Source organism: Halomonas sp. V046, assembly GCF_052645355.1.
Genome location: NZ_JBQXYF010000003.1, coordinates 173015 through 230685, shown reverse-complemented (window position 1 = coordinate 230685; position 57671 = coordinate 173015). Strand labels below are relative to the sequence as shown.

The 57671-nt window shown below is 64.2% G+C and carries 47 protein-coding genes (2 of these 47 running past the window's edge); 37 read left to right on the top strand and 10 right to left on the bottom strand.

The features are described from left to right. Together ACUN9Y_RS05385 and trxB are read left to right on the top strand one after the other, a co-directional pair. Positions 1-451, top strand: the 3' portion of a protein-coding gene (locus ACUN9Y_RS05385) for a peroxiredoxin (protein ID WP_445459659.1). It extends 152 nt beyond the left edge of the window; only the last 451 of its 603 coding nucleotides appear in the window; the start codon falls outside the window, past its left edge; it ends in the stop codon at positions 449-451. 220 nt (positions 452-671) lie between these two features. Further along, positions 672-1625 (top strand): thioredoxin-disulfide reductase, encoded by a 954-nt coding sequence (trxB, locus tag ACUN9Y_RS05380; RefSeq protein WP_445459658.1) that lies wholly within the window; start codon positions 672-674, stop codon positions 1623-1625. Positions 1626-1786: 161 nt separating this feature from the next. On the opposite strand, the gene ACUN9Y_RS05375 is transcribed toward trxB, so the two are convergent. Continuing rightward, positions 1787-1966, bottom strand: coding sequence for a SlyX family protein (locus tag ACUN9Y_RS05375; protein ID WP_445459657.1), 180 nt, complete (start codon positions 1964-1966; stop codon positions 1787-1789). A gap of 279 nt (positions 1967-2245) precedes the next feature. On the opposite strand from ACUN9Y_RS05375, the gene ACUN9Y_RS05370 reads away from it, so the two are divergent. Beyond that, positions 2246-2710: a cold-shock protein gene (locus tag ACUN9Y_RS05370; RefSeq protein ID WP_445459656.1), complete on the top strand. Its 465-nt coding sequence runs from the start codon at positions 2246-2248 to the stop codon at positions 2708-2710. A 153-nt stretch (positions 2711-2863) separates the two neighbouring features. Here the strand turns inward: ACUN9Y_RS05370 and ACUN9Y_RS05365 are convergent, their stop codons facing one another. From ACUN9Y_RS05365 to map, 7 genes are all read right to left on the bottom strand, one after another. Further along, on the bottom strand, positions 2864-3250 hold the full coding sequence (locus ACUN9Y_RS05365) for a hypothetical protein (protein ID WP_445459655.1): 387 nt from the start codon (positions 3248-3250) through the stop codon (positions 2864-2866). Between the two features lie 7 nt (positions 3251-3257). Then, on the bottom strand, positions 3258-4457 hold the full coding sequence (gene dapE / locus ACUN9Y_RS05360) for a succinyl-diaminopimelate desuccinylase (RefSeq protein WP_445459654.1): 1200 nt from the start codon (positions 4455-4457) through the stop codon (positions 3258-3260). Positions 4458-4500: 43 nt separating this feature from the next. Further along, entirely contained in the window at positions 4501-5526 is a 1026-nt protein-coding gene (gene dapD / locus ACUN9Y_RS05355; protein ID WP_445459653.1) for a 2,3,4,5-tetrahydropyridine-2,6-dicarboxylate N-succinyltransferase, read from the bottom strand. Between the two features lie 32 nt (positions 5527-5558). Further along, positions 5559-5897 (bottom strand): Spx/MgsR family RNA polymerase-binding regulatory protein, encoded by a 339-nt coding sequence (locus ACUN9Y_RS05350; RefSeq protein WP_445459652.1) that lies wholly within the window; start codon positions 5895-5897, stop codon positions 5559-5561. A 41-nt stretch (positions 5898-5938) separates the two neighbouring features. Further along, a complete protein-coding gene (gene dapC, locus ACUN9Y_RS05345; protein ID WP_445459651.1) occupies positions 5939-7135 on the bottom strand; it encodes a succinyldiaminopimelate transaminase in 1197 nt (398 codons plus the stop codon). A 206-nt stretch (positions 7136-7341) separates the two neighbouring features. Continuing rightward, complete coding sequence (locus tag ACUN9Y_RS05340; protein WP_445459650.1) at positions 7342-10023, bottom strand: [protein-PII] uridylyltransferase; 2682 nt, start codon at positions 10021-10023, stop codon at positions 7342-7344. Between the two features lie 7 nt (positions 10024-10030). Further along, a complete protein-coding gene (map, locus tag ACUN9Y_RS05335) occupies positions 10031-10822 on the bottom strand; it encodes a type I methionyl aminopeptidase (RefSeq protein WP_445459649.1) in 792 nt (263 codons plus the stop codon). A 567-nt stretch (positions 10823-11389) separates the two neighbouring features. On the opposite strand from map, the gene rpsB reads away from it, so the two are divergent. The 22 genes from rpsB (at position 11390) to ACUN9Y_RS05225 (ending at position 41719) form a co-directional block, all read left to right on the top strand. Beyond that, on the top strand, positions 11390-12133 hold the full coding sequence (gene rpsB / locus ACUN9Y_RS05330) for a 30S ribosomal protein S2 (protein ID WP_445459648.1): 744 nt from the start codon (positions 11390-11392) through the stop codon (positions 12131-12133). 153 nt (positions 12134-12286) lie between these two features. Further along, positions 12287-13156, top strand: coding sequence for a translation elongation factor Ts (gene tsf / locus ACUN9Y_RS05325; protein WP_445459647.1), 870 nt, complete (start codon positions 12287-12289; stop codon positions 13154-13156). A 127-nt stretch (positions 13157-13283) separates the two neighbouring features. Next, the gene (gene pyrH / locus ACUN9Y_RS05320) at positions 13284-14051 is read left to right on the top strand and encodes a UMP kinase (RefSeq protein ID WP_445459646.1); all 768 of its coding nucleotides are present in this window, start codon (positions 13284-13286) and stop codon (positions 14049-14051) included. A gap of 4 nt (positions 14052-14055) precedes the next feature. Then, positions 14056-14613 (top strand): ribosome recycling factor, encoded by a 558-nt coding sequence (gene frr, locus ACUN9Y_RS05315; protein WP_445459645.1) that lies wholly within the window; start codon positions 14056-14058, stop codon positions 14611-14613. An 81-nt stretch (positions 14614-14694) separates the two neighbouring features. Further along, positions 14695-15465 carry a polyprenyl diphosphate synthase gene (gene uppS / locus ACUN9Y_RS05310; RefSeq protein ID WP_445459644.1) on the top strand — a complete coding sequence of 257 codons (771 nt, stop codon included), beginning with the start codon at positions 14695-14697 and terminating at the stop codon, positions 15463-15465. Further along, on the top strand, positions 15458-16264 hold the full coding sequence (locus ACUN9Y_RS05305) for a phosphatidate cytidylyltransferase (protein ID WP_445459643.1): 807 nt from the start codon (positions 15458-15460) through the stop codon (positions 16262-16264). Before uppS ends, ACUN9Y_RS05305 begins: the two co-directional genes overlap by 8 nt. After that, complete coding sequence (gene ispC / locus ACUN9Y_RS05300; RefSeq protein ID WP_445459642.1) at positions 16261-17502, top strand: 1-deoxy-D-xylulose-5-phosphate reductoisomerase; 1242 nt, start codon at positions 16261-16263, stop codon at positions 17500-17502. Before ACUN9Y_RS05305 ends, ispC begins: the two co-directional genes overlap by 4 nt. Positions 17503-17683: 181 nt before the next feature. Next, a complete protein-coding gene (gene rseP, locus ACUN9Y_RS05295; protein ID WP_445459641.1) occupies positions 17684-19042 on the top strand; it encodes an RIP metalloprotease RseP in 1359 nt (452 codons plus the stop codon). Between the two features lie 89 nt (positions 19043-19131). Continuing rightward, positions 19132-21480 (top strand): outer membrane protein assembly factor BamA, encoded by a 2349-nt coding sequence (gene bamA / locus ACUN9Y_RS05290; RefSeq protein WP_445459640.1) that lies wholly within the window; start codon positions 19132-19134, stop codon positions 21478-21480. Further along, positions 21480-21998 (top strand): OmpH family outer membrane protein, encoded by a 519-nt coding sequence (locus tag ACUN9Y_RS05285; protein WP_445459639.1) that lies wholly within the window; start codon positions 21480-21482, stop codon positions 21996-21998. Before bamA ends, ACUN9Y_RS05285 begins: the two co-directional genes overlap by 1 nt. Positions 21999-22027: 29 nt before the next feature. Then, the gene (lpxD, locus tag ACUN9Y_RS05280; protein ID WP_445459638.1) at positions 22028-23068 is read left to right on the top strand and encodes a UDP-3-O-(3-hydroxymyristoyl)glucosamine N-acyltransferase; all 1041 of its coding nucleotides are present in this window, start codon (positions 22028-22030) and stop codon (positions 23066-23068) included. 129 nt (positions 23069-23197) lie between these two features. Further along, a complete protein-coding gene (gene fabZ, locus ACUN9Y_RS05275) occupies positions 23198-23641 on the top strand; it encodes a 3-hydroxyacyl-ACP dehydratase FabZ (RefSeq protein WP_445459637.1) in 444 nt (147 codons plus the stop codon). Then, positions 23638-24405: an acyl-ACP--UDP-N-acetylglucosamine O-acyltransferase gene (gene lpxA / locus ACUN9Y_RS05270; protein ID WP_445459636.1), complete on the top strand. Its 768-nt coding sequence runs from the start codon at positions 23638-23640 to the stop codon at positions 24403-24405. The genes fabZ and lpxA overlap by 4 nt, the downstream gene beginning before the upstream one ends. 22 nt (positions 24406-24427) lie before the next feature. Then, the gene (lpxB, locus tag ACUN9Y_RS05265) at positions 24428-25804 is read left to right on the top strand and encodes a lipid-A-disaccharide synthase (protein WP_445459635.1); all 1377 of its coding nucleotides are present in this window, start codon (positions 24428-24430) and stop codon (positions 25802-25804) included. Beyond that, positions 25776-26423 carry a ribonuclease HII gene (rnhB, locus tag ACUN9Y_RS05260; RefSeq protein WP_445459634.1) on the top strand — a complete coding sequence of 216 codons (648 nt, stop codon included), beginning with the start codon at positions 25776-25778 and terminating at the stop codon, positions 26421-26423. Before lpxB ends, rnhB begins: the two co-directional genes overlap by 29 nt. A 71-nt stretch (positions 26424-26494) precedes the next feature. Beyond that, positions 26495-30001: a DNA polymerase III subunit alpha gene (dnaE, locus tag ACUN9Y_RS05255; protein ID WP_445459633.1), complete on the top strand. Its 3507-nt coding sequence runs from the start codon at positions 26495-26497 to the stop codon at positions 29999-30001. Between the two features lie 212 nt (positions 30002-30213). Next, positions 30214-31167 carry an acetyl-CoA carboxylase carboxyl transferase subunit alpha gene (accA, locus tag ACUN9Y_RS05250; RefSeq protein ID WP_445459632.1) on the top strand — a complete coding sequence of 318 codons (954 nt, stop codon included), beginning with the start codon at positions 30214-30216 and terminating at the stop codon, positions 31165-31167. Positions 31168-31768: 601 nt separating this feature from the next. Then, complete coding sequence (locus ACUN9Y_RS05245) at positions 31769-33076, top strand: ABC transporter substrate-binding protein (RefSeq protein WP_445459631.1); 1308 nt, start codon at positions 31769-31771, stop codon at positions 33074-33076. Then, entirely contained in the window at positions 33073-35559 is a 2487-nt protein-coding gene (locus ACUN9Y_RS05240; protein ID WP_445459630.1) for an ATP-binding protein, read from the top strand. The genes ACUN9Y_RS05245 and ACUN9Y_RS05240 overlap by 4 nt, the downstream gene beginning before the upstream one ends. Continuing rightward, positions 35556-36953 carry a sigma-54-dependent transcriptional regulator gene (locus ACUN9Y_RS05235; RefSeq protein ID WP_445459629.1) on the top strand — a complete coding sequence of 466 codons (1398 nt, stop codon included), beginning with the start codon at positions 35556-35558 and terminating at the stop codon, positions 36951-36953. Before ACUN9Y_RS05240 ends, ACUN9Y_RS05235 begins: the two co-directional genes overlap by 4 nt. A gap of 427 nt (positions 36954-37380) precedes the next feature. Beyond that, the gene (locus ACUN9Y_RS05230; protein ID WP_445459628.1) at positions 37381-40839 is read left to right on the top strand and encodes a T6SS effector BTH_I2691 family protein; all 3459 of its coding nucleotides are present in this window, start codon (positions 37381-37383) and stop codon (positions 40837-40839) included. Next, positions 40814-41719 (top strand): tetratricopeptide repeat protein, encoded by a 906-nt coding sequence (locus ACUN9Y_RS05225; RefSeq protein ID WP_445459627.1) that lies wholly within the window; start codon positions 40814-40816, stop codon positions 41717-41719. The genes ACUN9Y_RS05230 and ACUN9Y_RS05225 overlap by 26 nt, the downstream gene beginning before the upstream one ends. Before the next feature lie 136 nt (positions 41720-41855). On the opposite strand, the gene ACUN9Y_RS05220 is transcribed toward ACUN9Y_RS05225, so the two are convergent. Continuing rightward, entirely contained in the window at positions 41856-43415 is a 1560-nt protein-coding gene (locus ACUN9Y_RS05220) for an arylsulfatase (RefSeq protein ID WP_445459626.1), read from the bottom strand. Positions 43416-43850: 435 nt separating this feature from the next. On the opposite strand from ACUN9Y_RS05220, the gene ACUN9Y_RS05215 reads away from it, so the two are divergent. The 4 genes from ACUN9Y_RS05215 to tilS all read left to right on the top strand — a co-directional run bounded on the left by ACUN9Y_RS05215 (position 43851) and on the right by tilS (position 49508). Then, positions 43851-45206, top strand: a complete 1356-nt coding sequence (locus tag ACUN9Y_RS05215; protein WP_445459625.1) for an ABC transporter substrate-binding protein — start codon at positions 43851-43853, stop codon at positions 45204-45206. A gap of 110 nt (positions 45207-45316) precedes the next feature. Then, positions 45317-47008 (top strand): ABC transporter permease, encoded by a 1692-nt coding sequence (locus ACUN9Y_RS05210; protein WP_445459624.1) that lies wholly within the window; start codon positions 45317-45319, stop codon positions 47006-47008. Positions 47009-47023: 15 nt separating this feature from the next. Then, positions 47024-48106 carry an ABC transporter ATP-binding protein gene (locus tag ACUN9Y_RS05205; protein ID WP_445459623.1) on the top strand — a complete coding sequence of 361 codons (1083 nt, stop codon included), beginning with the start codon at positions 47024-47026 and terminating at the stop codon, positions 48104-48106. Positions 48107-48209: 103 nt separating this feature from the next. Then, positions 48210-49508: a tRNA lysidine(34) synthetase TilS gene (gene tilS / locus ACUN9Y_RS05200; RefSeq protein WP_445459622.1), complete on the top strand. Its 1299-nt coding sequence runs from the start codon at positions 48210-48212 to the stop codon at positions 49506-49508. Positions 49509-49520: 12 nt separating this feature from the next. Here the strand turns inward: tilS and ppx are convergent, their stop codons facing one another. Continuing rightward, a complete protein-coding gene (ppx, locus tag ACUN9Y_RS05195; protein WP_445459621.1) occupies positions 49521-51080 on the bottom strand; it encodes an exopolyphosphatase in 1560 nt (519 codons plus the stop codon). Positions 51081-51510: 430 nt separating this feature from the next. Here ppx and rho point away from each other — a divergent pair, with 430 nt between their 5' ends. From rho to ACUN9Y_RS05155, 8 genes are all read left to right on the top strand, one after another. Further along, positions 51511-52770, top strand: coding sequence for a transcription termination factor Rho (rho, locus tag ACUN9Y_RS05190; protein ID WP_445459620.1), 1260 nt, complete (start codon positions 51511-51513; stop codon positions 52768-52770). Between the two features lie 114 nt (positions 52771-52884). Next, entirely contained in the window at positions 52885-54378 is a 1494-nt protein-coding gene (ubiD, locus tag ACUN9Y_RS05185; protein ID WP_445459619.1) for a 4-hydroxy-3-polyprenylbenzoate decarboxylase, read from the top strand. After that, complete coding sequence (locus ACUN9Y_RS05180; protein ID WP_445459618.1) at positions 54375-55154, top strand: FAD-binding oxidoreductase; 780 nt, start codon at positions 54375-54377, stop codon at positions 55152-55154. Before ubiD ends, ACUN9Y_RS05180 begins: the two co-directional genes overlap by 4 nt. Further along, on the top strand, positions 55151-55864 hold the full coding sequence (gene folM / locus ACUN9Y_RS05175) for a dihydromonapterin reductase (RefSeq protein WP_445459617.1): 714 nt from the start codon (positions 55151-55153) through the stop codon (positions 55862-55864). Before ACUN9Y_RS05180 ends, folM begins: the two co-directional genes overlap by 4 nt. 108 nt (positions 55865-55972) lie before the next feature. Then, positions 55973-56098 (top strand): hypothetical protein, encoded by a 126-nt coding sequence (locus ACUN9Y_RS05170; protein ID WP_445459616.1) that lies wholly within the window; start codon positions 55973-55975, stop codon positions 56096-56098. Between the two features lie 145 nt (positions 56099-56243). Further along, on the top strand, positions 56244-56408 hold the full coding sequence (locus ACUN9Y_RS05165) for a hypothetical protein (RefSeq protein ID WP_445459615.1): 165 nt from the start codon (positions 56244-56246) through the stop codon (positions 56406-56408). Positions 56409-56577: 169 nt separating this feature from the next. Continuing rightward, complete coding sequence (locus ACUN9Y_RS05160) at positions 56578-56739, top strand: hypothetical protein (RefSeq protein WP_445459614.1); 162 nt, start codon at positions 56578-56580, stop codon at positions 56737-56739. A 4-nt stretch (positions 56740-56743) separates the two neighbouring features. Further along, positions 56744-57671 carry the 5' portion of a 3-deoxy-7-phosphoheptulonate synthase gene (locus ACUN9Y_RS05155; protein WP_445459613.1) on the top strand. 197 nt of this gene lie beyond the right edge of the window, so only the first 928 of its 1125 coding nucleotides appear in the window; its start codon is at positions 56744-56746; its stop codon lies off the right edge, out of view.

The window sequence follows — 57671 nt, the reverse complement described above, 5'->3', positions numbered from 1 at the left end:
GTCGGAAATCATCGCCCACGACAACCGCCTCCAGCAGTTCAAGGAGCTGGGCGTTGAAGTGATCGGGGTTTCCATCGATTCTCAGTTCACCCACCACGCCTGGCGCAAGACCAGCCCGGATAACGGCGGCATCGGTGAGGTCGGCTTCCCGATCGTGGCCGACGTCAAGCACGAGGTCACTCAGGCCTACGGCATCGAGCACCCGGACGCTGGCGTTGCCATGCGCGCTTCCTTCCTGATCGACGAGCACGGTGTCGTTCAGCATCAGGTCGTCAACAACCTGCCGCTGGGCCGCAACGTCGACGAGATGCTGCGCATGGTCAAGGCGCTCAAGCACCACAATGAGCATGGCGAAGTCTGCCCGGCTGGCTGGGACGAAGGCCAGGAAGGCATGAAAGACACCGCCGAAGGCGTGGCCAAGTACCTGGGCGCGCACTCCAGCGCCCTGTAAGGCGTTCGGTGACAAGGGCAGGACGCCGCTCAGGCGTCCTCTCGTCGTATCCCGTATCCGACGTCCTGCGGGGTGACCATCTCACCCCGCGTGGGGCTTGGGCCATGCCGGGGCAGATCCTGCGCAGGCATCGCCGAATCCGCCACATCTCTGTCGGTCACATCTGTGTCGTCGCTCCCGGTCGAGAAGCGGCTCCTGTGTCTTATTGCGTGAGGTTTGTATGAGCGAAGTGCGCCACGAACGACTGATCATCCTGGGCTCGGGTCCTGCCGGCTACAGCGCCGCGGTGTACGCCGCTCGAGCCAACCTGAAGCCGCTGTTGATCACCGGCATCCAGGCTGGCGGTCAACTGACCACCACCACCGATGTGGACAATTGGCCCGGTGATGACGAAGGCGTCCAGGGGCCGGAGCTGATGGAGCGGATGAAGCGTCACGCCGAGCGTTTCGATACCGAGGTGCTGTTCGATCATATCCACGAGGTCGCGCTGGGCGAGCGCCCGTTTACCCTCAAGGGTGACAACGGTACCTACACCTGCGATGCGCTGATTATCGCCACGGGCGCCAGCGCTCGTTATCTGGGGCTGCCGTCGGAGCAGCAGTTCATGGGGCAAGGGGTGTCGGCCTGTGCCACCTGCGATGGCTTCTTCTACCGCAACCAGGACGTGGTCGTGGTCGGCGGCGGCAATACCGCCGTTGAAGAAGCGCTGTATCTGTCCAATATCGCCGCCAAGGTGACGCTGGTGCACCGTCGCGATTCGCTGCGCGCCGAGAAGATCCTGCAGGACAAGCTGTTCGACAAGGCCGAGAGCGGCAATGTCGAGCTGGTGTGGAACCACACCCTGGATGAGGTGCTGGGCGATGGCTCCGGCGTGACCGGGGTTCGCCTTAAAGCGGTGGCCGACGGCGCCACCCGTGAGATCAAGGCCCCCGGCGTCTTCATCGCCATCGGCCATAGCCCGAACACCGGCATCTTCGAAGGCCAGCTCGACATGGCCGGCGGCTACATCAAGGTGCAGTCAGGGCTTGAGGGCAATGCGACGGCCACCAGCGTGCCGGGCGTGTTCGCCGCCGGTGATGTGATGGATCACGTCTATCGCCAGGCGATCACCTCGGCCGGCAGCGGCTGCATGGCCGCCCTGGATGTGGAACGCTACCTCGACGGCTTGGCCTGAGCCGCCGAGGGCGCCGCCGGGCCACATGGCCCATGGCCTGAGCCGTCGCCGTGAGCGGCCCCTGCACCGCCCGCGATCCAGCACCGCCCGCGATCCAGCACCGCCCGCGATATCGGGGCGGTGCTGGCGTCTGGGGGCCGGGAGGTCTCGGTGGCACCGTCTCAGTAGTGAGGTGGAAGCTCGTCGTCTGGCCCAGGGGTCATGCCCTGACCGGTACTGGCTTGCATGTCCTTAAGGCGTGTCTGCATCAACTCGCCGAGGCGCTCAAGCTTCATCAGACGGCGCTCCTGTTGCGCAATCGCCTGATCCAGGGTGTCTAGCCAGTGCTCTTGATAGGCCACGCGGCTCTCCAGCGCCTCCAAGCGCTGTGCTGTATCGGCGGACTCCTTGTCAACACCCGTGATAGACTGATGTTGCGGTGTGTCACCGTTCATCGTGATACCCGCCTGCCCGCCGGGCAGCAGGACGCTTGCGCTGTCGGGAGCGGCGTCGGATACGTCAATGACAAGGACGTATCCGATTCGTGCTTTGACACCGAGCGCTTCGATTCGTTGCGCTTTCGCAGTATTCGTCCCATGGTCATTCCATCCGTTTTTACGCCAAGAGAGTATTCAAGGTCCATGAAAAGAAGGGTTGTGTTTCGTTGCAGTGTAATCAGTCTGCTGCTGGCCGCACCGGCACCTTTGCTGGTCGCGTTGCTGGCGAGCCTGGGCGCCGGTGTCTCGATCGAGGTGCTGACCTCGAGCATCGAGGAAGATCGTATCCTGGCCGGCTACGTCTTTGCGGCGGCGGCGGTGTTCGCCTTGTTGATGCTGGCCACCCTGGCCGTCAATGCCCTGACGCCCCAGCTCGTCAACCTGGCCGAGGTGGAAGATGATGACCGTGAGATCGGAGAGGTCAAGTGGTTCAACGTCAACAAGGGCTATGGGTTCATCACCCGGGACGGCGGCGAGGACGTGTTCGTCCACTTTCGCGCCATTCGCGGGCGTGGCCATCGCACCCTGGCCGAGGGCCAGCGTGTGCGCTATTACGTGATCGAGAACGACCGTGGCCTTCAGGCCGACGATGTGACCGTGATCACCTGACGGCCCTGGCTTGACCACCGGGCGCCGCGTTGCTGTCTGGTGCCGAGATGACCGATGACGCCCCGCCCTCGAGCGGGGCGTCGTTGTGTGGGGGCGCCCCCAGGCCGCGGCGACAGGTCGCTTAGGCCCCGGCAGAGCCCCTGGGGTGGCGCCTCAGCGACCCGAGTCGGGCCAGTCGATGGGCTGTTCGTTACCGTCGGGGGTGACCTGGAGGAAACGGTCGGGGTCATCGCCCGGCTGCCAGCCGCCCAGCGAGCAGCGCACCTCACAGCCGAGTGCCTCGGCGGCGGCCCGGGCGCAATCGACGTCCGTCGGCCAGGGGGTCGCGGCGCTGTCGAACCACAGGCTGGCGAAGCCATCGGCGGCCTTGGCCACCAGCAACACCGGGACAGCGGCACCTTCGCGCTGGCCTTCGGTGCGCCACTTGAGCTTGCCGCTGGCGGTCAGCGGCGGCGCCTGCATGACGGCGCCCAGCCAGTCGCTGATGCGCTCGGTATCGGCCTGGGCCAGGTAGATCTCGATATCGGGATAGCGATGCATGCGTACCTCAAGCCGATGTGGTGGTGGTGTCGGTGAACAGGCGAACGAGGATAGCCTCGTAGATGGCGCTCAGGTCATCCAGATCGCTGGCCAGTACGCGCTCGTCGACCTTGTGAATGGTGGCATTGCGTGGGCCCAGCTCAACCACCTGGGTACCGAGGGTCGCGATGAAGCGGCCATCCGAGGTGCCGCCTGACGTCGACAGTACCGGTGTCGTGCCGGTGACATCCGCCACGCCGTGCACGGTAGCGTCCACCAGCGCGCCTTCGCGGGTCAGGAAGGGGGAGCCGTTGAGGGTCCAGTCGATCTCGAAGTCCAGATCGTGACCGCGCAGCAGGGTTTCGGTGCGCTCACGTAGTTCGGTGTCGGTGGTCTCGGTGGAGAAGCGGAAATTGAACACGATTTCCACGTCGCCGGGAATGACGTTGGTGGCGCCGGTGCCGGCGCGGATGTTGGAGATCTGGAAGCTGGTGGCAGGAAAGCAGTCGTTGCCCGCATCCCAGTGTTCGTTGGCGAGAGCATCGAGCGCCGGGGCGACTTGATGGATGGGGTTGCGCGCCAGGTGGGGGTAAGCCACGTGGCCCTGGATGCCGCGTACCCTGAGCACGCCACCGAGAGAGCCGCGGCGGCCGTTCTTGATCACGTCGCCGAGGCGTTCGGTAGAGGACGGTTCGCCGACGATGCAGTAGTCGAGACGTTCGTTGCGCTCGCGCAGGTGTTCGACCACGGCCCGGGTGCCATCCACCGCCGGCCCCTCCTCATCGGAGGTGATCAGGAAGGCGATGCGCCCCTGGTGGTCGGGGCAGGTCGCGACGAAACGCTCCGCGGCCGTGATCATGGCGGCCAGGCTGCCTTTCATGTCGGCCGCGCCGCGCCCGCGCAACATGCCTTGCGCGTCGATCTGCGGAGCGAAGGGAGGGGTCTGCCATTGGCTCTCTGGCCCGGTGGGCACCACGTCGGTGTGGCCGGCGAAGGCCAGCACCGGGCCGTGATGCCCACGCACCGCCCAGAAGTTCTCCACATCGCCGAAGGTCAGGCGCTCGACTTCGAACCCCAGGCGCTCGAGGCGCTCGATCATCAGCGCCTGGCAGCCTAAGTCATCCGGCGTCACCGAGGGGCGCTGAATCAGGTCCATGGCCAGCGCCAGGGTGGGAGAGAGCGCTGCGCCGCTGGCGGCGACGGGGGCGGGTGTTTCGGTAGTCGGCATAGGCGTCTCGAAGACGCTGCGCCGGCTTACGCCGGCGAGCGAATCAGTTGTGGGCGTGGAGGGCTTCATTAAGCGCGATGGCGCTCTTGTTGGTCAGGCATTCGATGCGGCCGTTCTTGGAGTTGCGGCGCAGCAGCAGGTCGGGCTGCCCGGCGAGCTCCCGAGCGGCCACGGTGCGCACTTCCTGGCCCTGGTCATCGAGCACGGCGACCTTGGCGCCGGCGGTGATGTAGAGGCCTGCCTCCACGGTGCAGCGATCGCCCAGCGGGATGCCGATACCGGCATTGGCGCCGATCAGGCAGCCTTCGCCCACGGCGATGACGATATTGCCGCCGCCGGAAAGGGTGCCCATGGTCGAGCAGCCACCGCCGAGATCGGAGCCCTTGCCGACCATGACGCCTGCCGAGATGCGTCCTTCGATCATGCCCGGACCCTCGGTGCCGGCGTTGAAGTTGACGAAGCCCTCGTGCATCACGGTGGTGCCTTCGCCGAGGTGAGCGCCCAGGCGCACCCGGGCGGTATCGGCGATACGCACGCCCCCCGGGACCACGTAGTCGGTCATCTTGGGGAACTTGTCGACGCAGTCCACCGACAGCGGGCGGCCTTCCAGGCGAGCCTTGAGGCGGCGGGCGGGCAGTTCTTCGATGTCGATGGGGCCTTCGCTCGACCAGGCGATATTGCGCAGCAGGCCGAACATGCCGGTCAGGTCGACGCCGTGGGGCTTGACCAGGCGGTGGGACAGCAGGTGCAGCTTGAGATATACCTCCGGGGCGGTCTGCGGCGGCAGGTCTTCGCTGAGGAAGGTCGCGACCAGCGGACGCTGGCTGGCGGCCAGGCTCGCCGCGAGATCGGCCTGGACCGGGTGGCCGGCATCACGCAGGGCCTCGGCAAGCGCTGCGCAGTGCTCCGGCAGAAAGCTGACGGCGGCGTTGCCGGCGGGGGCGTCGAGGACCTTGGCGGCCGCCGCGGTCAGGCTCGCATCGGGGTTGAGCAGCGGAGCCGGGTAGTAGACTTCGAGCCAGTCGCCCTGGGTGTTTTGGGAGCCGATACCGAGTGCAAAACTGAGCATGTGCTTGTCCTTGAAAGGTGGAGGAGTCGGGGTCAAAGGGTGTCGTAGTCGCCGTCGCGATAGCCGACCAGGATGTCGTCACCGGTGTCCAGCAGCGGGCGCTTGATCAAGGTCGGATGGGCGAGCATCAGCTCGCGGGCCTTGTTGGCATCCGCGTCGGCCTTGGCACTGTCGGGCAGCTCGCGCCAGGTGGTGCTGCGCTTGTTGAGCAGCGTCATGACCGGCACCGAGAGCAGGAAATGTTCGAGCAGGGCCGCCGAGACGCCATCGTCGCGCAGCTCGTGGACCTGGTACGGGTGGCCGCTGCTGTCGAGCGCCTTGCGCGCCTTGCGGCAGGTGTCACAGCTCTTCAGCACGTAGAGCGTCAGCATGGAAAGCCTCCAGTCGGTAGCGAGCGGTCGTGGGTATCAGATTAGCCGCGTTCGAGTAGGTCACGCAGGCGTTGGGCGGCCTCGCGTGTCGGCGCGAGGGCATCGACCAGGGCCAGGCGCAGGCGGCCGCTGCCGGGGTTGATGCCATTGGCGCCGGGGCGCCCCATGTAGCTGCCCGGCAGTACGCTTAAGTGGGCCTCCGCGTAGAGGCGTCGGGTGAAGGCTTCATCGTCGCCATCGGGTACCGCCGGCCACAGGTAGAAGCTGGCTTCGGGCGTCGAAAAGTCCATCACCGGCGCGAGGATCTCGGTGACCGCGGCAAATTTTTCGCGATAGGCGTCGCGGTTGGCGCGCACGTGGGCCTCGTCGCTCCAGGCGGTCATGGAGGCGTGCTGGATCGGCAGCGACATGGCACAGCCATGGTAGGTGCGATAGCGCTTGAAGGCCTGGATCAGGTCGGCGTCGCCGGCGACGAATCCCGAACGCAGTCCAGGCAGGTTGGAGCGCTTGGACAGCGAATGAAAGACCAGGCAGCGATGGTAGTCGTGGCGCCCCATGGCCGCGGCGGCTTGCAGCAGGCCGGGCGGCGGCGCGTCTTCATCGAGGTACAGCTCGGAGTAGCACTCGTCGGAGGCGATGATGAAGTCGTGCTCGTCGGCGAGCTCGATCAGGCGCTGGAAGTCCTCGATCGGCGTGACCGCACCGGTGGGGTTGCCCGGCGAGCAGACGAAGATCATCTGCACCTGGCGCCAGTCGTCGCTGGACACGGCGTCGATATCCGGGCGGAAGCCGTTGGCGGCGACGGCGTCCAGGTACAGGGGTGTGCCCCCGGCCAGTAGCGTCGCGCCTTCGTAGATCTGGTAGAACGGATTGGGCACGGCGACCCGGGCCGGCCGCGATCGATCGAGCATCGCCTGGACAACGGCGAAGATGGCCTCTCGGGTGCCGTTGACCGGCAGCACCTGGGTCTCGGGGTCGAGTCCGGCCAGGGCGAAGCGGCGTGTCGTCCAGTCGGCGATGGTGCGGCGTAGCTCCGGCAGGCCGGTGGTTGCCGGGTAGCGCGCGAACTCCGCCTGATGGCGATGCAGCGTTTCGAGGGCGGCAGCGTACGGCGGGTGCTGCGGCTCGCCGATGGTCAGGGCCAGGGGCTCAAGCTCCGGCGGCGGGGTGAGCGCCTTCTTCAGGGCGGCGAGGCGCTCGAAGGGGTAGGGCTTGAGGGCATCGATGTCGGGGTTCATGAGTGTCCAGGCGCGCCTTTTTAGGCGTCGTTATCGTGGCAGCGTTGTGCTAGGGGCTGACGGGGCGCCAGCCGTCTACGCCGTTATCGGCGAGAGCGCGGATGGTTGGCGCCGGGCAACGATTATAGGGAAGGCACCGAAAGGGCTCAAACCCGGACCGGTCGTGGCCTGCTCGGGGAGGGCCTAGCGTGCCAGGGGCGGCGCTCCTAGCCCTGAATGCTCAGCACCTCGGTCAGGCGCTCGCGCAGTTTCTGCTGGCGCTCGGGGTCGGTGAGCGGAGCGCCATCGCGATCGGTGATGTAGAACACGTCTTCGACGCGTTCGCCGAGGGTGGCGATCTTGGCCGCGGACAGGGCGATGCCCTGCTCCATGAAGATACCGCCGACCCGGGCCAGCAGGCCGGGGCGGTCCGGTGCGGTCAGCTCCAGCAGGGTACGGTCGCCGCCCGGGTCCTGCTCGATGGTGACCCGGGTCGGCACCTTGAAGTGCTTGAGCTGGCGCGGCGTATGACGGGTGACGATGGTCGGATAGTCGTCGGGGTCATCGAGCTCTTCGACCAGATGGCGGCGGATCTCTTCCAGCCGCTGCGGCTCACGGATGGCGCGACCATGATCGTCCAGCACGATGAAGGTGTTCAGCGTCCAGTCGTTTAGTGAGGTGGCGATGCGGGCATCGTGGATCGACAGGCCAAGCTGCTCCATGGCCGCGGCGGTGGCGGCGAACAGGTCATCCACCGAGCGGGTGTGAATGAACACCTTGGTGCCGCCCTCGGCCATGTCGTCGGTCGGGGCGTTGATCAGAATCAGCGGCAGCTCGTTGCCGAGGTGGCCAAGCATGCCCTGGGTCTGCCACACCACTTCGCTCGGCGCGTACTGCAGGAAGAAGTCCTCGCCAAGGGACTGCCACAGGGCGTCGACCTTGGTCATGTCGGCGCCGATGGTGGCTAGCAGCGAATGGGCCTCTTGGCGGGTTTCGTTGATCCAATCCTCGCGCTCCAGCGGGTTCTCCAGGCCGCGCCGCAGGGCGCGCCGGGTCTCGGCATGGAGCTGGCGCATCAACGAGGCTCGCCAGCCGTTCCACAGGGTCGGGTTGGTGGCGTTGATGTCCGCCACCGTCAGTACGTAAAGGTAATCGAGGCGCGTCTCGTCGCCCACCGTGGCGGCGAAGTCGCGAATCACCTCGGGGTCGGTGATGTCGCGCTTCTGGGCGATCATCGACATCAGCAGGTGGTGCTCCACCAGCCAGCTGGCGAGGCGCGTATCGCGGTCCGAGACCCGGTGCTGGCGCGCGAACTCCTCGACATCGCGGGCTCCGATCAGCGAGTGATCGCCGCCGCGGCCCTTGCCGATGTCGTGGAACAGGCCGGCGATCCACAGGGTCTCCATCTTCGGCAGCTGGTGAATGAGGGTCGCGGCGACCGGGAACTCCTTTTTCGCCTCGGGTTTGCGAAAGCCATGCAGGCACTTCAGCAGGCGCAGGGTGTGGGCGTCCACGGTGTAGATATGGAACAGGTCATGCTGCATGAGCCCCACCGCCTGGCCGAAGGCGGGCAGGTACTTGCCGAGTACGCCGTAGCGGTTCATGCGCCGCAGCTGGCGGGCGACGTTGCCGCTGGAGCGCAGCAGGGCCATGAACAGCGCCTGGTGATGCGGATCGTCGCGATAGAAGTCATCGATCAGGTGGCGGTGATCGCGGATCAGCCGGATGGTGTCGGCACGTACGCCTTCGATCTCGGGGTGTTCGGCCATCAGGTAGAAGAGCTCGAGCAGCGCCGAGGGCTCATCGCGAAAGACATTGCGTGAGCGCGCCTGGATATAGCCGCCGGCGATCTCGAAGCGTTCGTTCAGAGGACTGACCGCCGGTGTCTCGTTGGGCCGCAGGATGACTTCGTCGAAGTGCTGCAGGAGCATGTCGTTGAGGCCGGCAAGGGCGGTGACGTGGCGATAGTAGCGCTTCATGAACTGCTCCACCGCCAGGCGTTCCGGGGTGTCGCGATAGCCGAACAGCTCGGCGATGGTGTTCTGGTGATCGAACAGCAGGCGATCCTCGGCCCGCCCGGTCAACATGTGCAGGGCATAGCGCACCTGCCACAGGAAGGCCTGGCCCTGGCTCAGGATGCGGTGCTCGGCATCGTTCATGAAGCCCTTGTCGACCACGTCCTCGTAGCTCTCGGTATCGAAGTGGCGCTTGGCCACCCAGCCGATCATCTGAATATCGCGCAAGCCCCCGGGGGAGCTCTTGATGTTGGGCTCGAGGTGATACTCGGAATTGTTGAAGCGGTAGTGGCGGGCGATCTGCTCCTGCCACTTGGCCTCGAAGAAACGATCCGCCGGCCACATGTGCTGCTGGGACAGGCGTTCGCGCATCGCCTCGCGCAGGGGCTCTGGGCCGGCCAGGGTGCGCGATTCCAGCAGGTTGGTGGCGACGGTGATGTCGGCTTGCGCTTCGCGGCTGCAGTCGTGAAGCGAGCGCACGCTGTGGCCGATCTCAAGCCCGATGTCCCACAGGAACGTGATGAGGGCGGTGAGCGGCTCGCGGTAGGGCGTGTCGTCGTCGTCCCGGAGCAGGAACATCAGGTCGATGTCGGAGTGCGGGTGCAGCTCGCCGCGGCCGTAGCCGCCGACGGCGAGCAGCGCCGCGCCATCGTCGAGGCCGGCATGGCGCTCCCAGGCCAGGGCCAGCAGCTGGTCGATGCACCAGGCGCGCCCCCGCACCAGATCGCGTATGTCGGCACCGCCGAGGAAGCGCTCGTCCAGGCGGGCCTGAATTTCCCTCAGCGCGCCCTTGAAGGGGGCGATGGGAGAGCGCTGGCCGTCGAGCTGGGTGCGGAATTCCTCGAAGTCGAACAGTTCGAACTCGGGAGCGAAGCGATAATGGTGCAGGAGCATGGACGTCTCAGCGCTGGAGGAAGGACAGGTCTTCTTCCGAGCGAGCGGTCAGCACCTCGACCCCCGTCTCGGTGACCAGCAGGGTATGCTCCCACTGGGCGGTCAGTCCCTTGTCCTTGGTCACGGCGGTCCAGCCGTCACGCAGCACCTTGGTGCGGTGATCGCCGATGTTGATCATCGGTTCGATGGTAAAGCACATGCCGGCGGCGAGGGCGATGTCCGCCTCCGGCGCGTAACCATCGTAGTGCAGGATCTGGGGATCCTCGTGGAACCCCGCGCCGATGCCGTGGCCGCAGAAGTCCTGCACCACCGAGTAGCCGTTTTCCTTGGCGTGGCCTTCGATGGCCCGGGCAAGCTCCGACAGGCGGACGCCGGGGCGGACCAGGGCCATGCTCTTGTACAGGCATTCCTGGGTCACGCGGCATAAGCGCTCGCCCTGGATGCTCTCGCCGACCACGAACATCACGCTGGAGTCGCCGTGGTAGCCCTCGGCGGTCTTGACGGTAATGTCCATGTTCATGATGTCGCCTTTCTTGAGTTTCTTGGCGTCATCGGGAATGCCATGGCAGACCACATGGTTGATCGAGGTGCAGATCGACTTGGGGAAGCCGTGGTAGTTCAGCGGCGCGGGGGTGGAGCCGAGCTCGTTGACGATGAAGTCATGGCACAGGCGGTCGAGGTGCCCGGTGCTGACGCCGACCTCGACGTGGGGAGCGATCATCTCCAATACGCGGGCGGCCTGGCGGCCTGCTTCACGCATCTTCTCGATTTCTTCGGGCGTCTTGATGGGTACGTTCATGGAATCTCGGGTCTGGGTGGTGTCGCCCGGGGACGGCGGGCTGGCGTCAGCTGAAGTGACGGGTCGTCGCGCCGGACGCTCGCCCGGGACGGCGGTCTCTGGGCGTTAGCAGCGCTCGGCGTCCCGGCGCAAGGCCTGGGGTCGCCCGGTAGTTTACGCGAAAGCGCGCCTCGGGGCGGCAGCACTTGCCAGCGAACTACCGGTATCGACATCACCTGACGGTGGCCTGAGACGTCCGACGACTTCAACTCGAAGGCTAACCATGGTATAAAGCTGCGCGCTTTCCTGCAATCGCCGTTCCTGGTTGCCGCTTCGCTCCCCGGCCACGGTTTCTGGGCAAGTTCTTGGACACGTTCTCGGAACAGGCTTCAGACCAAGGGCCGGAGCCAGCGTCCACCAGCACGCGAAGGTGGGAGGGTGTCACCCTATAGAGGCGCGCGTAGTGCGTGCCCGTAAGCCTTGAAAACACACATGCACCGACACATGGTCCCGGGTGCCTTCGGTGAGAGCCGTCGGTCGGATCCATGGGGTGCGTGGAGGCCTAACCCGATTTTCCAGGAGTCATCCATGGCACACGTTAATATGCGTGACCTGCTGAAGGCAGGCGCACACTTCGGTCACCAGACCCGTTACTGGAACCCGAAGATGAGCAAGTTCATCTTCGGCGCTCGTAACAAGATTCACATCATCAACCTCGAGCATACCCTTCCGGCGCTCAACGAGGCGATCGATGTGATCGAGAAGATGGCCGCGTCCAACAACAAGATCCTGTTTGTTGGCACCAAGCGCAGCGCGAGCAAGATCATCAAGGAAGAGGCCAACCGCGTTGGTCAGCCCTTCGTGAACCATCGCTGGCTCGGCGGCATGCTGACGAACTTCAAGACCATTCGTCAGTCGATCAAGCGTCTGCGCGATCTCGAATCCATGCGTGAAGATGGCACCTTCGAGAAGCTGACCAAGAAAGAAGTCCTGATGTCCACCCGCGAGCAGGACAAGCTCGAGCGCTCCATCGGTGGTATCAAGAACATGGGCGGCCTGCCCGACGCGCTGTTCGTGATCGACGTTGATCACGAGCGCATCGCGATCAACGAGGCCAACAAGCTCGGCATCCCGGTCATCGGTGTGGTGGATACCAACTCTGATCCGGACGGTGTCGACTACGTGATCCCGGGTAACGATGACTCCATTCGTGCCATCCAGATCTACGTGAAGGCCATCGCCGACGCTTGTGGTCGTGCGAAGGAAGGTCGTCCCGATGAGTTCGTCGAAGTGACCGACAGCGAAGGCGATACCGCCGCCGCTGCCGAGTAAGCTTCGGCCCGCCTGGGCCAGCCGGCCGCGTAAGCGGTCTACGCCGGACAGGCGCAAAGGGGGCCGCGGCCCCCTTTTCTCTACTCTGGCCGCGGGGTCTGATGCCCCGAGGTCAACCTGACACCCAGGTCGAACCATTCAGAGGTGAATACCATGGCAGCTATCAGCGCCTCCCAGGTCAAGGAACTGCGCGAGCGTACCGGGCTCGGCATGATGGAGTGCAAGAAAGCACTCACCGAAGCCGGCGGTGACATCGATCAAGCGATCGAGGATCTGCGCAAGAACTCTGGCCTCAAGGCCGCCAAGAAGGCCGACCGTACCGCCGCCGAAGGCGTGGTCGTCTCTCGCGTCGCCGACGATGGCAGTGTCGGCGTGATGGTCGAGATCAACTCCGAGACCGACTTTGTCGCCCGTGACGACAACTTCAAGGCCTTCGCCGCCAAGATCGCCGACGCCTTCTTCGCCGCCAAGAGCGAAGACGTTGCCGCGGTCATGAATGGCGAGCTCGAGACCGCTCGCGAGCAACTCGTGCAGAAGATCGGCGAGAACATCGGCGTGCGTCGTGCCATCGTCGTCAACGCCGCCGCGGGCAACCTCGTGGGCGCCTACGTCCACGGTGGCCGCATCGGCGTGCTGACCGAGCTCAAGGGTGGTACCACCGATGCCGCCAAGGATGTCGCCATGCACGTGGCCGCCATCAATCCGGCCGTGGCGCATCCCGAAGAAATGCCGCAGGCGCAGCTCGACGAAGAGAAGGCCATCATCCTGGCGCAGCCGGACATGGCCGGCAAGCCGGAGCAGATCGCCGAGAAGATGGTTCAAGGCCGCCTCAAGAAGTACCTGGCCGAGAACAGCCTGACCGAGCAGCCCTTCGTCAAGGACCCGAACGTCAGCGTCCGCGAGTTCGTCAAGGCCGCGGGTGGTGAAGTGGTTGGCTTCACGCGCTTCGAAGTGGGCGAAGGCATCGAGAAGGAAGAGGTCGACTTCGCCAAGGAAGTGATGGAACAGGCCAAGCGTAGCTAAGGTCTTAGGTTCCAGTCTGTGATATCCGTCGTGATGCCACAGTAGGTCGATGGCGTGCGCGCGAGCGCACGCCTTCGTGTATGCGGCCGGTTGATTCCGGTCGAGCTTGCCAATCCGGAGACATGCCATGAGTAGCGCCGATTCCTCCCCCTCCGCCAAACCCGAAAAGACCCGCGCCGACGTCTCGAAGTACAAGCGGATCCTGCTCAAGCTGTCGGGCGAAGCGCTGACCGGTGATGCCGACTTCGGTATCGACCCCAAGGTGCTGGACCGCATGGCCCTGGAAATCGGCCAGCTGGTGGGTATCGGGGTCCAGGTGGGTATCGTGGTCGGTGGCGGCAACCTGTTCCGTGGCGCGGCCTTGCACGCGGCGGGTATGGAGCGAGTCACCGGCGACCACATGGGCATGCTGGCGACGGTGATGAACGCGCTGGCCATGCGCGATGCGCTCGAGCGTGCCAATATTCGTTCGCGGGTGATGTCGGCGATTCCCATGAGTGGCGTGGTCGAACACTACGATCGGCGCACCGCTATCCGCTATCTCACCTCCGGAGACGTGGTACTGTTCTCCGCCGGCACCGGTAATCCTTTCTTCACCACGGATTCGGCCGCCTGCCTGCGTGGCATCGAGATCGATGCCGACGTGGTGGTCAAGGCCACCAAGGTGGACGGCGTGTACAACAAGGACCCGGTCAAGTTCGACGATGCGGTCAAGTACGACCAGCTGTCCTACGACGATGCGCTGGAGCAGAAGCTGGGGGTAATGGATTTGACCGCCATCTGCCTGGTACGGGACCATGATATGCCGGTTCGGGTCTTCAATATGAACAAGCCTGGCGCCCTGCTGAACCTGGTGGTGGGCGGCAAGGAAGGCACGCTGATTGATAGAGGGTGAGACAGTGATCGACGATATCAAGAAAGACTGCGAAGTACGGATGCAAAAGACCATCGAGTCGCTGCATCACAACTTCAACAAGATTCGTACCGGCCGCGCGCATCCGAGCATTCTGGATGCGGTGCAGGTCGAGTATTACGGCTCCATGATGCCGCTCAACCAGGTCGCCTCGGTCAACGTCGAGGATGCCCGCACCCTGACCGTGGTGCCCTGGGAGCAGCCGATGGTGCCGAAGGTCGAGAAGGCCATCATGACCTCCGACCTGGGCCTCAACCCGGCCAGCGCCGGCAACGTCATTCGCGTGCCGATGCCGATGCTGACCGAGGAAACACGCAAGGGCTACATCAAGCAGGCCCGTTCCGAAGCCGAGAACGCCCGGGTGGCGGTGCGCAACGTGCGTCGCGATGCCAACGGCGATCTCAAGTCGCTGCTCAAGGACAAGGATATTTCCGAGGACGAGCAGCGCCAGGGCGAAGACGACGTACAGAAGCTGACCGACCGCTTCGTCGCCGAGATCGACAAGGCGCTGGCATCGAAGGAAGATGACCTGATGCAGGTCTGACGCCGGGTCGGCATTGTTGCCGCCCTGTGTCGCGCCGGGGCCCAGGCCCCGGTCCTTGATTCAACCGCCATGCGAGACATCATGACGTCACCGCCGTCTCCCCAACTTCGACCGCTGCCGGCCGCGGCCGATCTGCCACGCCACGTCGCCGTCATCATGGATGGCAACAACCGCTGGGCGCGTGCCCGCGGCATGTCTGGCGTGCGCGGCCATCACGCCGGCGTCGAGGCCGTGCGTGCGGTTATCCGGCGCGCCGCCGAGCGGCGCATCGAGACCCTGACCCTGTTCGCCTTTTCCAGCGAGAACTGGAAGCGTCCGGTGGCCGAGGTCAATGCGCTGATGGAGCTGTTTCTGATGGCGCTCAAGCGTGAAGTGAAGAAGCTTCACCAGCACGACATCCGGCTGTCGGTGATCGGTGATTCCACCGGGTTTTCGACGGCGATCCAGAAGCATATTCGCGATGCCGAGGCGCTGACCCGGCACAACACCGGTCTGCACCTGGTCATCGCCGCCAACTATGGCGGTCAGTGGGACATCGCCTGTGCCGCGCGGCGTCTCGCCGAGCGTGTCGCCGACGGGGATCTCGATCCCGCCACCATCGATGAGCAGTCCCTCGGCGCTGAGGTGTGCCTGGGCGATGCTCCCGCGGTGGACCTGTGCATTCGCACCAGCGGTGAGCGCCGCATCTCGAATTTCTTGCTGTGGCAGATGGCCTACGCCGAGCTGTACTTCACCCAAGTGCTGTGGCCGGACTTCGACGGCGATGCCTTCGACGATGCCCTCGAGGATTTCTGTCAGCGCAAGCGCCGTTTCGGCATGACCGACGAACAACTCGAGGCCCAGGGTGCTTAAGCAACGCATCATCACCGCCGCCTGGCTGGCGCCCCTGGCGTTGGCCGGACTGTTCGGCCTGTCCGGTGGGGCCTTCGCCCTGTTTACCGCCGCGATCGTGCTGCTCGCCGGGTGGGAATGGGCCAACCTCGCCGGCTTCGAGCGTGGCGCCAGGCGTCTCGCTCCGGTCGTGGCCCTTGGCGTGGCCATGGCCGCCCTGTGGGTCGCTGGTCAGTCCCAGGCGGCCTGGGTGCTGGTGATCGGGGCGCTGGGCTGGCTGGCCAACCTGTGGTGGGTGACCGGCCACCCGGCGCGCCAGGCCCAATGGTCGTCGTCGGCCATGCGCCTGGCCATGGGCGGCTGGGTACTGCTGCCGACCTGGGTGGGTTTCAACGTGCTCAGAGATAGTGGCGCCGTCTGGTTGCTGTTCGTGCTGCTGCTGGTGTGGGGTGCGGACATCGGCGCCTACTTTGTCGGCCGTGCGGTCGGGCGTCGCAAGCTGGCGCCTCACGTCAGCCCCGGCAAGTCCTGGGAAGGCGTCTACGGCGGCATGGCGGTGACGGCGACACTGGCAGTGGTGTTTGCGCTCTGGCAGTCGCTGGGTGGGGGCGCGACGGCGGTGCTCGTGGCACTGACCCTGGCCGTGACCCTGGTCTCCGTGCTGGGCGACCTGCTCGAGAGCATGTTAAAACGCCAGCGCGGGATTAAGGACTCCAGCCAGCTGTTGCCGGGCCATGGCGGGGTGCTCGATCGCATCGATAGCCTGACCGCGGCGGTGCCGTTATTTGCCCTTTTCTTTCGTTGGCTGGTGATGACATGACCCAGGGTCATTTTCCCGATACCGCGGGGCGTTCGCTGGACGGTTCGAGCGACCGCCGACCGCAGGGTGTGGTAGTGCTGGGGGCCACCGGCTCGATCGGCACCAGCACCCTGGATGTCATCGCCCGCCACCCCGAGCGTTACCGAGTGCACGCGTTGAGCGCCCATCGCTCGCGCGAATCACTTTATCAGCAGTGCCTGGTACACCGTCCCGATGTCGCGGTCCTGGATGCGGCCGTAGATGCGGATTGGCTGGGCGCTCGTCTCGCCGAGGCGGGGCTGCCCACCGAGGTGCGTCACGGTGAGCAGGCGCTGGCCGAAATCGCGCGGGCCAGCGAGGCCGATGTGGTAATGGCGGCGATCGTCGGTGCCGCCGGCCTGCTGCCGACCCTGGCCGCGGTGCAAGCCGGCAAGCGGGTCCTGCTCGCCAACAAGGAGGCCCTGGTGATGTCCGGGGCGTTGTTCATGGGTGCGGTGGAGCAGAGCGGGGCAGCGCTGCTGCCGATCGACTCCGAACACAATGCGATCTTTCAGTGTCTGCCCCAGCGGCATCGCGGCGGTCTGGAGCGCCACGGCGTCACCCAGCTGCTGCTGACCGCTTCCGGCGGGCCCTTTCGCGGCTACGACCCTGAGCGCTTGGCCGCGGTGACGCCGGAGCAGGCCTGCGCCCATCCCAATTGGTCGATGGGGCGCAAGATCTCGGTGGATAGTGCCACCCTGATGAACAAGGGGCTTGAACTGATCGAGGCCTGCTGGCTGTTCGATGCACGCCCGGATCAGATTCAGGTCGTGGTGCATCCCCAGAGCGTGATCCATTCCATGGCCGCCTATAGCGATGGCTCGGTGATTGCTCAGCTCGGCAATCCGGACATGCGTACCCCCATCGCCTACGGCTTGGGTTGGCCCGAGCGTATCGACGCCGGGGTCAAGCCTCTGGACTTGTTTGCGGTGGCCAGGCTCGACTTCGAGCCCGCGGACGAAACGGCCTTTCCCTGCCTGCGCCTGGCACGGGAGGCCATGGAAGAAGGTGGCACGGCGCCGGCGGTTCTCAACGCGGCCAATGAGGTCGCGGTGGCGGCATTTCTCAATGGCCGACTGGGCTTTACCGACATTGCCCGTGTGGTGGAGCGAGTGCGGGACGCGTCCGAGCCCCGTCGCGCCGACAGCCTCGAGGCGGTGCTTGCTGCCGACGCGGGGGCGCGTGCCTTGGCGAAGGCCGGGTTGGAGGGGCGAGGATGACGCCACCGTCGACGAGGAACCTTTGTCCTCGAGCGTTGCCGGAAAGCCAGGCTCGAGGCCTTGCGACCGGTGGTGGCAAAGGGCGCGCGCGCACTCGAGTATCTGGGGAACGTGGTGACGGGCCCTGCGGCAAGGATGTCGATGCTTTCAACACAGTGGCAGGGTTTCAAAGGAGAGTGGCTTGGGCCTGATTCAGAATATTCTTGCCGTGATCGTGGTGCTCGGCCTGCTGATCACCTTCCACGAATTCGGGCACTTCTGGGTCGCCCGTCGCTGTGGCGTCAAGGTGCTGCGGTTCTCGGTGGGCTTCGGCAAGCCATTGTGGTCACGTCATGATCGCCACGGCACGGAATTTGCCGTTGCGGCCATTCCCCTTGGCGGTTACGTCAAGATGCTGGACGAGCGCGAAGGCGATGTGGATCCTGCCGAACGGGATCAAGCCTTCAATCGCAAGTCGGTGTGGGCGCGCATGGCCATCGTTGCCGCCGGCCCGATCGCCAACTTTCTCCTCGCCCTGGTCGCCTACTGGGCCCTGTTCGTGGCGGGTACCACCACGGTGGTGCCGGTCATTGGGGAGGTGACGCCCGCATCGCCTGCCGCCGAAGCCGGGTTGCACGAGGGGCTCGAGATCACTCGGGTCCAGGGTCAGCCGGTGCGCTCCTGGGATGAGGTCAACCTCAAGCTGGTCGCGGCCATCGGCGTCAGCGGCGAGCTGACGCTCGCCGCCCGAGACGAAGGCAATAGCCGCGACGAGACCTACCGCATGCCGGTGACGGACTGGCTGGTGGGCCAGGATCCGCCCCAGCCGCTGGTATCGCTCGGCGTGACGCCGTGGCGTCCACCAATGCCGGCCGTGATCGGCCAGGTGATGGACGGCGAGCCGGCCCAGGCGGCCGGCCTGCGGGCCGGCGACCGTGTCATCGCGCTGGATGGCGAGCCGGTCGCCGACTGGGCGGCGTTGGTCACGCGGGTGCGTGAGCGCCCCAATGCGACCCTGGCGCTTGGCGTGGAGCGGGAGGGCGAGCGGCTCGAGCTGAGCCTCACGCCGCGAGCCAATACCCTCGAGGATGGTAGCGAGATTGGCTATATCGGTGCCGGCGTAGCGACGGTAGAGTGGCCAGAGAAGTGGCGCCGCGAAATTCGCTATGGACCGATCGACGCCATGGGCCAGGCGGTCGGCCGGACGGCCGAAATGACCGTCTTGACCTTCGACGCCGTGCGCAAGATGCTGGTCGGCCTGATTTCGCCGACCAACCTGTCCGGCCCCATTACCATCGCGCGAATCGCCGGTGACACGGCCCGCTCAGGGCTCGAGAGCTTCGTCGGTTTCATGGCGTACCTGTCGATCAGTCTCGGCGTGCTCAACTTGCTGCCTATCCCGGTGCTGGACGGTGGCCACCTGCTGTACTACGTCATCGAGGCCATCAGAGGTCGCCCGGTGTCCGAGCGCACCCAGGCCGTGGGCTTGAAGATTGGGCTGGCTCTCGTCGGCACGCTGATGGTCATGGCGCTGTATTTTGATCTGATGCGGCTCTGGTAGAGCGCTCCCTCGCTTGTCAGTAGTACGCACAAATGTATAAGGTGCCTGTCTGGACAGGTACGCAGACTCAACGCGAGCGAATCGACTGCATGAAAATCAAGACCATCGGATTGGCGACACTCTTGACCGCTTGTGCCCAGGCGGCGTACGCGGCCCCTTTCACCGTGTCGGACATTCGCGTGGAGGGCCTGCAGCGGGTCTCTGCGGCGTCCGTCTTCAACGCCTTCCCCGTCAACGCTCGCGACCGGGTAGACGACAGGCAGCTGGCCGAAGCGGCTCAGCAACTCTTTGCCACCGGGCTGTTCGAGGACGTTAGCCTCGCCCGCGAAGGCGATGTGTTGATCATCGATGTCGAGGAACGCCCGACCATTTCGCGGCTGAACATCGAAGGTAACTCCCAGGTCAGCGACGAAGACTTGCGCGCCGGACTCAAGCAGGCCGGGCTCGGTGAGGGCCAGGTGCTGCAGCTGTCTACCATCGAGCGGATGAAGCGTGAACTCGAGGGACTCTATCAGTCCCAGGGCCGCTACAGCGCCCGCATCGACACCGAGGTGTCGCCGGTGGGCGCGGGGCGTGTTCAGGTCGATATCGACATCAATGAAGGGGCGGTGGCGAAGATCCGCCAGATCAACATCGTCGGCAATGAGGCCTTTTCCGACAGCACCCTGCGTGATGTCTTCGAGCTCGAGGATGATCCGGGGCTGTTCTTCGGTTGGTTCTCCGCCGACGAGTATTCCCGTGAGGCACTGGCCGGTGACCTGGAGCGGCTGCGCTCCTGGTACCTGGACCGCGGCTACGTGAACTTCGAGATCACCTCGAGCCAGGTGTCGATCAGCCCCGACAAGTCGCGTATTTTTATCACCGTCAATGTCGATGAGGGTGACCGCTACCGCGTCGGCGACATCAACTTCGTCGGTGACCTGAAGCTCGCCCAGGGCGAGGCCCGCAAGCTCCTTCAGTTCGAGTCCGGCGAGGTGTTCTCACGCAGCAAGGTGGTGGCCTCGAGCGAAGCCATGCGTTCGCGCCTGGGCGCCGAAGGGTTCGCCTTCGCCAATGTCGACGGCATTCCCGAAGTGCGTTCCGACGGCGAGACCGTCGACCTGACGTTCCAGGTCACGCCGGGGCGGCGTGCGTATGTGCGTCGTATCCAGTTCGTCGGCAACACCACCACCAAGGATGAGGTGCTGCGTCGGGAAATGATCCAGATGGAGGGGGCGCCGGCGTCCACCGAGTCGATTTCCCAATCGCGCCAGCGTCTCGAGCGCCTGGGGTTCTTCAAGCAGGTGGAAGTGCAGACCGAGCCGGTGCCGAGTGAGCCCGATCAACTCGATGTGACCTATACCGTCGAGGAGCAGCCCTCGGGTGCGATTTCGGCCAGCCTGGGCTTCTCCCAGAGTGCCGGCGTGATCTACGGCGCCTCGCTGTCCCAGAACAACTTCCTGGGCAGCGGTAACCGGGTCAATATCGGCGCCCAAAAGAGTGATACCTACACCAGCGTCAACTTCGGTTTCACCGACCCGTACTGGACCCTGGACGGCATCTCTCGCGGGTACAACTTCTACTACCGCGCCACGGACTACGAAGACTCCGACATCTCGACCTACTCGACCAATGCGCTCGGCGCCGGCATCAACTTCGGCTACCCGATCAATGAGCTGACGCGGATGAACTTCGGCGCCAACATCGAGTCGCTGGAGATCGACACCTACGACGACACGCCGTCGGAGATCGAGCGCTACGTCCAGGATGAAGGCGATGACGCCAATACACTGTCGGTGACCTCAAGCTGGACGCGTAACGATCTAAACCGCGGCCTGATGCCCACGGCAGGCAACTATCAGCGCCTGTCGCTGGAGCTCGGTGTGCCCGGTAGCGACGCCGAGTACTACAAGGCCAGGGCCCAGGCCAAGCAGTTCTTCCCGTTCAACGAGGAAGAGACCTGGTCGCTCAAGTTCAGCGGCCAGGTGGGCTATGCCGATGCCCTCAATTCCAGCGACCCGTATCCGTTCTATGAGAACTTCCTGGCCGGTGGCCTGGGTTCCGTGCGCGGCTATACCGACAATACCCTGGGTGAGCGGACCACCGAGCGACGTGACGGTGATGACGAGACGCTCGGTGGCAACGTGCTCGTCGAGGGCAGCATGGAGCTGATCTTCCCGATGCCGTTTGTCGACGACAAGCGCTCGATACAGCCGTCGCTGTTCATCGACGCCGGTAACACCTTCCTCACCGAGTGCTACGATGTGCTGAGCGAAGATCAGGGCCGCGAGAAGTGTGACTCCGGGGTCGAGCTTGGCGATCTGCGTTACAGCGCGGGTGTCGGGGTGTCGTGGCTGACGCCGGTGGGCCCGCTGACCTTCAGTGTCGCCGAGCCGCTCAATGACGACGACGATGATGATACCCAGGTGTTCCAGTTCTCGCTGGGCCAGACGTTCTGATGAAACGAGACCGGGTACGGCGGCTGGCGGTGCTTGCCGCCAGCCTGTCACTGTTGGCGCCGCTGAGCGCGCTGGCAGGTGGTGATGTGGCGGTGCTCGATTGGCGCAAGGCGCTGATGGACACCAGTGCCGCCCAAGCGACCTTCGCGCAGCTACGCGGTCGTATCGGTGCTCAGCAGCGCGAAGCCGACACACTGGGCAGCGAGCTTGAGCGTCTGTCCGGACGCCTGGCCAACGAAGGCGACAGCCTGCCCGAGGCCGAGCATCGCGCCCTGATGCAAGAGTTTCAGCGCAAGGGGCAGCGCTTCGATGGGCTGAGGCGCGATATTCTCGAGGCTCGCCAAGAAACCGAACAGCGTTTCTTAAGCGGCCTCGAACCGAAAATGGACCGGGCAGTCAATCAGGTCATTGAACGCCGCGGCATCGACGTACTGGTCGATCCGGGCGGGGTACTCCATAGCGCGTCCGATCTGCCTGACGTGACCGCCGAGGTCACCCAGATCCTGAACACGCTCTAATTCGGCCGTCATCTGATTCACGGGCTCTCATGACAGATTCACGCAAGCAACCGACCCTCGCCGAGATCGCCGACCGCCTGGGCGCCCGCCTAGAGGGCGATGGCGGGCGGCGAGTCTCTGGCCTCGCCACGCTCAAGGAGGCGGGGCCCGACCAGATCGCCTTTCTCGCCAATCGTGCCTACCTCAAGGACCTGCCGGACACCCGCGCAGCGGCGGTGCTGCTGACGGCCGAACATGCCGAGAGCTGCCCCGCGGCGACGCTGGTGCTGGATAACCCTTATCTGGGCTATGCCGAGCTGTCACGGATGCTCGACCCCCTGGCCGATGCCCATGCCCCGGGGGTTCACCCGTCGGCCGTGGTCGCCGAGGACGCGGTGCTGGGCGATGACGTCTGTGTTGGCCCCAGCGCCGTGATCGAGTCTGGGGTGACCCTCGGCGATGGTGTGGTGATCGGTCCGGGCTCGGTGGTCGGCGCCGATACCCGGATCGCCGAGGGCAGCTTCCTGCACGCCAATGTCACGGTCTACCACGGTGTGGTGATCGGCAAGCGGGCGATTTTGCACAGTGGCTGCGTGATCGGTGCCGATGGATTCGGCTTCGCCCATGACGGCGCGGGCTGGCGCAAGATCGCCCAACTCGGCGGCGTGGTGCTCGGCGATGATGTGGAAGTCGGCAGTTGCTCGAGCATCGATCGCGGGGCGCTCGGGGACACCGTCATCGGCGACGACGTCAAGATCGATAGCCAGGTCCAGATCGCCCACAACGTGCGCATCGGCGATCACAGCGCCCTGGCGGGCTGTGTCGGGATTGCCGGCTCTACCAGCGTCGGGCGTCACTGCATGCTCGGCGGCGGCGTGGGCCTGTCGGGCCACCTGACGATCTGTGACGGTGTTCAGGTCACCGGCATGAGCCTGGTCACCAATTCGATTCTGAAACCCGGCGTCTACTCGTCGGGTACCGGCGCCATGGAGAACGGCCAGTGGCGTCGCAATGCGGTCCGCTTCAAGCAACTCGACAACATCGCCCGTCGCGTCATGCGGCTCGAAAAACGCGGTGATGACGAGGCTTGAGGGCCCGCCCCAGGTCGGTATAATCCACCGCCTAGCTCCGCGCGGCAGGCTCACGGCGCATCGTCTTGCCGCCACCGGAAGCGCCCACCCCGGGAGGGGAGGGCTTTTGTCATTTCAGAGGTCGCTACGATGGTTATGGACATCAACGAGATTCGCGAGTACCTGCCCCACCGCTATCCTTTCCTGCTGGTGGACCGGGTCACGGAACTGACCCTGGGCGAGACCATCGTTGCCTACAAGAATGTCAGCATCAACGAGCCGTTCTTCAACGGCCATTTCCCGCACCACCCGATCATGCCAGGGGTGCTGGTGGTCGAGGCGCTGGCGCAGGCCTGCGGTATTCTCGGCTTCAAGACCGTGAACAAGCTGCCCGCCGACGGCTATGTCTACTACCTCGTCGGCAGTGATAACGTACGTTTCAAGCGTCCGGTGATGCCGGGCGACAAGCTCGAGCTCAGCGCCAAGGTCGAACGTACCAAGCGTGGCATCTGGAAGTTCAACTGCCGCGCCACCGTCGACGGTGAGCTGTGCTGCGAAGCCGACATCATCTGTGCCGAGAGGAAGATCGCTTGATTCATCCCACCGCCCTCGTAGATCCCGGCGCACGCCTGGCCGACGATGTCGAGGTGGGGCCGTTCTCCGTGATCGGCCCTGACGTCGAGATCGGGGCCGGGTCGGTCATTGGCCCCCACGTCGTGGTACAAGGCCCCACGGTGCTCGGGCGCCGAACCCGAATCTTCCAGTTTGCCTCGGTCGGCGAAGCCTGCCAGGACAAGAAGTACAACGGCGAACCGACACGCCTGGTGATGGGGGACGACAACGTCGTGCGCGAAGGCGTCACCCTGCACCGTGGCACGGTCCAGGACCGTGGCGAGACCACTATCGGCTCGCGCAACCTGTTCATGGCCTACGTCCACGTCGGTCATGATTGCGTGATCGGGGACGACTGCATCCTGGCCAACCAGGTGACCCTGGCCGGTCACGTGCACATGGGCGATTTCGCCATCGTCGGTGGTCTCTCGGCGATTCATCAGTTCTGCCATTTCGGTGCTCATGCCATGGCCGGCGGCGGCTCGATCATCACCAAGGACACGCCATCCTTCGTGATGATCAACGGCAGCCCCGCCCAGGCCCACGGCCTGAACGTGGTTGGCCTGAAGCGCCGCGGCTTCACTCCCGAGGCGATTCGCGCCCTCGGCGAGTGCTACAAGCTGGTCTATCGCCAGGGGCTGACCGTGGAGCAGGCGCTGTCCGAGATTCGCAGCCGTTTCTCGCTTCCCGAGACCGAGGCTTTCGTGGCCTCCATCGAGGCATCCACCCGAGGCATTACCCGCTAGCCGCGGGTCGGGAGACACGCCCATGTTCGAGTCCACCCTCGATGTCCCTCGCCAGGGGGCGTCGTCGACGCCTTGCCCCGCTCCGGCGCGGGTCTACCTGGTCGCCGGTGAGCTTTCCGGCGACATTCTCGGCGCCAGCCTGATGCGGGCATTGAAGGCGCGCCACCCCGGAGTCGAGTTCCGAGGCCTCGGCGGGCCGCGCATGGAAGCCGAAGGCATCGTGTCGCTGTATCCCCTCGAGACCCTGTCGGTGATGGGGCTGGTCGAGGTCGTAAAGCACCTGCCGGAACTCATTCGCGTGCGTCGCGCCCTGCGCGCCGACGCCCTGGCGTGGCGCCCCGATATCATGCTCGGCATCGACGCTCCCGACTTCAATCTGGGCCTTGAGCGGCAGTTGCGCGAGGCGGGCGTGACCACGGCTCACTACGTCAGTCCCTCGGTATGGGCCTGGCGCCAGGGCCGGGTCAAGGGCATCGCCAAGTCCGTCGATGCCATGCTCACCTTTCTGCCCTTCGAGGCGGCCTTCTATGCCCAGCATCGCGTGCCGGTGGCCTTCGTCGGTCACCCTCTGGCCGATGACATGCCGCTGGACTGCGACCGGGGTAAGGCGCGTCAGGCCCTGGGTCTGACGCCGGAGGGCGAAGTCCTGGCGCTGTTGCCGGGCTCACGGCGCAACGAGATTCGCTTCATGGGGGCGGTCTTTCTGGACGCCGCCGAGCGGCTGGTGGCGGCCCGCCCTGGGCTTCGTGTGCTCATCCCCGCGGCAACGCCAGAGCGGCGCAGCGAGCTCGAGGCGCTGCTCCAGGCGCGCCCGACCCTCGACGCCAGCGTCGTGCTGATCGATGGCCAGGCTCGCGAGGCGATGGTCGCCAGCGACCTGGTGTTGCTGGCTTCCGGCACCGCGGCGCTGGAGGCGATGCTGTGTCACCGTCCGATGCTGGTGGCTTACCGTATGGCACCGATGACCCACTTCATCGCCAAGCGCATGGTCAAGACCGAGTGGATCTCGCTGCCGAACCTGATTGCGCAGGCGTCGCTGGTGCCGGAGCTTATTCAGGAGGCGGCCTCGAGCGACGCCATCGCCGAAGGACTCGGCGCCATGCTCGACGACGAGCCAGCGCGCCTGGTCCTGGAAGAGCGCTTTGCGACGATGCACAAGGGGCTTCAGCGCGATGCCAGTCGGCGTGCGGTGGATGCCATCGATGCCCTCGTCGCCGGCGAGCCGCTGCCGGCCAGCGTGTCGCCGGCGCTGGCCCGCCAGGTCGCCGATGGCCAGGTCGCCGATGGCCAGGTCGCCGATGGCAACGCCCTTGGCACCGCCGGAGAGGGGGTCGCCGCACCCCAGCCACCGACGCAAGATGGCTCGGCCGATGGCCCAGAGGTGTCGCGTGGCCGGTAGTGGCCAGAACCGTCGCGTGGCCCTGCCTCCCCTGGTGATCGATTACGGTGGAGACCTGCTGGCCGGCGTCGACGAAGTCGGTCGCGGGCCCTTGGTGGGCTCGGTGGTCGCGGCGGCGGTGATTCTGGATCCGTGCCGCCCGGTCGACGGGCTCAACGATTCCAAGGCCTTGACGGCCAAACGCCGTGAGGCCCTGGACGCGCTGATTCGCGAGCGCGCGCTGGCGTTCGCCGTGGCCGAGGCCACCTGCGAGGAAATCGACGCGCTCAATATCTATCACGCGACCCATCTGGCCATGCGTCGCGCCATCGATGCCCTGGCGCCGGCGCCGGAATACCTGCTGGTGGACGGCAATCGTCTGCCCGGGCATCATGTTCCCGGCCAGGCGGTGGTCAAGGGCGATGCCCGGCATGGCGCCATTGCGGCCGCTTCCATACTGGCCAAGGTGGCTCGCGACGCCGCCATGGCGGCGCTCGATGCCCGCCATCCCGATTACGGCTTCGCCCGCCACAAGGGCTATCCGACGCCCGAGCACCTGGCCGCCCTCGAGCGATTCGGGGCGCTGCCAGAGCACCGTCGCTCCTTCGCCCCGGTCAAGCGCCAGCTCGCGCTGTTCTAGCGTCGTTTTTCGCTTCGTTTTTCGGGTCGCGCCTGACGCGGCCGGTTGCACACCCGAGGACCCGACTCCCCATGTCCGCACCCTTTATTCACCTGCGCGTCCACAGCGAGTTCTCTCTGGTCGACGGCCTCGTGCGCCTCAAGCCCTACGTCAAGACCGGCGTCGCGCTCGGCATGCCCGCCCTGGCCCTGACCGATGAGGCCAACCTGTTCGGGCTGGTCAAGTTCTACAACGGCGTGCAGGGCGCGGGCATGAAGCCGATCATCGGCTCCGACCTGTGGCTCAGCAACGCCCACGACGCCGATCATCCCTATCGGGTGACCCTGCTGGCGATGAACGATGTCGGCTATCGCAACCTCACCGAGCTGATCTCCCGCGGCTGGACCGATGGGCAGCGCCAGGGCAGGGCGGTACTGGATAAAGCCTGGGTGCTGGCGCAGAGCGAGGGGCTGATCGCGCTGTCTGGTGGGCGCGATGGCGACATCGGCCGCCATCTGGTGACGGATCACCAGGCCGAGGCGCGAACATTGCTGGCGCAGTGGAAGGAGGCCTTTCCCGAGCGTTTCTACCTCGAATTGACGCGTACCGGGCGAGCGCTGGAAGAAGAGTGCGTGCATGCGTCTGTGGCGTTGGCCATCGCCACGGATACGCCGGTCGTGGCGACCAATGACGTGCGCTTTCTACAGCGCGAGGACTTCTGGGCCCACGAGACGCGCGTCGCCATCGGCGAGGGCAAGGCGCTCGACGATCCGCGTCGCGAGCAGCGCTATACCGAGGAGCAGTACCTGAAGAGCCCGGCGGAAATGGCCGAGTTGTTCGCCGATGTTCCCGAGGCCATCGACAACAGCCTAATGATCGCGGCGCGCTGTAACGTCGATGTGCGCCTCGGCGAGATATTCCTGCCGGAATACGAAATTCCGGACGGCATGACCCAGGACGAGTTCTTTCGCAAGATCTCCCATGATGGCTTGACCGAGCGTCTCGCGGCCCTGTTCCCGGTGGACCAGCACCCGCGTGACAATGACGCCTGGCACCCCATCGAGCAGCGCTATCGCGAGCGCCTGGACTTCGAGCTCAACGTCATCCTGCAGATGGGCTTTCCTGGTTACTTCTTGATCGTGATGGACTTCATCCAGTGGGCCAAGGACAACAACGTCCCGGTCGGCCCGGGGCGAGGCTCCGGTGCCGGCTCCCTGGTGGCCTATGCCCAGAAGATCACCGATCTCGACCCGATCGGCTACGACCTGCTGTTCGAGCGCTTCCTGAATCCCGAGCGGGTCTCGATGCCCGACTTCGATGTCGACTTCTGCATGGAAAAGCGTGATCGGGTCATCGACTACGTGGCCGAGCGCTACGGACGCAACGCCGTGTCCCAGATCGTCACCTTCGGCACCATGGCCGCCAAGGCCGTGGTACGCGACGTGGCGCGTGCCCAGGGCAAGCCCTATTCGCTGGGCGACAAGCTGTCGAAGCTGATTCCCTTCGAAGTGGGCATGACCCTTGGCAAGGCCATCGAGGAAGAGGCCCAGCTCAAGGAGTTCATCGAGGTCGACGAGGACGCCGGAGAGATCTGGGAGATGGCGCTGAAGCTTGAAGGCGTCACCCGAGGCACCGGCAAGCACGCCGGCGGGGTGGTGATCGCGCCGACCAAGCTGACCGATTTTGCGCCGCTGTTGTGTGACGAGGAAGGCAACGGCCTGGTGGTGCAGTTCGACAAGAACGATATCGAGGACGCGGGCCTGGTCAAGTTCGACTTCCTGGGGCTGCGCACCCTGACCATCATCGACTGGGCGCTGGAGATGGTCGATAAGGTGCGCGAGACCACGGGACAAGGCCCGCTCAATATCGACAGCATACCGCTGGACGATGGCAAGACCTTCGAGATGCTCAAGAAGGCCGAGACCACGGCGGTGTTCCAGCTCGAATCCCGCGGCATGAAGGAGCTGATCAAGCGCCTGCTGCCGGACTCGCTGGAAGACATGATCGCTTTGGTGGCGCTGTTCCGCCCCGGTCCGCTGCAGTCCGGCATGGTGGATGACTTCATCAACCGTAAGCACGGTCGTGCCGAGGTCTCTTATCCACACCCGGACTACCAGCACGAGCTGTTGAAACCGGTGCTTTCGCCCACCTACGGCATCATCCTGTACCAGGAGCAGGTGATGCAGATCGCCCAGGTGATGGCCGGTTATTCTCTGGGCCAGGCCGACCTGTTGCGCCGGGCCATGGGCAAGAAAAAACCCGAGGAAATGGCCAAGCAGCGCGACGGCTTCCTGGAGGGGTGTGCGGCCAACGACATCGATGCCGATCTTGCCGGCAACATCTTCGACCTGGTGGAAAAATTCGCCGGCTACGGCTTCAACAAGTCGCACTCGGCGGCCTACGCCCTGGTGTCTTATCAGACCGCTTGGCTGAAGGCGCATTACCCGGGACCGTTCATGGCCGCGGTGATGTCCACCGAGATGGATAACCTCGACAAGGTCGTGCCACTGATCGAGGAATGTCGCCATCTCAAGCTGACCGTGACACCGCCGGACGTCAACGTCGGTGGCTACAAGTTCACCGTCGATGACCAGGCGCGTGTGGTCTATGGCCTTGGCGCCATTCGCGGGGTAGGCGAGGGGCCGATCGGCGCCATCGTCGAGGCCCGTGCCCAGGACGGCCCGTTCCGTGACCTGTTCGATTTCTGTCGTCGCATCGACCCCAAACGCATCAACAAGCGTACCCTGGAGGCGCTGATCCGCTCCGGCGCGCTCGATAACCTGGGGCCGAACCGGGCGGTACTGGCGGCGGCGCTGGAAGACGCGCTACGCGCCGCGGCGCAGAACCATCAGAACCAGAATGCCGGGATGATGGACATGTTCGGCGACGCCTTTGCCGCACCGGAAGAGGAGGCGGGCGACCCCTATGCCGACTATCTGCGCGCGCGGGAGTGGACCGATCGCGAGCGGTTGTCGGGGGAGAAGGACACCCTGGGGCTCTACCTCACCGGACATCCCATCGATGAGTACGAGCAGGAGCTGGCGCGCTTCGTCTCCACGCGCATCGCCGAGCTCAAGCCCTCGCGCGAACCCCAGCGCGTCGCCGGTCTGGTGGTGGGCATGCGCACCATGAAGTCCAAGCGTGGCGACACCATGGCCTTTTTGACCCTGGACGATCGCACCGGACGCATCGAGGCGTCACTGTTCGGCGAGATGTTCGACGCCGTCAAGCACCAGCTCGACAACGCCGAGGTGCTGATCATCGAGGGCGAGGTGTCCAGCGATGACTATTCCGGCGGCCTGCGCCTGCGCGGCAAGGATGTCACGCCCATGGTCGCGGCCAGGACGCGTTTCGGCCAGGCGGTGGAGGTGTCCGTCGACGGCAACCAGGCCAACGGCAAGTTGATCGAGAGCCTGCGCGATAGCCTCGAGCCACACCGTCAGGCCGAAGGCCTGCCGGTGCGACTGCGCTATCGCAATGCCGAAGCCGTCGGCTGGCTCGAGTTCGATGAGCAGTGGCGAGTCTCGCCGTCGGACGATCTGTTGATTGCCCTGCGTGAGGTGCAGGGCCAGGATGGTGTGCGCCTCAAGTATCGCTAGCTCACTGTCTGAGCGGGGTGCCTTGCGTGCCCCGGTCAGGGTGCGAGATGGTGTGCGCCTCAAGTATCGCTAGGCTCACTGTCTGAGCGGGGTGCCTTGCGTGCCCCGGTCAGGGTGCGATAATGCTCGCCACTTTACTCTTTGCCATGGCGAGCGCCGGGCGGCCTTTTGGGCCCCGCGCTCGCCGGTCGACCATCACAAGGCGCTAGTCCATGAATCCCAACTATCTCGATTTCGAACAGCCCATCGCCGAGCTCCAGGCCAAGATCGAAGAGCTGCGTCTGGTCGGCAATGATAGCAAGGTGAGCCTCGCCGACGAGATTTCCCGTCTCGAAGAGAAGAGCCGCAAGCTTACCGAGTCGATCTTCAAGGACCTCTCGCCGTGGCAGGTCTCCCAGCTGTCGCGTCATCCCCAACGCCCCTACACCCTGGACTATCTGGAGCACGTCTTTACCGACTTCGACGAGCTCCATGGCGATCGCGCCTTCGCCGATGATGCGGCCCTGGTCGGCGGTGTGGCCCGCCTGGATGATCGCCCGGTGATGATCATCGGCCACCAGAAGGGCCGCGACGTGAAAGAGAAGGTGCGCCGCAACTTCGGCATGCCGCGTCCGGAAGGCTATCGCAAGGCCTGCCGTTTGATGGAGATGGCCGAGCGGTTCAAGATGCCGGTGTTGACCTTCATCGACACACCCGGCGCCTATCCTGGCATCGACGCCGAGGAGCGCGGTCAGAGCGAGGCCATCGCCTACAACCTGGCGGTGATGTCGCGGCTCAAGACGCCGATCATCTCCACCGTGGTCGGAGAGGGGGGCTCCGGCGGGGCCCTGGCCATCGGCGTCTGCGATGAGCTGATGATGCTCGAGTATTCCACCTACGCGGTGATTTCGCCGGAAGGCTGTGCGTCGATCCTGTGGAAGAGTGCCGAGCGCGCCTCCGATGCGGCCCAGGCCATGGGCATCACCGCCTCTCGGCTCAAGGAGTTGGGCTTCGTCGATACCCTGATCAAGGAGCCGCTGGGGGGCGCCCACCGCTTCCCCGTCGACACCGCCGAGCGGGTCCGCGATGGCATTCGTCATAGCCTCGATCGCCTCGAAGGCCTGGATACCGACACCCTGCTCGAGCGCCGCTATGAGCGCCTGATGAGCTACGGCGCCCCGGCCTGAGCGACGCCGCTCGCTCGGGTGTCGGGAGCCCACTTGTCGAGCGCGCGCTACGTGGGCATCGTGCGGGGCGGGCGCGATGACACATCCCGCCCGCTGCCCGGTTGGCGATTCCCACTAGCCGGTGACAACGCTAGCGCCTAGAGACCCCCGTTCGGCAACGTCGAGCGGGGGTCTTTGCGTGGGCACCGGTTGGCCTGCCTGGTGGGAGGCATTGGCCATTGGTCCTACACCGCCGTCGACGCCCGCGGATGGTATACCCTGTTGCGGCGGTGTGCCGCAGCGCCTGGTGGGGCATGGGCCCGATGGACCGCTCGGGGCTTTCTGGAATCGGGAGGTGGATGTGGTAAGGATGAATGCGGGGCTGTCGAGCACTGAGCGACGTGAGGCACCGTTACGGCGTCGGCAGCAACCGACCGTCAAGGGCGAGTCGTCGCGCCGGAGGCAGGCCGACCGAGCCCTATTTCGGACCCTAGCTCGGACCCTATCTCGGACCCTATCTCGGACCCTACCTCGGACCCTACCTCGAGGCGGGGCGCGGGGATGCCGGTCGCGGCTGCTGGGCTTGAGCCTAGGAGTAGGACTAGGACTGGGTCTGGCGCCCATGGCCCACGCCACCGATGCCCCGCCGCGCCTGGTCGTGCTGACGTCGTTCTCGGAGCTGGTCAGCCAGGAGCTGGCCGACGCCTATCGCCGTGAGGCACCGGGCGTCTCGCTGTCGTTCATTCACAAGAAGACCAGTGCCGCGCTCAATCATCTCGAGCGCGGCCTGGGGCCGACACCGGACCTGGTGATGGCAAGTGCCCTCGATGCCTTCGGCTGGATGGCCGAACGCGATCTTCTGGTACCGGCGGGGGCCTTGGCCGCCCAGGCGTCGCCCTACATCGAGCCATCGCTCGAGCCGTACTGCGTGCCCTTCGCCCAGGCAGGCTATGGGGTGATGTGGCATCGGGGCTATCTCGACCGCCATGGCCTGAGTCCGCCACGGGGCTGGGAGGCGCTGCTTGCCCCGGGGTTTACCGGCCACGTTGCGATGTCGTCACCGGCGCGCTCGGGCACCACCCACGTCATCGTCGAGTCGCTGCTCCAGGCACGCGGCTGGGAGCCGGGCTGGGCTGACTTGATGGCGCTGGGAGGACGGCTTGCCACGGTGACGGCGCGCAGCTTTGGTGTGCCGATTGGCATCGAGCGTGAGCGCTTCGGTGTCGGCCTGGTGGTGGATGCGCTCGCCGCCCCGGTCCTCGCCAGCGATGCCGACGTGGGGTTTGCCTATCCTTCACCGGTCACGGTTCTCCCGGTGTGTGCCGCGCTGGTGCGCGGTGGCGCCGAGCTCGACGAGGCGCGTCGCTTCCTGCACTTTCTGACCTCGTCATCCGGCCAGCGCGCCCTGGCCTCGCCCTCGCTGGGACGTTATCCCATCGATCCGTCGGCGGCGGCCGGTGTGCCCGGCCACCCGCTGGCGCGTCTCGCACCGGGCCAGGAGCGACTCGCCTACGACGCCGAGCTATCGCGTCGCCGCTATGGTTTGGTCAATGCCCTGTTCGATCATCTGGTGACCTACCGCCTGGAGCGCCTGCGCGAGTTCTGGGCACGATATGACGAGTTGGCGGAGCGTGTCGCCTCGAGAGCGCAAAGCGGAGTGGACATCGACGCCCTGACCGGGGACCGCGCCGACCTGGCCAGCGCCAGAGCGCTGGCTACCCGCGTACCGTTCGCCGCCGAGCGCCTCACCGATGCGGATCTTGTGGCGCAGTTCAGTCGCCATCAGCCCGGATTGATGGCGGGCGCGGTGCAGCGCGAAGAAGAAGCCGCCTGGGGCGCGCGTCTCGATGCCGACCTGACGGCGGCACGGGCCTTGCTGGAGGCGCTGGCGAAGCGCCTCGATGGGCCCTCGGCGGCGGGCTCACCATGAGCGTCTGGCCGCGGGGGCTTGCGCTGCACCGCCTATGGCGACGGCTTGGGGTCAAGGTATCCTCGGCGCTGGCGGGCCTGATCGCGGTCATCGTCCTGGTGGCCCTCGGTGCCTGGCTGGCCTTCAGCGATGTCGCCGAGCGCATGACCGAGATTAGCGAGCGTCAGTTGCCGGTCATCGCCCGCTCGGCGCGTTTCGCCGAGATCGGCAGTGACCTGGTGGCGACCGCTCCGCGCTTGCTGACGGCGCGCTCGAGCTGGGAGCAGGAGAGTCTGTGGGCCGAATTGCAGGCGCGTCTGGCGCAGCTCGAAGCGCTCAGGCCGCTCTCCGGCGCGGCCTCGCTGGCCACGCAGGTGGCGGCGGCGCATGACGCGGGCGCGACGATCGATGGCGCGGGCGAGGGCGCGATGATCGATGACGCGGCGCTGACCGACCTGATCGATCGAATCCGGCGCAATCTGCTGGCGCTCAATGCCAATGTCAGCCTGGGCTTCGAGCTGGGGCGCGCCAACCGCGAGCGTTCCGAAGCGCTGCGCTGGACTCACGTCACCTTCCTCGATGAGATCGAGCCGATTCTCGAGGACAGCCGGTTTAACACCGAGACCGAAATGGAGCAGTGGGCTCGGGCCGAGTCCAACGCCGAGGAGAGCCGCTCGCGAACCAACCTGATGCACACCATCGGCGTGCGCGATCGTCTGCTCGAGGTCAATGCCGATGCCAACCTGCTGGTGGGCCTGACCCTGAGGGCGGCGAGCCAGCAGGACAGCCTGGACATCGAGCATACCCGTCAGTATCTCGGCGAGGTCGGCGATCGGTTGCGCGACAACCTCGTGCCCCTGCGCGATGAGGATAGCGCCATCACCCTGCGCGAGGCGGTGCATGCCATGCTGACCTTCGCCGAAGGCGAGGCCAGCCTGCCGGCGCTGCGCCAGCGGGAACTGGCCCTCGGCCAGCGCAACATGACCCTGATCAACGACAACGAGGCCCTGATCAGCGAACTCAAGGGCGAAATCGCGGCGCGTATTCGGCGCTCACAGGGCGAGGCCGAGGCCGCCGCCGCGGAGGCCAGGGCCAGCGTCCAGCGCGGCAAGCTGCTGCTGATCGTGATGTCATTGGCGGGGCTTGCCGTGGCCATTGCCATCGGCTGGTGGTATGTCGGGCGGCGGTTGCTCGGGCGGCTCAAGCGCCTGCGCGGACACATGGCCGCAATTGCCGGCGGCGATCTCGAGGTCAAGATCGACGTTGGCGGCAACGACGAGATCACCGACATGGCCAGGGCCCTGGCGGTCTTTCAACATACCGCCGTCGAAGTCGAGAATGCCAACGCCCAAGCGCTGATCGACAACGCCCTGGTGGGGCTCGTCAGCACCGACGCCGAGGGCGTGGTCGAGTTCGTCAATCCCAACGCCCGGGAGCTGTTTGCGGTGGCCGACGATGAGGCGATAGGGACTCGCTTCGTCGAGGCCTTTATCGCCGAACATGCCCGTGGTCGGGTGGATCTCGCGGCCCTGATGGCGGGCGGTGCCACCGCGCACCCGTTGACCACCACCGGGCGCCGGCGCGATGGCAGTACCTTTCCGCTGGACCTGAGCCTGCGGGTCTACCACCGCAGGCGCCATCGTCAGCTACTGCTGACCCTGGCCGATGCCACCGAGCGCCTGGAGGCCAAACGGCTGCTGGAGCGGCGCATTGCCGAGCGTACCCGGGACCTGCGCGGCGCCAACCGCCGGCTCAAGGATGCGGTGGCCGAGCGCCAATTGACCGAAGCCGAGCTTCGCAGCGCCAACCAGGAACTGATTCAGGCGACCAAGCTTGCAAGCCTCGGCCAGCTCTCGGCCAGCATCGTCCACGAACTGAATCAGCCGCTCAGCGCCCTGCGCTATCGCAACCACAATGCGCGTCAGCTGCTGGCGCTCGAGCGCCACGACGAGGCCCTCGCCTGCCTGGTCACCGCCGAGCAGCTGGCCGACAAGATGGCCAAGATCATCAATCATCTGAAGGTCTTCTCGCGCAAGGCGGCCGAGGTCACCGAGCCGGTCGACCTGAGACAAGTGGTCGACAGCGCCCTGTCGCTGTTCGCCCAGCGCCTGGCGCGGATGGATTGCCGGCTCGACTGGCAGACCGAGGCGGCGCTGCCCGAGGTCCTCGCCGACCCGATTCGCCTGGAGCAGGTGATGGTCAACCTGATCGGTAACGCGCTGGACGCCGTGGAGGACTGCGAGCATCCGCTGCTGACCCTGGAGACGCGCCTCGAGGCTGACCAGGTTGTGCTCGCGGTCAGCGATAACGGCGTCGGCATGTCCGAGTCGGTCATGGCCCAGATGTTTGATCCGTTCTTTACCACCAAGGCCACGGGACAGGGGCTCGGGATGTCGATCTCGCGCAAGATCCTGCGCGAGCTCGGCGGCGAGATGGCGGTCCAGAGCCGGCCCGAGAAGGGCACCCGAATCGAGCTGAGTTTACGAAGGAGCCAAGCCGCATGATGACAGCCGCTACGGATGGGCACATTCTGCTGATCGAAGACGAGCGCGACGTTCGTGAGGCCGCCTGCCTGACCATGGAACTCGCCGGCATGACGGTGCAGGCCTTCGACCGCGCCGAGCCGGCGCTGGCCGAGCTGACGCCGGACTACCCCGGCATCGTGCTCTCGGACATCAAGATGCCCGGCATGGACGGCATGGCGCTGCTCTCGTGGGTGCAGCGGCTCGACGCCGAGCTGCCGGTGATTCTGATTTCCGGCCACGCCGATATCGCCATGGCGGTGGAGGCCGTGCGCGGGGGAGCCTACGACTTCATCGAAAAGCCCGCCGACCCCGAGCGCCTGATCGAGGAGGTACGGCGTGCCCAGCGTACCCGGGCCCTGGTGCTCGAAAACCGCCGCCTCAAATCGGCGTTGGCGGGTCGCCAGGGGCTCGAGGCCAGAGTGGTGGGCGACAGCGCCGTCATGATCCGACTGCGCGAGCTGATCACCACCCTGGCCGAGGCCGACGTCGACGTGCTGATCAACGGCGAGACCGGCACCGGCAAGGAGCTGGTGGCGCGCAGCCTGCACGAGGTGAGCCCGCGGCGAGAAGGGCACTTCGTCGCGCTCAACTGCGGCGCCTTGCCCGAGTCGGTGATCGAGAGCGAGCTGTTTGGTCACGAGATCGGCGCCTTCACCGGCGCCAGCAAGAAACGCATCGGCAAGCTGGAATACGCCAGCGGTGGTACGCTCTTTCTCGACGAGCTCGAGAGCATGCCGTTGACGCTGCAGATCAAGCTGCTGCGCGTGCTCCAGGAGCGCTCGCTTGAGCGTCTCGGCGGTAATGCCAGTATCGCCATCGACGTGCGCGTGGTGGCCGCCTCCAAGCGCGACCTGGCCGAGGCCTCACGCCTCGGTGAGTTCCGCGAGGATCTCTACTATCGTCTCAACGTCGCCACCCTGGACCTGCCGTCCCTGCGCGAACGTCGCGACGACATCGGGCTGCTGTTTGGCCACTTTCTCAAGCCCGCCGCCGAGCGCTTTCGCCGCCCGGTGCCGGTGCTCGGGGCGCATCACCTGGAGGCCCTGATGGCTCACGACTGGCCCGGCAACGTGCGCGAGCTGCAGCATGAAGCCGAACGCTTCGTGCTTGGCATCTCGACGCGCCTGACGGGTGCGCAAGGTGTCGGCGGCGACCGACATGACGAGGGCGCCGCCGACGGTGGCAGCCTGCCCGAGCGCCTGGCGCGTTTCGAGCGCGAACTGCTGTGCCAGGCGCTGTCGGCATCGCAGGGGCGCGTGACCGAAGCCGCCGACAGACTCGGCATTCCCCGCAAGAAGCTCTACCTGCGCATGCAGCGCCACGGTATCGACAAGATGCGCTTCAGCGGCGGGGAGGATGAGCCGCACGCATGAAAAGCGACCGGCACTTCTCGTGATCGGCATAGGCCGACCGGCCTGCCCACGTCTGTGTCGGGGCACCTGCAATAGCTGAAGGTGATACTCGCGTCGGCTTTATCGCCTGCTGGGCTCTTTATTCCAAGCTATTTCAAACTATTCCCAGCCAGTCCCAGCCATCCCAAACTATTCCAAAATGATAGATATGTCAGATGCGCGTTCCTCAAGGAAGGCGCCTTTGGCATGGTGAAGGGGACGTGGCACCTCTGTTGAATATGCGATTGGCCCACGGAAAAGGCGACGCCTACCCATTGATGGGATAGCTCCGTCGCCGCATCTGGCCTGAGGGTGTGCGTGGGATCGAATCGATTTCGACAGAACGAAAAGGACCACGCGTGGACATTGGATCGTCCCGGGATAGTGGCGAATTGCAGGGAGCATAGCGATGGATATCGCGTTTGGAGACGTTCTGGAGCGAGCGTTTGAACTGGGGATTCCGGGGCTCGATAGTGGAAATTGTGCCTTATGTGAACGGCGTGGCCTGCCGATTCTGCCGGTTCGCTATGCTGTCTGCCGACGTACCCGTCTGAACGAAGCTGTGACGGCGCTCTCGCCGGATCGTGTCCGGGAATTCACCGAGATCACCCTCGATAAAACGTTGTACAGTGAAACGCTGAGAAACAGAAGCCTGTCCTCGCCGGCCAAGGAATTCCTTGGCGCTGCCACAGAGTCCAGCGTTAGCAAATATGTGCTGAGAAAAATGAGGTCGGGATACTTCTATATGCTGGAAGAGTCCAGCCGAACTCCGCCCACCTGGTATGCCTATGCCGTTACCTCCGATGGCATGTTCTATCAGTTCAATGCCCACCAATCTCCCCCGTCCCACGCTGACGCTGGGTTCGATTGTGGCGGTAGCCCCGCAGAGGAGAAGCGTACCAAGGCGTTGAATGCGTCTCTGGTCACGCTCGGGGCCGCCGACGCCACGACGCGGCTATATTTTGCTTTTATCGAACACCCCTGGTCGGCGGCCCACCTTGACCGACTGCGCAGCACACCAGAGCTGCGCAGCCAGGTCATGCAACAAGTCGACCTTCGCAGTTGGCTTGCCGGGAACGCCCAGCCACATGCCTTCGGCGTCGATGATCTGAATATGGTGGCGGAATACGGTGATGGCGCCTACGCCATGGAATCCGAGTTTTGGCCGAGCCATGGCCAGCACCAGTGGATCACTGGTGATAATCTCCGTGACATCATGCAGACACGGGGATGGGAGCACTATCAGGGGCGTGGACTTATTCTGGCAGTTAAAGATGAACTCGGCGTCATCGAGGAACTGAACGCGGCGCGTCAGGAGCCTTTGCAGATCATTGAGAGATTTCTCGGGGAGCCGGGGTCTGAGAATCGGCGCAAACTGACGGTACTAAAGGCAGTGGATGCTTTCAGCCAGCACTTCGAGGACCATTACATCGAGAGTCTCGAGAAACAGCAGGCCAATGCCACTGATCGGCTGGAATACGATGTCGAGACCTATGATCGAACAGTGGCCAGCATTGATGCCGATATCCGTCGAGCCCGCTGGCAAGGTGATGAAGAGGCCGTATGCCGTCATCGGGCCAGGCGCAGCGCTTACATCAACCGCTATGGCAGTCGCGCCAAGGCGGACCGGGAACGACAGGAAACGATTACAGGCGGCAACCGGCAGCGGGTGGAGGAACGGCGACAACGTTTCGATGATCAATTGCCACGTTACTACGATGAGCAGGCTCTCGCCGTATTTCGGCAGAGTTACGACGCCAAGGTCGAGCTTACCCGAGAGTTGGTGTCGTCATTTGATAGTGATTATGCCCTTTGGCTGCGTGAGCATCTCCGTCCCGTGGTCAATCGCTATAGTGATGCTGACGCCGACTACTGCCACGGGCTTGGTATCGGTGGCCTGGTCGCCAATGCCCTATCGGGTGGCATCTTCTCCCCGGCGAGTGCCTGTATCTGGACGGACTTCGCCCAAGAGCTGGATAATGAGACCTCACTGCTCAGGCGAGTAATGTTTGCCAATGTGCAAAGCCTCGTCAGTCGATCCAGGCGCGACAGGAAAGAAGTTGCCGGCAAAGAGTTCTTCGATAAGTTGATGTTGCGCCAGTGGGCTGGTGTGTACGCCTCGGTACGGGATCAGGTAGAGGTACAACCCGAACAACTGGAGAAGCGCTTTCAGTTCGCCACGGCGGCCTTGACCTCTATCATCGGCAGCGCGCTCGCGGCCTTGTCGGTCAGCGATTTTGCGCTGTTGAGCATGGAGGCCTCGGCGCAGGTGACCGCGGGCACTTCGACGAAGGCAGATGGCGCTACGCGCGATAGCGAGAAGATTGGCAGGGGCGCACTTCAGTCTTTCACTCGCTACTGCCAGCTCCTGTGCATGGGCCAGTTGGAGATGCAAGATGACGGCGCGAAGCTTCCATTGCTGGAAAAGCTGCGCCTGAGAAAGCGAGATTACTACGCATGGCTAGAGGGGATTCCACGCCACCTCGATACTCTGCGAAGAGGAAGGCCCAGAACTCCGGTCGGCGACCAGGCGTTGCAGTACCTGAACGAGTCCCCCGATAACACGATCGGAGGGAACTTTTTCGTCGATACGCTGAAAGGTGAAGGAGCGCTGGATATCGTGGTCCCGGTAGCCGCCACGTTGCGTGGCCTGGACATTGATATTGGCTCCTGGGATACCGGTGATGATGCCGACCGCGAAGCCGACGTACGTCAAAGCAGTCGCGCCATTGCCGCGTCCATTCTTGGCGCGACGCCGGTCAACAAGTCGATAGGTGCGGGCCTGGTGACGTGGAATGCCACAGAGACGGTGCTGAAAGAGCTGAACAAGACCGGCGATAGCGATAGCTTAAAACTAGCGGCGGCGATGGTGAACCTGGCCGTGGCCAGCATGGCGATGGCAGAGGGCTATCGCCAGGTACGAGGAGCTTCATTGCCGGGGGCTGCCGGTCAGACCCCAGCTATCGGCAACCGGGGCTGGTCGATGGCCAATGTCTTTTTCACTCAATTGGGCAATGCCATCTCGATGATGGATGCCTTCAGCAAGATCGGCGAGGCGATGAAGGCCAGGCGCCAGGGGATGCCCTTGGAAGACCAGGGTAAACCCCTGGTGGAAGCCTTGTTCAGTTTCGCCAGCGTTGCGGTCTCACTGTTGATTCTTCATCCTATCGCCGCCGCGGTTTCGTCGGTAGTGCTTAGCCTCTTGACCGGAATTCTTGGGCCGATCATGCAGCTATTGGTGCCGAGAGCCTGCCGCACCTGGCTACTGCGCTCCTGTCTTGGCAAGTGGAGCCGAGGTGGGGCATTGAGAGGACAGATAGAGCCTTTCGCTAGCGCCGCGGAGGAAATGAACTCGCTGGAACTGGTATTCCGCGGGGTCACGGTTGATCTGGTGTGGAAATATGACACCAGTACGCCACCGAGGTACGACTTTATTCGAGGCGAGCTGGAAGAAAATCCTCAGGAGAATCCTGGTGGTGATTACCTTGACTATCAGTTGGACAAGGAAATTTCGCTGAAGGTGACATTACCCAAGCTGGATAGGGTGTCTTTGACGGTGGAGTTGGTGGGGTGGGTAGATGAACGTTCTGGGGTGTTGAGTGAGGAGAGGTCTGTTTATAGATACGATTTCTCGAGAACACATGTCGACGATAGCTTTAGTGTTCGTGTTGTTTCTGGGAGGGCTGCTACTGATTCAGTTTTACAAGAATTGCCGTCTGTAGTAGAGAAAGGGGGCGGGTTTTTGGTCGAAATTGTGAGAGCCATTTCGTATTCAGATATTGGGATGGGGGCTCGCTTGAGCATTGTGCTGATGTCGAGTGGTGCTGAGACGGGTATAGCAAATGATGATTTTAGAATATTTTTCTAGAAAAATATGTTGTTTATTTTTGTTGTTGATGACTTCATTTTCAGTGTGGGGAGGTGTCCTGTACGACAACCCGATCGACAATGATTTCTCATTGGATATACACAATTCTTCATATAATGAGCTGTTGCACAATGTTGGCGCTGGAGCGTCGGATTTTTCGGTTAGGAAAGCACAGTATCTTTTGGGGATAATTTATATTAATGGATGGGAGAAGTGGGGGGTTGATAGAGACTATGGAGCAGCCCGTGAATATCTGCAAGAAGCATGGGATGGTTCTGCGTCGGATGCAGGGTTGATACTGGCAGATATTTATTACCAGGGACTTGGTGTTGTTGTTGATGAGGATAAGGCATTGGAGTACCTGGTTGCCGCTGCGGATGATGGACTCCTTATAGCCCAGCGGGAACTCGGTAGGGCGTATGTGGGGAAAAAAGAGTGGGAAGGGTTGGTCGAGCCCGATATCGAAAAAGGCATATATTGGCTAGAGCGGGCGGGAAATGCCGGCGACTTGAAATCGGCCAGGGCCATGGCGAGTCTGTATTCGCAGGGCACGCTGGTTGAAAAAGATGATGCGCTGGCCTTTGACTGGTTGTTGAAGTCCTCGGAGTCACGATATGGCGTCGACAGTTTTTCCTTTCCTCATCTGGTGACATTTTTTGAGGAGGGTATCGGCACGCAGACTGACCTTGTTCAGGCCTATAAATATGCCGACCTTCAGGGCACGGCCGGCATCGAGGATAAGCAGCGTCTGGCGGCACTGATGACAGAGGAGCAGGTCAACGAGGCGATCGATGCATCCCGCACCTGGCAGGAAGAGCACCGGATCTTCGTACCGAGCTATCGGGGGGTGCGTTATCAATCGGATGGGAGTTATCGGTAGCGGAAGTGTGGACGGTGTGGCAGGAGCCACGGATGCGGGGTGTCGATCATTTCATGTGGGGTTCTCGTTTACCGACTGTTTGCACCCGTGGTGTAAAAAGGCCGTTCAACAGAACGGCCAGGTAGTATAGGTTTGATTATTGTTTCGGTGTGAAAGACCCCGCTTCTTGCCTGGGGGGATACTCCTCGTAGCTCTCCATATGGTCTTGGACGATGGCGACCGTCGGTCCTATGGCATACATGTGGCGTACGACCCAATCATCGTAGTATGACGATGTTTCTGGGGTCGATTCGAAAGGGTCTGCCCGCAAGTCGATAAACAAAGGGGCCTTGCGTGTGGTCTGCTCATGGAACCACGCATCGATTCCCTCGTGATCCATGGTGCTGAAGTTGGCTTTCCATCGACCATGGCGCACGGCGCCAAGCGTTCCGTCATCGACCCAGGCGAAGAATTCATTGCGCGGCCAGGCGGCATCTTCTCCAGCATCACCCGTTAGGTGTGGCAAGAGGTTGTAGCCGTCAAGGTGAACGTTGAAGGTCTTGTCGCCCGCTTGATAACCATCCAGTAGTTCCTGTTTTATGTCGGGCTCCCCGGCGGCGGCAAGCAGGGTCGGTAACATGTCCTCGAGCGACAATATCTCGTTGGATACTTGGTTACCCTCGATATGGCCGGGCCACTTGATCATGAACGGTACTCGGATGCCACCCTCCCATGTGGTTGCTTTTTCTCCTCGGAAAGGAGACGTCCCTCCATCGGGCCAGCTGAACTTTTCCGCACCGTTGTCTGTGGTATAGATCACGATGGTGTTGTCGGCGATGTCGAGTTCATCAAGCTTGTCCAGGAGCTGTCCGACCATTCTGTCATGTTCGACCATGCCGTCAGCGTAAATGCCTAGCCCTGTTGCGCCCTCTGATTCTTCCTTCAGGTGAGTGAAGATGTGCATTCTTGTGGTATTGAACCATACGAACCAGGGGTCGTCCTGCTCCTCCTTGCGTTCGATAAAGTCGAAAGCGGAAGCCAGAAACTCTTCATCCACCGTTTCCATTCGCTGGCTATTCAGCGGGCCCGTATCTTCGATGTCGCCATCGGCGCTGGACCTTATTACCCCACGCGGCCCCCAGTTTTCTCTGAATTCCGGATTCTTGGGGTAGTCGGGGCTTTCCGGCTCTTCTTCGGCATTGAGGTGGTAAAGATTGCCGAAGAACTCGTCGAAGCCATGGTTGGTAGGAAGAAACTCGTCGCGATCACCAAGGTGGTTTTTCCCAAACTGCCCGGTCGCGTAGCCCATTGGTTTCAGGAGCTCGGCAATCGTTGGATCTTCAGGCTGAAGTCCAACCGGGTCACCCGGCATGCCTATCTTGAGAAGGCCCGTGCGTTTGGGTGATTGACCGGTGATAAATGCGGCGCGCCCCGCGGTACAACTCTGTTGGCCATAGGCATCGGTAAATCGAATGCCCTCATCGGCAATGCTGTCAATGTTGGGCGTGCGGTAGCCCATCATGCCGTCGTTGTAGGCGCTAGTGTTATACCAACCAATATCATCACCCATGATGACAAGGATGTTGGGTTTATCGTTGTCGCCTGAATTGTTTGGCGCTTCTTGCTCTTGTGCTTGGGCGGAGGTTGCTGTGGCTGCGAGGGCAACGAGTAGGCATAAACCTCGCCCTAGCCTGGGCGTTACTCGATGGGTATGCATAAGGAATCCTTTCTGGCTATCGATGGTGGCGAATGAGCGATGATGCCGATTTCAGCATAGGCATGCCGTCGCTATCCGTCACTTTTGCGTCGCGGCGGTGAGCGCATCGGCAGGCAAGGTGGTCGGCAGGGCGGCGGCCGACAGCAAAGGTGACGCCAGTATGACCGGCCCGCTTCCGCGGCCCCTTGGCAACGGGGTGCGGATCGAGCGCAGCGTGAATGCTTGTGTCATTAGTGACACGACCGGTGGGAATCCGTGTGTCGACTCTGACTCCCGAGTATCAAGATCATTCGGAGGGGTGGGGTGGGCGGTACTATTGAATCAATGGCTTACGTCATGATCATGTCTTGGCACGGCGCTTGCTCTAGAGAGAATGCCACCGCGTCGCGGGGCGATTGCACTCTCTAATGTTAATAATAATGACAGGAGCCATCCATGCACGCCGTTATCCAGCCGTCCAAGCGTTTGTTCAAGGCCAGCGCGCTCGCTCTGGCGATTGCCGCCGCCGGCAGCGCCCAGGCCGAAGAGCGCCTGGTGATCGTGACCTCCTTTCCGTCGGATCTGACCAGCGTCTTTACCGATGCCTTCGAGCAGGCCAACCCGGACATCGACGTCGAGATCCTCAACAAGAAGACCAGTGCGGCGATCAAGTTTATCCAGGAGACCCGTGAGGGCAATCCCACCGATCTGTTCTGGGCCTCGGCACCGGATGCCTTCGAGGTGCTCAAGGACGATGGGCTGTTGATGGAGTATCGGCCGTCGGCCGAAGGCATTCCCGAGACCATCGGCGCCTTCCCGATTCATGATCCGGATGGCTTCTATACCGGCTTCGCCGCCTCCGGCTACGGCATCATGTACAACGAGCGCTACCTGGCCGCTAAGGACCTGCCGCCCCCCGCCGAGTGGGAGGACCTCGAAAAGCCGGTGTACTTCGGCCACGTCGGGATGTCGGCGCCGTCGCGCTCGGGCACGACCCACCTGACGGTAGAAACGGTGCTGCAGGGCGAGGGCTGGGAGCCGGGCTGGGGCGTGCTCAAACGCATGTCGGGCAACTTCGCCTCGGTCACCGAGAGAAGCTTCGGCGTGCCTGATGGCGTCAACAGCGGTAACTTCGGCATCGGGGTGGTCATCGATTTCTTCGGCCTGTCGTCCATGGGTGCCGGCTTCCCGGTGAACTTCGTCTACCCGTCGACCACCGCCCTGGTGCCGGCCAATATCGGCATCATCGACAATCCTCCCAACGGCGAAGCCGCCGAAGCGTTCATCGAGTTTCTGCTCTCCGAGACCGGCCAGGAGCTGCTGCTCGATCCCAAGATCCGCCGCCTGCCGGTCAATCCGAGCATCTATGAGCAGGCGCCTCCGGGCTTTCCCAACCCCTTCGAGGACGAGCAGTTGAGCGCCTCGCTGCAGTTCGATCTGGACGTGTCCAAGGCCCGCTACAACCTGGTCAATGCCCTGTTCGACGTGATGGTGACCTATCGCCTGGACGACCTGCGTGAGGCCACCGAGGCGATCTACGCCGCCGAGGCCGCCCTGGCCGAGGCAGGAGGCGCCAACGGCGAGGCCGAGGCCTTGATCGGCGAGGCGCGCGAGCTGGTCTCCGCAGTGCCCGTCAGCGAGGCCGAAGCCGCCGATCCGGACTTCCTGGCGGCCTTCACCACCAGCCGCAAGACCGCCGAAGATTCGACGACCGGTCGTCAGGCCGAGATCGAAGCCGAGTGGGATGAGGTGACACGCGGTAACTACCAGAGAGCCGTCGAGCTCGCCGAGCAGGCCAAGGCGCTGCTGTAAGCGCCCGATCGCCTGTCCCGAGGCAGCGGCCGACGCGGTCGCTGTCTCTTCGTCCCCGATTTCTCGAGGTAGTTATGATTAGCTCTGCGATACGCTCGCGGTCATGGCGCATGCCGGACCTTTCGTCGGCCCAGTGGGGCCCAGGCCTGGTGGCGCTGCTGATCGGCCTGTTTCTGCTCATCGTGCTGGTGCTGCCGGTGGCCAAGGTGGTCTACGTGGCCTTTCAGGACCCCAGCACCGGCGCCCTGACGCTGAACAACTTCATCGACTTCTTCAATGCCTCGCTGTTTCGCGAGTCCTTTGTCAATTCGCTCTATGTGTCGGCCATGTCGGTGGTGTTTGCCACCCTGATCGCCATGCCGCTGGCCTACTTCACCAGCCGCTTCAACTTCGCGGGTTCCGCGCTGATCCAGACCCTTGGCATCATTCCGCTGATCATGCCGCCCTTCGTCGGCGCCGTGGCCATGCAGCTGTTCTTCGGCGGCAACGGCAGCATCAATCTGCTGCTCGATCAGTACTTCGGCTTCACGGTGCCCTTCATGGAGGGGCTCAATGGGGTCATCCTGGTGCAATCGGTGCACTTCTTTCCGTTCATCCTGATCAATCTGTCGGCGAGTCTGAAGAACATCGATCGCTCCATGGAGGAGGCCGCGCTGAACCTGGGCTCCAGCGGTATGCGCTTGTTTCGGCGGATCGTCTTCCCGCTCGGCATGCCGGGGTATGTGGCCGGGGCGTCGCTGGTGTTTCTCAAGGTGTTCGACGATCTGGGCACGCCGCTACTGCTTAACGTCAACAACATGCTGGCGCCTCAGGCTTACTTGCGTATCAGCTCGGTGGGGATCTCCGACCCGATCGGTTACGTGATCTCGGTGATCCTGGTGGTGTTCTCGATCTTCTCGCTGTGGCTGTCGTTTCTGGCCATGAAGGGCAAGGACTACGCCACCACCCAGAAGGGCGGCGGAGGCCTGCTCAAGCGTGATCTGGGCCGCTGGGAGCGCATCGGCTGTTACGCCGTCATTCTGATCATCCTGGCCTTCGTGCTGGCGCCCCATATGGCGCTGTTCATGCTGTCCATCGCCTCGGTCTGGTCCTACAGCCCGGTGCCGGACGGCTACACCCTGGATCACTACGCCACGGTCTTCGAAGGGGCCACGGGCTTTATCAAGAACACCCTGCTGTACGCCGGGCTCGCCGGGCTCATCGACGTGATTCTCGGCACCGCCATCGCTTACGTGGTGTGGCGCACCAAGATCTGGGGTGCCAAGGCGCTGGACTTCGTGGCCATGGGCGCGGTGGCGATTCCCGGGGTGGTGCTCGGTATCGGCTATCTGCGCATGTTCTACAGCGTCGACATGCCGTTCTCCGATGTGCCGCTGGCGACCTTCTGGGGGGTCATCGTGATCGCGCTGGCGGTGCGCCGTCTGCCGTACGCCTTGCGCGCCTGCGTCGCCGCACTGCAGCAGATCTCGGTGTCGCTCGAGGAAGCCGCCGAGAGCCTCGGGGCGAGCAAGCGACGCACCATTCGTCGCATCGTGGTGCCGCTGATGACCGGGGGGATACTGGCCGGCTTCATCACCAGCTTCGCCACCGCCGCCGTGGAGCTATCGGCCACCATCATGCTGGTGTCGTCGGAGTCGGATGCGCCGCTGGCCTACGGCATCTACATCTTCATGCAGTCGGCGGCCGGACGCGGCCCGGGCGCTGCACTCGGCATCATCGCCGTGCTGATCGTTGGTCTCGGGACCTACCTGTCGCACTGGTTTATCGAGCGCAGCAAGCGCAGCCAACCCAACGTATCCTGACGGAGACTCATTGCCATGTTGAACAAGAGCGAATCCAAAGGTATCAAGATTCAGAACGTGGGCCTGAGCTTCGGCGACACCGAGGTGCTCAAGGGCGTCAATCTCGAGATCGAGCCCGGTGAATTCTTCGCCTTCCTCGGCCCCTCGGGCTCCGGCAAGTCGACGCTGCTGCGCGCCATCGCCGGCTTCGGCCCGACGCCGACCGGGCGCATTCTGGTCGGCGATCAGGACGTCACGCGCCTGCCGCCCTGGCAGCGCAACGTGGGCATGGTGTTTCAGAGCTACGCCCTGTGGCCACACATGAGCGTGCGCAAGAACGTGGCGTTTGGCCTCGAGGAGCGCAAGGTCCCCCAGCGCGAGATCGATCGCCGGGTCGGGGAGGCGTTGGAGCTGGTCGGGCTTTCGGCGCTCGCCGAGCGCAAGCCCAACGAGCTTTCTGGCGGCCAGCAGCAGCGTATCGCCCTGGCCCGCACCGTCGTGGTCGAGCCGCGGGTGCTGCTGCTCGATGAGCCACTGTCGAATCTCGACGCTAACCTGCGGGTGCAGATGCGCCGCGATATCCTCAATCTGCAGCGTGAACTCGGCCTGACCACGATCTTCGTCACCCACGATCAGGAGGAGGCCAACACCACGTCTGACCGCATGGCGGTGCTCAGCGACGGCGTCATCCAGCAGATCGGAGCGCCCAGGGAGCTCTATGATCGCCCGTGCAACCGCTTCGTGGCGGGATTTCTGGGGTCGGCCAATATCCTCGATGGGGCGCTGCAGACCGGCGTCGTCGGCCAGGTGTTCGTGTCCGACAGGGGGGTCGAGCAGCCGGTGGACAACCCTCAGATCTTCGACCGCGGCAGCCTGGTGTTTCGACCGCAGAGCACGACGCTCGGCGGTCTCCATGAGGCAAACGGTGAGCACCTGACCTTCAGCGGACGGGTGGTGTACCGGGAGTTTCTCGGCAGCCTGATCCGTTACGGGGTCGATGTCAGCGGGCACCAGCTGGCCGTCGATGAGGTACATACCATCGGCAAGCACCATGTTGAGGTCGGCAGCGACGTCGTGCTGCGAGTGCCCAAGGACCAGACGGTGCTGGTCGCCGCCTGAGGTCGTGCATCGGGGCGCCGCCAGCGGTGGGCGCCGACAGGGCTTTCGCCGCGGGGGGAGGCGCGGTAGCCTTCGCCCATAGCGTTCGCCGCCGGGAGCCCCGATGACTCTTTCCACCCATATCGATTGCGCCCTGGCGATGACCTCGCCGGGGCGCGCCGTCTGGGTCGCGCTGTCCGGTGGGCTCGACTCGTCGCTGCTGCTGACCCTGGCGGCGGCGGCCTGCCGTCTTCATCCTCGTCCTCTCTATGCCCTTCACGTCGATCATGGCCTGCAGCCAGCGGCCGCCGACTTCGAGCGCCACTGTCGTCGCCTGTGCTCGCGCCTTGGGGTGCCGCTGTTTGTTGAACGTGCCTGCGTTGATCTGACGTCGGGCCTTGGCCTCGAGGGTGCGGCCCGCGAGGCGCGCTATGCGGCCTTCGCGCGGCGGCTTCGCCCGGGAGATACCCTGTGGCTAGCACAGCATCGTGATGATCAGGCCGAGACCTTCCTGCTCGCGGCCCTGCGCCGCTCCGGTGTGGCAGGGCTTGCCGCCATGCCAGCGCTACGCGAGTTTGGCGGTGCGACGCTGGCGCGTCCGCTGCTCGGTGTGTCGCGCACTGTCCTTGAACATGAAGCGCGCCGGCGAGCGCTGAGCTGGAGCGACGATCCCAGCAACGACGAGACCGATGTCGATCGCAACTACCTGCGCCACACCGTGATGCCAAGGCTCAAGGCGCGTTGGCCGGGAGCCGACGCCGGGCTTGCCGCCGCCGCCGCCCATGCCGGGGAGGCCTTGGGGCTTCTGGAGGAGCTGGCCGAGGAGGACCTGGCCCGGTGTGGCGCCGACCCGGGGCGGATTGCGCTGGCGCCGCTTGTGACGCTGTCGCTGCCCCGTCAGCGGCTGTTGCTGCGTCACTGTGCGACTCGCCTCGGCTTGCCCACACCGCCCGCCAAACGCCTCGAGTCCTTGCTCTCCCAGCTTGGGGCGCGCCGCGATGCCGAGGTTCGTGTGAGCTGGGCCGGCGCCGAGGCGCGCCGCTGGGATGCGGCGGTCTGGCTGCTGGCAGGGCATGCCGGGCGTGACGGGGGTGAAGGTACGGAAGGCGTCGGGGTGCCCGAAGGGCAATGGGACGGCCAGACGCCGCTGCAAACTCCCTGGGGGGAGCGCCGCGTCAGGCTGCTCGGCGTTGGCGAAGCCGCGCCCGGCTTGCTGTCGCTGCGTCCGCGCCAGGGCGGCGAGCGGCTGCGGCTCGCCGGGCGTGGCGGGCGCGATCTCAAGCGCCTGCTGCAGGAGGCCGGCGTGCCGCCCTGGCGCAGGGAGACCACCGTCGTGGTGTGGCATGGCGATCAAACGGTAGCGGCCCTCGAACTGGTCGAGGGCCGCTGGGTCGCGGTGGCGGAAGGCTGGCGGGGCGTCTAGCGGCGGTGTGCCTCAGGCCCCGGCGTTGGCGGTCTCGCTGTGCAACACCAGGGCGAAATCGGTATTGCCCATGTACTGCGCTTCCTGCTCGAGATCGGTGCACAAGAGGCCCGGGTCGTCGCCGCCTTCGTAGCTCAGGTGCAGGGACTCGCCGTCGGCCTCTAGCCTCGGTAGCGTCGGCGGGTGCTCCGGGCGCGAGTGATTGAGAATCACCGCCAGGCGCAGCAGGCGGGCCAGGCGCTGGGCGTCACGCTGCTCGGTGTCCGGCAGCAACTGCCATTCCTTGTGCGGAAACTTGCGCCGGTGGGCGCGGACCAGAAACGCCAGCAGGCGCTGCTCGGGGCGCGAGAAGCCCGAGAGGTCGGAATGCTCCAGCAGATAGGCGCCATGGCGGTGGAACTGGCTGTGGGAGATCGCCTGGCCGATCTCGTGCATCCAGCACGCCCAGTCGAGGTAGCGGGCCTGGTCGTCGCTCATGGGCCAGGTGTCGCGTACCTGAGCCAATAGCGCCTTGGCGGTGGCGGCGACGTTGTCGGCCTGACGGGTATCGACGCCATTGGCCCGGGCCAGGGATTCTAGGCTCTTGAGTCGCGAATCCTCCGGGCTGTTGCGGCCGGCCATGTCGTAGAGCACGCCTTCGCGCAGGGCGCCGTCGGCGAAGCGCATCTGCTCGAGCTCGAATGCCTCGAAGACGGCACCAAGAATGGCAACGCCGGCGGGGAAGACCCGAGCCCGGTCGGGCTTCAGCCCCTCCATGACGACCTTGTCCAGATGCTTGATCTTGATCAGCCGCTTGCGCAATGTGGCGAGCCCTTCGCGGGTCACCACGCCCTCCGGGGAGTCACCGGTCGCGGCCAACACCGCGGCGGCGGCCTTGATGGTACCGCTGGAACCCACCGGATCGTCCCAGCCGAGCCTCATGTACGGGCGGCGGATGTTGGCCAGCTCCGATAGCGCCGCGAGCTCGGCCCGGCGCATGCGCTTCTCGGTGATCTCGCCGTTGTCGAAGAAGCGGCGGGTGAAAGTGACACAGCCCATGCGCAGGCTTTCCAGCGCCTTGGGCTCGAAGTGCTCGCCGATGATGAACTCCGTCGAACCACCGCCGATGTCGACGATCAGTCGGCGTCCGCTCTCGGCCAGGGCGTGGGCGGCGCCAAGGTAGATCAGGCGAGCCTCCTCGCGGCCGGCGATGATCTCGATGCGGGCGCCGAGCAGGGCCTCGGCACGCTCGATCAGCTCCTGGCTATTGTCGGCATCGCGCAGGGCGTTGGTGCCGACCACGCGCATGCGGCGCGGCGGGATATCGCCGAGAAAGGGCGCGAAACGTCCCAGGCAGTCCAGCGCGCGGGTGATGGCGTCTTCGCTGAGCTGGCCGTTGTCGTCGAGGCCGGCGGCGAGTTGGACCTTTTCGCCCTGGCGGGCGACCACCTGTAGCCGATCATCTTGATAGTTGGCGACGAGCAGGTGGAAGCTGTTCGAGCCCAGATCGATGGCGGCGAGGCGGGTAGGGTCCGAGGCGTTGTCACCGGGTGACTCGCGAAGCGCACTTAAGGTGTCCACGGTCTGGGTCATGGCGAGTCCTTCTCTCAGAATGGCTTAAGGTTGCGACCGGCCTTTGCCGATGTCAATGATCCGGCGCCCAAGGGCTTGCGTTCCCTTGTCGGCTTGACTAGTATCGAGGCGTTCGCCTGTTTCGAATGCATTTCCGGGCCGCGTCGCCGCCGCGACGAGGCCGTCCCAAGTCGTCAGACAGCCCACTGATTATCAGCCCGCCCGCGGCTCACGCCGTCGCGTTGCTGATCAGGCGCAACGAACCTGCTCCCTCGCCCAGTCGATGGCTCGAATCTCCCTCGGGAGTCTTCGGCCCGATAAGTCCTATCTTTTTCATGCGGCCTGTCGAGAGCAGCCCCCGGGCTCTGAACGCACTCACGCGGCGTCGTTTCGCCTCTTTATTGCACGGCGCCTTGCCGCCCGGCTTCCCACGAGTAATTTCTGACCTCTGATGAATCTGACTGAACTCAAGCAAAAGCCTGTGCCGGAGCTTCTCGATACCGCACGCGAAATGGGTATCGACAACCTGGCCCGGTCCCGCAAGCAGGACATCATCTTCGCCATCCTCAAGAAACACGCCAAGAGCGGTGAGGACATCTTCGGCGATGGTGTGCTGGAAATCCTTCAGGACGGCTTCGGCTTCCTGCGCAGCGCCGACAGCTCCTATCTGGCCGGGCCCGATGACATCTACGTGTCTCCGTCGCAGATTCGTCGTTTCAACCTGCGCAAGGGCGATACCATTTCCGGCAAGATCCGGCCGCCCAAGGAAGGCGAACGCTACTTCGCGCTGCTCAAGGTCAGCCAGATCAACCTGGACCGGCCCGAGAACGCCAAGCACAAGATCCTGTTCGAGAACCTCACGCCGCTGTTTCCCCAGAAGCGTCTGCGCATGGAGATCGGCAACGGCTCCACCGAGGATCTCACCGCCCGCATCATTGATCTGACAGCACCCATCGGCAAGGGCCAGCGTGGCCTGATCGTGTCGCCGCCCAAGGCCGGTAAGACGCTGATGCTGCAGAACATCGCGACCTCAATCACGCGTAACAATCCCGAGTGTCAGCTGATCGTGCTGCTCATCGACGAGCGCCCCGAAGAAGTCACCGAGATGTCGCGCACCGTACGCGGGGAAGTGGTCGCCTCGACCTTCGATGAACCGCCGGCGCGTCACGTGCAGGTGGCCGAGATGGTCATCGAGAAGGCCAAGCGTCTGGTCGAGCACAAGAAGGACGTGGTGATCCTGCTCGACTCCATCACCCGTCTGGCGCGTGCTTACAACACCGTGGTGCCGTCGTCGGGCAAGGTGCTGACCGGTGGTGTCGATGCCCATGCCCTGGAGAAGCCCAAGCGCTTCTTCGGTGCGGCGCGTAACATCGAGGAAGGCGGCAGCCTGACCATCATCGCCACCGCCCTGGTCGACACCGGCTCCAAGATGGACGAGGTGATCTTCGAGGAATTCAAGGGCACCGGTAACATGGAAGCCCACCTTGATCGCAAGCTGGCCGAACGTCGCGTCTATCCGGCGCTGAACATTCGCCGTTCCGGCACCCGCCGCGAAGACTTGCTGGCCTCCGACGAAGAGATGCAGCGCATGTGGATCCTGCGCAAGCTGCTGAACCCGATGGACGATACCGCGGCCACCGAGTTCTTGATCGATCGTCTCAAGGACACCAAGACCAACCTTGAATTCTTCGATGCCATGAAGCGTCGCTAAGCGCTCTTGTGGTGCCGTTCGGGGCCAATCACGAGGAACCGGAGCACCGCGAGCAAGCCCGAGGGGCAGCATGCTATGCTGCCCCTTTCGTCTTTCGGGAAGCGAGAAAATCGCATGAAGTACCATGACTTGCGCGACTTTATCGCGGCGCTGGAAGCGGCGGGCGAGCTCAAGCGAGTGAGCGCAGAAGTGGACCCTTATCTCGAGATCACCGAGATCTGCGACCGGACCCTGCGCGCCGGTGGCCCGGCGCTGCTGTTCGAGAACGTCAAGGGCCACACCATGCCGCTGCTCGGCAATCTGTTCGGCACCCCCAAACGCGTCGCCATGGGCATGGGCCAGGACTCGGTAGAAGCGCTCAGGGAGATCGGCGAGCTGCTGGCCTTTCTCAAGGAGCCGGAGCCACCCAAGGGCTTTCGCGATGCCTGGGAGAAGCTGCCGATCTTCAAGCAGATCATGAGCATGGGGCCGAAGACGGTGCGATCTGCGCCGGTACAGGCGCTGGTCTACGAGGGCGATGACGTCGATCTTAACCGCTTGCCGATACAGCACTGCTGGCCCGGTGACGCCGCGCCGCTGGTGACCTGGCCGCTGGTGATCACCAAAGGCCCGCACAAGAGTCGCCAGAATCTCGGCATCTATCGTCAACAGAAGCTGGGCAAGAATCGCCTGATCATGCGTTGGTTATCCCATCGCGGCGGGGCGCTGGACTACCAGGAATTTCAGCACACAAACCCCGGCGAGCCATTCCCGGTGGCGGTGGCCTTAGGCGCCGATCCGGCGACAATTCTTGGCGCCGTGACGCCAGTGCCGGATTCGCTTTCCGAGTACGCCTTCGCCGGGCTGCTGCGCGGCTCGCGTACGGAGCTCGTCAAGTGCGGCCACGCCGACCTGCAGGTCCCAGCCTCGGCCGAGATCATTCTCGAGGGCTTTTTGTACCCGGACGACACCGCCCCGGAAGGCCCTTACGGCGATCACACCGGTTACTACAACGAGGTCGAGACCTTCCCGGTGTTCACCGTGACGCGCATGACCATGCGCAAGAATGCCATCTACCATTCGACCTATACCGGCCGTCCGCCGGATGAGCCGGCGATTCTTGGCCTGGCGCTCAACGAGGTGTTCGTACCGATCCTGCGGCGCCAGTTCCCCGAGATCCAGGACTTCTACCTGCCCCCGGAGGGCTGCTCCTACCGCATGGCGGTGGTGACCATGAAGAAGCAGTATCCGGGGCATGCCAAGCGCGTGATGATGGGTGTGTGGAGCTTCCTGCGCCAGTTCATGTACACCAAGTTCGTGGTGGTGCTGGACGATGACGTGAGCGCGCGTGACTGGAAGGACGTGATCTGGGCGATCACGACCCGCATGGATCCCGCGCGCGACACCGTGCTGGTCGAGAACACTCCGATCGACTATCTGGACTTCGCCTCGCCGGTGGCGGGGCTCGGCTCCAAGATGGGGCTCGATGCCACCGCCAAGTGGCCCGGTGAGACCGATCGCGAATGGGGGGTTCCCATCACCATGGACGAGGCGGTCAAGACCCGAGTCAGCGAACGCTGGGACGAACTCGATATCCCTCTCCCCGACGTCGACAAGAGGCCACTATGACGGCAAGGACCCTGACCTGCCAGGTCATCGAGGTCGAGGACCTCACCCCCGATGTGTTCCGTGTGGTGCTCGAAGGCCGCCCGGAAGCGATGGCGCATGCGCCGGGCCAGTACCTGGAAATGTGCCTGGAGGATGGCACCTGGGTGCCGTTTTCCATCGCCAGCCGCCACGCCGATGACGGCCGCCTCGAGCTGCATATTCAACACTGGCCCGAGCGGTCCAACTCGGCCCAGCTCAGACAGATGCTGGTGGTCGCCGAGCACCTGACGGTGCGCCTGCCGGGCGGCGACTGTGTGCTGGACGAGACGAGCCAGCGTCCGCTGCTGCTGGTCGCCGCCGGCACCGGCTTCGCCCAGATGAAGGCCGTTGTCGAGGCGGCGTTGCACGCCGATCCTGAACGTGAAATCGCGCTGTGGTGGGCGGCCAAGGAACGCCGCGACCTGTATGCCGAGTCCATGGCGCGAGACTGGGCCGCGAGCTCGCCGAGGCTCTGCTTTCACGCCGTCTGCGAGGCCGGTTTCGAAGCCGGTTTCGACGGCGATAACGTCAAAGGGCACCACGGCCGTATCGACGCGGCATTGGCTGGCGAACTGGACGATATTGCCGATTGCGATGTGTACCTGTCCGGCTCGCCGGGCATGGTCTATGCCTGCGTCGACGTGCTGGCGTCGCTCGGTCTCGACGCCGGTCGGGTCTTCTCCGATGTCTTCTCCTATGCGCCACGGGACCCGCTGGTGCCGCTGGTGGGGAGCCTGGTCAAGGAGTCGAGAGCATGAGCGCGGCGCCGATTCTGATCACCGGCGGCGCCCAGCGGCTGGGGCGCCACTGCGTCGAGCGCCTGCTGCTCGATGGGCATCCGGTGATCCTCAGCTACCGGCGTGAGCGCGAGGAGCTGGCGGCGCTGCGCGAGCGCGGCGCGGTGACGCTCCAGGCGGATTTTTCCAGCGAGGCCGGGGTGCTCGAGTTCATCGACCGGGTGAAGGGCGAGACGCGTCAGCTGCGTGCCATCGTGCATAACGCCAGTGACTGGGCGCCGGATTCCACAGGCGACACCGCCGGGGCCACCTTCGAGCGCTTGTTTCGTGTCCATATGCTGGCGCCGTACCTGATCAATCTTCACCTGCGAGATCTGCTCGAGGCCGGTGAGGAGCCCCAGCGCGATATCGTGCACATGACCGACTTCGTGGTTCAGAAGGGCTCGAAGAAACACGCCGCTTACGCCGCCACCAAGGCCGGACTCGACAACCTGACACTGTCGTTTGCCGCCATGTACGCGCCGCGGATTCAGGTCAATGCCATCGCCCCGGCGATGATCATGCTCAACGAGGGCGATGACCCGGCCTATGCCGAGAAGGCCAAGGCCAAGTCGCTGATGGCGATGGTGCCGGGGCCCGGGGTGATCTATCAGAGCCTGCGCTACCTGCTCGATAACCGCTATGTGACCGGCTCGACGCTGCCGGTGGATGGCGGCCGCCACCTGCGTTGAGCCACCGTCTGCCCGCCGCGGCTCGGGCACTCGCCGTGGCGCTGGCCAAGGCTTACACTCTGAGTCTTTCCTGCGATGATTCATCGCCATTCACAAGAGGCCATACTGATGTCCGATCACGACGACGCTTGCGACAAGAGCGGTTTCATGACTTTGTTTCTTGGTGTGGTGGTGCTGGTGGCCATGAGCTGCCTGCCGGCGACCATCGGCTGGGTGCAGGTGGTTCACGGCTGAGGTCGAGCCGGCGTTGGGGTGAGCCCACGCGATGCTCGACGCCGGCGCGAGCGTTCAGGCCCAGCAAGAGCGTGTTTCTAGCCCCAGAGGGCTTGCCATTTGGCCCGCGCCGCGGCAGGATTGACTCAGACTTCAGGAGATCGAGATGACCGACACCGTTTGCCACGCCCACGCATCGACCGCCCCAGCCGGCGGTGATCGCGTTGCGGTACGTGGCGACGGCTGCAGCAAGACGGCGGCGGGTGTCGGTTATTGGCGCGGCTATACCTGGTATTGGTTTACTACCGGGGGGCCGGCGACCGTGTCCTGATTGGATCCGATGAGAAGGATCGCAACAATCAGCAGCAGGAATCGCGCAGGCACCCACTCAGGGCCGCCTCCGCAGACAGAACCCCCGGACGGCAGGCCCGCCCGGGGGTTCTTGCGTTGGGAGTCAGGCAAGGCTTCACCTCACCAACGACCGCAACAGGAGAGTAGCAATGACCGCACATCGTGACGTTATCAGCATCGCCGAGTATCGCTATTACCCAGGCTTTAGCTGGCGATTTATCGATGCGCGGTCGGGCCTTGGTGCCACCTCCGACCGTGAGCTTCTCGGTGGCAACGGAAATAAACGATGTCACGCAAGCCCACGGAGTTGAAACCATGACTGCCCACCTTACCTTGGCGGCCACCCATGCTGTCGCCGCCGAATCGATCGAGTCCCCCATCGTGGATCAGGCGACTGTCGAACCCACACCAGCCGAGCACCCGCCTGCCATGACGCTACCCAGCCCCCAGGACCTCAAGCGAGAGCTGCCGCTGTCGTCCACATTGGCCGAGCGTGTCGATGCCCAGCGCCAGCAGATTCGCGACATTCTCGATGGCCACGACGATCGCTTGCTGGTGGTGGTCGGCCCGTGCTCCATTCACGATCCCGAGGCGGCGCTGGTCTACGCCGAGCGACTCAAGGCCCTGGCGGACAAGGTCCAGGACCGGGTGCTGGTGGTGATGCGCGTCTACGTCGAAAAACCACGCACCACGGTGGGCTGGAAGGGGCTCGCCTACGATCCCGACCTGGATGGTAGCGGCGATATCGCCCGTGGACTGATGCTGTCTCGCAAGCTGATGCGAGACATCGTCACGCTGGGGCTGCCGGTGGCCACCGAGGTATTGCAGCCGATGATCGCCCCTTACCTCGATGATCTGTTGGCCTGGGTCGCCATCGGCGCTCGTACGACCGAATCCCAGCTACATCGGGAAATGGCCAGTGGCCTCGAGGCGGTGGTGGGGTTCAAGAACGCCACCAGCGGTGACGTTCAGGTGGCGCTGGACGCCATCCAGTCCGCGGCGCACCCCCATCAGCATTTCGCCATGGCCGAAGATGGCCGCCCACAGATGCGCTCTACCAAGGGCAATCCCAACACCCACCTGGTGTTGCGGGGAGGGCACGGGGAGCCCAACTATCAGGCGGACGCGGTGGCAGCGACACGCCGGGCCATCGTCGAGGCCGGGCTGGCGCCGCGGCTGATGGTGGACTGCAGCCACGCCAATGCACGCAAGGACCATCGTCGCCAAAGCGAGGTGATGCTCG

Excerpts from the sequence above, each read along its gene's own strand:
- fabZ (WP_445459637.1), top strand. The coding sequence starts at position 23,198 with ATGGTTATGGACATCAACGAGATTCGCGAGTACCTGCCCCACCGCTAT.
- ubiD (WP_445459619.1), top strand. The coding sequence starts at position 52,885 with ATGAAGTACCATGACTTGCGCGACTTTATCGCGGCGCTGGAAGCGGCG.
- ACUN9Y_RS05340 (WP_445459650.1), bottom strand. The coding sequence starts at position 10,023 with ATGCTCCTGCACCATTATCGCTTCGCTCCCGAGTTCGAACTGTTCGAC.
- tsf (WP_445459647.1), top strand. The coding sequence starts at position 12,287 with ATGGCAGCTATCAGCGCCTCCCAGGTCAAGGAACTGCGCGAGCGTACC.
- dnaE (WP_445459633.1), top strand. The coding sequence starts at position 26,495 with ATGTCCGCACCCTTTATTCACCTGCGCGTCCACAGCGAGTTCTCTCTG.
- trxB (WP_445459658.1), top strand. The coding sequence starts at position 672 with ATGAGCGAAGTGCGCCACGAACGACTGATCATCCTGGGCTCGGGTCCT.
- ACUN9Y_RS05230 (WP_445459628.1), top strand. The coding sequence starts at position 37,381 with ATGGATATCGCGTTTGGAGACGTTCTGGAGCGAGCGTTTGAACTGGGG.
- ACUN9Y_RS05350 (WP_445459652.1), bottom strand. The coding sequence starts at position 5,897 with ATGCTGACGCTCTACGTGCTGAAGAGCTGTGACACCTGCCGCAAGGCG.
- folM (WP_445459617.1), top strand. The coding sequence starts at position 55,151 with ATGAGCGCGGCGCCGATTCTGATCACCGGCGGCGCCCAGCGGCTGGGG.
- ACUN9Y_RS05220 (WP_445459626.1), bottom strand. The coding sequence starts at position 43,415 with ATGCATACCCATCGAGTAACGCCCAGGCTAGGGCGAGGTTTATGCCTA.
- lpxB (WP_445459635.1), top strand. The coding sequence starts at position 24,428 with ATGTTCGAGTCCACCCTCGATGTCCCTCGCCAGGGGGCGTCGTCGACG.
- rnhB (WP_445459634.1), top strand. The coding sequence starts at position 25,776 with ATGGCCCAGAGGTGTCGCGTGGCCGGTAGTGGCCAGAACCGTCGCGTG.
- ACUN9Y_RS05180 (WP_445459618.1), top strand. The coding sequence starts at position 54,375 with ATGACGGCAAGGACCCTGACCTGCCAGGTCATCGAGGTCGAGGACCTC.
- rho (WP_445459620.1), top strand. The coding sequence starts at position 51,511 with ATGAATCTGACTGAACTCAAGCAAAAGCCTGTGCCGGAGCTTCTCGAT.
- ACUN9Y_RS05225 (WP_445459627.1), top strand. The coding sequence starts at position 40,814 with ATGATGATTTTAGAATATTTTTCTAGAAAAATATGTTGTTTATTTTTG.
- ACUN9Y_RS05235 (WP_445459629.1), top strand. The coding sequence starts at position 35,556 with ATGATGACAGCCGCTACGGATGGGCACATTCTGCTGATCGAAGACGAG.
- uppS (WP_445459644.1), top strand. The coding sequence starts at position 14,695 with ATGACGTCACCGCCGTCTCCCCAACTTCGACCGCTGCCGGCCGCGGCC.
- ACUN9Y_RS05365 (WP_445459655.1), bottom strand. The coding sequence starts at position 3,250 with ATGCATCGCTATCCCGATATCGAGATCTACCTGGCCCAGGCCGATACC.
- ACUN9Y_RS05170 (WP_445459616.1), top strand. The coding sequence starts at position 55,973 with ATGTCCGATCACGACGACGCTTGCGACAAGAGCGGTTTCATGACTTTG.
- pyrH (WP_445459646.1), top strand. The coding sequence starts at position 13,284 with ATGAGTAGCGCCGATTCCTCCCCCTCCGCCAAACCCGAAAAGACCCGC.
- ACUN9Y_RS05245 (WP_445459631.1), top strand. The coding sequence starts at position 31,769 with ATGGCCCACGCCACCGATGCCCCGCCGCGCCTGGTCGTGCTGACGTCG.
- ACUN9Y_RS05210 (WP_445459624.1), top strand. The coding sequence starts at position 45,317 with ATGCCGGACCTTTCGTCGGCCCAGTGGGGCCCAGGCCTGGTGGCGCTG.
- ppx (WP_445459621.1), bottom strand. The coding sequence starts at position 51,080 with ATGACCCAGACCGTGGACACCTTAAGTGCGCTTCGCGAGTCACCCGGT.
- ACUN9Y_RS05285 (WP_445459639.1), top strand. The coding sequence starts at position 21,480 with ATGAAACGAGACCGGGTACGGCGGCTGGCGGTGCTTGCCGCCAGCCTG.
- ACUN9Y_RS05205 (WP_445459623.1), top strand. The coding sequence starts at position 47,024 with ATGTTGAACAAGAGCGAATCCAAAGGTATCAAGATTCAGAACGTGGGC.
- ACUN9Y_RS05370 (WP_445459656.1), top strand. The coding sequence starts at position 2,246 with ATGAAAAGAAGGGTTGTGTTTCGTTGCAGTGTAATCAGTCTGCTGCTG.
- dapD (WP_445459653.1), bottom strand. The coding sequence starts at position 5,526 with ATGCTCAGTTTTGCACTCGGTATCGGCTCCCAAAACACCCAGGGCGAC.
- ACUN9Y_RS05215 (WP_445459625.1), top strand. The coding sequence starts at position 43,851 with ATGCACGCCGTTATCCAGCCGTCCAAGCGTTTGTTCAAGGCCAGCGCG.
- ACUN9Y_RS05165 (WP_445459615.1), top strand. The coding sequence starts at position 56,244 with ATGACCGACACCGTTTGCCACGCCCACGCATCGACCGCCCCAGCCGGC.
- tilS (WP_445459622.1), top strand. The coding sequence starts at position 48,210 with ATGACTCTTTCCACCCATATCGATTGCGCCCTGGCGATGACCTCGCCG.
- ACUN9Y_RS05160 (WP_445459614.1), top strand. The coding sequence starts at position 56,578 with ATGACCGCACATCGTGACGTTATCAGCATCGCCGAGTATCGCTATTAC.
- lpxD (WP_445459638.1), top strand. The coding sequence starts at position 22,028 with ATGACAGATTCACGCAAGCAACCGACCCTCGCCGAGATCGCCGACCGC.
- ACUN9Y_RS05240 (WP_445459630.1), top strand. The coding sequence starts at position 33,073 with ATGAGCGTCTGGCCGCGGGGGCTTGCGCTGCACCGCCTATGGCGACGG.
- ispC (WP_445459642.1), top strand. The coding sequence starts at position 16,261 with ATGACCCAGGGTCATTTTCCCGATACCGCGGGGCGTTCGCTGGACGGT.
- accA (WP_445459632.1), top strand. The coding sequence starts at position 30,214 with ATGAATCCCAACTATCTCGATTTCGAACAGCCCATCGCCGAGCTCCAG.
- dapC (WP_445459651.1), bottom strand. The coding sequence starts at position 7,135 with ATGAACCCCGACATCGATGCCCTCAAGCCCTACCCCTTCGAGCGCCTC.
- map (WP_445459649.1), bottom strand. The coding sequence starts at position 10,822 with ATGAACGTACCCATCAAGACGCCCGAAGAAATCGAGAAGATGCGTGAA.
- dapE (WP_445459654.1), bottom strand. The coding sequence starts at position 4,457 with ATGCCGACTACCGAAACACCCGCCCCCGTCGCCGCCAGCGGCGCAGCG.
- bamA (WP_445459640.1), top strand. The coding sequence starts at position 19,132 with ATGAAAATCAAGACCATCGGATTGGCGACACTCTTGACCGCTTGTGCC.
- rpsB (WP_445459648.1), top strand. The coding sequence starts at position 11,390 with ATGGCACACGTTAATATGCGTGACCTGCTGAAGGCAGGCGCACACTTC.